At 40.5% G+C, this 57,671-nt stretch carries 51 protein-coding genes and 1 pseudogene; 36 read left to right on the plus strand and 16 right to left on the minus strand.

Annotation, left to right across the window (positions count from 1 at the left end; translation table 11 throughout):
• Window positions 1-117 precede the first annotated feature (117 nt).
• The 7 genes from C2M25_RS01830 to C2M25_RS01860 all read left to right on the plus strand — a co-directional run bounded on the left by C2M25_RS01830 (window position 118) and on the right by C2M25_RS01860 (window position 4,811).
• Window positions 118-594: a hypothetical protein gene (locus tag C2M25_RS01830; RefSeq protein WP_105180244.1), complete on the plus strand. Its 477-nt coding sequence runs from the start codon at window positions 118-120 to the stop codon at window positions 592-594.
• A gap of 202 nt (window positions 595-796) precedes the next feature.
• Complete coding sequence (locus tag C2M25_RS01835) at window positions 797-1,195, plus strand: hypothetical protein (RefSeq protein ID WP_158679653.1); 399 nt, start codon at window positions 797-799, stop codon at window positions 1,193-1,195.
• Between the two features lie 123 nt (window positions 1,196-1,318).
• On the plus strand, window positions 1,319-1,663 hold the full coding sequence (locus C2M25_RS01840) for a DUF6547 family protein (protein WP_325051019.1): 345 nt from the start codon (window positions 1,319-1,321) through the stop codon (window positions 1,661-1,663).
• A gap of 111 nt (window positions 1,664-1,774) precedes the next feature.
• Window positions 1,775-2,101 carry a hypothetical protein gene (locus tag C2M25_RS01845; protein ID WP_234003514.1) on the plus strand — a complete coding sequence of 109 codons (327 nt, stop codon included), beginning with the start codon at window positions 1,775-1,777 and terminating at the stop codon, window positions 2,099-2,101.
• A gap of 175 nt (window positions 2,102-2,276) precedes the next feature.
• Window positions 2,277-2,522 carry a hypothetical protein gene (locus tag C2M25_RS01850; RefSeq protein WP_105180247.1) on the plus strand — a complete coding sequence of 82 codons (246 nt, stop codon included), beginning with the start codon at window positions 2,277-2,279 and terminating at the stop codon, window positions 2,520-2,522.
• Between the two features lie 121 nt (window positions 2,523-2,643).
• Window positions 2,644-3,264, plus strand: a complete 621-nt coding sequence (locus C2M25_RS01855; protein ID WP_158679654.1) for a DUF4304 domain-containing protein — start codon at window positions 2,644-2,646, stop codon at window positions 3,262-3,264.
• A 644-nt stretch (window positions 3,265-3,908) separates the two neighbouring features.
• A complete protein-coding gene (locus tag C2M25_RS01860) occupies window positions 3,909-4,811 on the plus strand; it encodes an alpha/beta fold hydrolase (RefSeq protein WP_105180249.1) in 903 nt (300 codons plus the stop codon).
• On the opposite strand, the gene C2M25_RS01865 is transcribed toward C2M25_RS01860, so the two are convergent.
• The 3 genes from C2M25_RS01865 to C2M25_RS01875 form a co-directional block, all read right to left on the minus strand.
• Window positions 4,744-6,228, minus strand: coding sequence for a tetratricopeptide repeat-containing sulfotransferase family protein (locus tag C2M25_RS01865; protein ID WP_105180250.1), 1,485 nt, complete (start codon window positions 6,226-6,228; stop codon window positions 4,744-4,746). The genes C2M25_RS01860 and C2M25_RS01865 overlap by 68 nt on opposite strands.
• A 122-nt stretch (window positions 6,229-6,350) precedes the next feature.
• Window positions 6,351-8,963 (minus strand): TonB-dependent receptor plug domain-containing protein, encoded by a 2,613-nt coding sequence (locus tag C2M25_RS01870; RefSeq protein ID WP_105180251.1) that lies wholly within the window; start codon window positions 8,961-8,963, stop codon window positions 6,351-6,353.
• A gap of 297 nt (window positions 8,964-9,260) precedes the next feature.
• Window positions 9,261-9,413, minus strand: coding sequence for an oxidoreductase-like domain-containing protein (locus tag C2M25_RS01875; RefSeq protein ID WP_082401749.1), 153 nt, complete (start codon window positions 9,411-9,413; stop codon window positions 9,261-9,263).
• Between the two features lie 106 nt (window positions 9,414-9,519).
• Between C2M25_RS01875 and C2M25_RS01880 the strand changes: the two genes are divergently transcribed.
• Together C2M25_RS01880 and C2M25_RS01885 are read left to right on the plus strand one after the other, a co-directional pair.
• Window positions 9,520-9,930, plus strand: a complete 411-nt coding sequence (locus C2M25_RS01880) for a hypothetical protein (RefSeq protein WP_105173788.1) — start codon at window positions 9,520-9,522, stop codon at window positions 9,928-9,930.
• 88 nt (window positions 9,931-10,018) lie between these two features.
• Complete coding sequence (locus C2M25_RS01885) at window positions 10,019-11,380, plus strand: leucyl aminopeptidase family protein (RefSeq protein WP_105180321.1); 1,362 nt, start codon at window positions 10,019-10,021, stop codon at window positions 11,378-11,380.
• A 1-nt stretch (window position 11,381) separates the two neighbouring features.
• Here C2M25_RS01885 and gloA2 read toward each other — a convergent pair whose 3' ends face one another.
• Window positions 11,382-11,768 carry an SMU1112c/YaeR family gloxylase I-like metalloprotein gene (gene gloA2 / locus C2M25_RS01890; protein ID WP_105180252.1) on the minus strand — a complete coding sequence of 129 codons (387 nt, stop codon included), beginning with the start codon at window positions 11,766-11,768 and terminating at the stop codon, window positions 11,382-11,384.
• Window positions 11,769-11,838: 70 nt separating this feature from the next.
• On the minus strand, window positions 11,839-12,912 hold the full coding sequence (locus tag C2M25_RS01895; protein WP_105173422.1) for a ketoacyl-ACP synthase III: 1,074 nt from the start codon (window positions 12,910-12,912) through the stop codon (window positions 11,839-11,841).
• A gap of 151 nt (window positions 12,913-13,063) precedes the next feature.
• On the opposite strand from C2M25_RS01895, the gene C2M25_RS01900 reads away from it, so the two are divergent.
• The 13 genes from C2M25_RS01900 (at window position 13,064) to C2M25_RS01960 (ending at window position 27,325) form a co-directional block, all read left to right on the plus strand.
• Window positions 13,064-14,374: a metal-dependent hydrolase family protein gene (locus tag C2M25_RS01900; protein WP_105180253.1), complete on the plus strand. Its 1,311-nt coding sequence runs from the start codon at window positions 13,064-13,066 to the stop codon at window positions 14,372-14,374.
• Window positions 14,375-14,382: 8 nt separating this feature from the next.
• Window positions 14,383-14,787, plus strand: coding sequence for a nuclear transport factor 2 family protein (locus tag C2M25_RS01905; RefSeq protein ID WP_063703547.1), 405 nt, complete (start codon window positions 14,383-14,385; stop codon window positions 14,785-14,787).
• 17 nt (window positions 14,788-14,804) lie between these two features.
• On the plus strand, window positions 14,805-16,016 hold the full coding sequence (locus C2M25_RS01910) for an ATP-binding protein (protein ID WP_105180254.1): 1,212 nt from the start codon (window positions 14,805-14,807) through the stop codon (window positions 16,014-16,016).
• Window positions 16,013-16,546 (plus strand): response regulator transcription factor, encoded by a 534-nt coding sequence (locus C2M25_RS01915; RefSeq protein ID WP_105180255.1) that lies wholly within the window; start codon window positions 16,013-16,015, stop codon window positions 16,544-16,546. Before C2M25_RS01910 ends, C2M25_RS01915 begins: the two co-directional genes overlap by 4 nt.
• Window positions 16,547-16,698: 152 nt before the next feature.
• Entirely contained in the window at window positions 16,699-17,103 is a 405-nt protein-coding gene (locus C2M25_RS01920) for a DUF1761 domain-containing protein (protein WP_063703553.1), read from the plus strand.
• Between the two features lie 39 nt (window positions 17,104-17,142).
• Window positions 17,143-17,394, plus strand: a complete 252-nt coding sequence (locus tag C2M25_RS01925; RefSeq protein WP_105173418.1) for a hypothetical protein — start codon at window positions 17,143-17,145, stop codon at window positions 17,392-17,394.
• 147 nt (window positions 17,395-17,541) lie between these two features.
• Complete coding sequence (locus C2M25_RS01930) at window positions 17,542-17,811, plus strand: CBU_0592 family membrane protein (protein ID WP_054552127.1); 270 nt, start codon at window positions 17,542-17,544, stop codon at window positions 17,809-17,811.
• A gap of 193 nt (window positions 17,812-18,004) precedes the next feature.
• The gene (locus C2M25_RS01935; protein ID WP_234003515.1) at window positions 18,005-19,987 is read left to right on the plus strand and encodes a TonB-dependent receptor plug domain-containing protein; all 1,983 of its coding nucleotides are present in this window, start codon (window positions 18,005-18,007) and stop codon (window positions 19,985-19,987) included.
• Between the two features lie 23 nt (window positions 19,988-20,010).
• Complete coding sequence (locus tag C2M25_RS01940) at window positions 20,011-21,750, plus strand: sensor histidine kinase (protein WP_105180256.1); 1,740 nt, start codon at window positions 20,011-20,013, stop codon at window positions 21,748-21,750.
• The gene (locus C2M25_RS01945) at window positions 21,747-23,117 is read left to right on the plus strand and encodes a sigma-54-dependent transcriptional regulator (protein WP_105180257.1); all 1,371 of its coding nucleotides are present in this window, start codon (window positions 21,747-21,749) and stop codon (window positions 23,115-23,117) included. The genes C2M25_RS01940 and C2M25_RS01945 overlap by 4 nt, the downstream gene beginning before the upstream one ends.
• A gap of 213 nt (window positions 23,118-23,330) precedes the next feature.
• Complete coding sequence (locus C2M25_RS01950) at window positions 23,331-24,290, plus strand: porin (protein WP_063703566.1); 960 nt, start codon at window positions 23,331-23,333, stop codon at window positions 24,288-24,290.
• A gap of 57 nt (window positions 24,291-24,347) precedes the next feature.
• Window positions 24,348-25,778, plus strand: a complete 1,431-nt coding sequence (locus C2M25_RS01955; protein ID WP_234003518.1) for an SLC13 family permease — start codon at window positions 24,348-24,350, stop codon at window positions 25,776-25,778.
• A 134-nt stretch (window positions 25,779-25,912) separates the two neighbouring features.
• Complete coding sequence (locus C2M25_RS01960; protein ID WP_105173413.1) at window positions 25,913-27,325, plus strand: coniferyl aldehyde dehydrogenase; 1,413 nt, start codon at window positions 25,913-25,915, stop codon at window positions 27,323-27,325.
• 19 nt (window positions 27,326-27,344) lie between these two features.
• Here C2M25_RS01960 and C2M25_RS01965 read toward each other — a convergent pair whose 3' ends face one another.
• Complete coding sequence (locus C2M25_RS01965) at window positions 27,345-28,067, minus strand: tetratricopeptide repeat protein (RefSeq protein ID WP_105173412.1); 723 nt, start codon at window positions 28,065-28,067, stop codon at window positions 27,345-27,347.
• A 546-nt stretch (window positions 28,068-28,613) separates the two neighbouring features.
• Here C2M25_RS01965 and C2M25_RS01970 point away from each other — a divergent pair.
• Together C2M25_RS01970 and C2M25_RS01975 are read left to right on the plus strand one after the other, a co-directional pair.
• Complete coding sequence (locus C2M25_RS01970; RefSeq protein WP_105180259.1) at window positions 28,614-29,462, plus strand: DUF6279 family lipoprotein; 849 nt, start codon at window positions 28,614-28,616, stop codon at window positions 29,460-29,462.
• A gap of 224 nt (window positions 29,463-29,686) precedes the next feature.
• Window positions 29,687-30,718 (plus strand): GGDEF domain-containing protein, encoded by a 1,032-nt coding sequence (locus C2M25_RS01975; RefSeq protein WP_105180260.1) that lies wholly within the window; start codon window positions 29,687-29,689, stop codon window positions 30,716-30,718.
• 9 nt (window positions 30,719-30,727) lie between these two features.
• On the opposite strand, the gene C2M25_RS01980 is transcribed toward C2M25_RS01975, so the two are convergent.
• Window positions 30,728-31,672, minus strand: coding sequence for a LysR family transcriptional regulator (locus C2M25_RS01980; RefSeq protein WP_105180261.1), 945 nt, complete (start codon window positions 31,670-31,672; stop codon window positions 30,728-30,730).
• A gap of 118 nt (window positions 31,673-31,790) precedes the next feature.
• On the opposite strand from C2M25_RS01980, the pseudogene C2M25_RS01985 reads away from it, so the two are divergent.
• The 7 genes and pseudogenes from C2M25_RS01985 (at window position 31,791) to ppiC (ending at window position 39,978) form a co-directional block, all read left to right on the plus strand.
• A pseudogene (locus tag C2M25_RS01985) lies at window positions 31,791-32,956 on the plus strand (efflux RND transporter periplasmic adaptor subunit).
• A gap of 6 nt (window positions 32,957-32,962) precedes the next feature.
• A complete protein-coding gene (locus tag C2M25_RS01990) occupies window positions 32,963-36,109 on the plus strand; it encodes an efflux RND transporter permease subunit (RefSeq protein ID WP_105180262.1) in 3,147 nt (1,048 codons plus the stop codon).
• Entirely contained in the window at window positions 36,102-37,508 is a 1,407-nt protein-coding gene (locus tag C2M25_RS01995) for a TolC family protein (RefSeq protein ID WP_105180263.1), read from the plus strand. The genes C2M25_RS01990 and C2M25_RS01995 overlap by 8 nt, the downstream gene beginning before the upstream one ends.
• 13 nt (window positions 37,509-37,521) lie before the next feature.
• Window positions 37,522-38,544: a zinc-binding dehydrogenase gene (locus C2M25_RS02000; protein ID WP_105180264.1), complete on the plus strand. Its 1,023-nt coding sequence runs from the start codon at window positions 37,522-37,524 to the stop codon at window positions 38,542-38,544.
• 26 nt (window positions 38,545-38,570) lie between these two features.
• Complete coding sequence (locus tag C2M25_RS02005) at window positions 38,571-38,945, plus strand: thiol-disulfide oxidoreductase DCC family protein (RefSeq protein WP_234003519.1); 375 nt, start codon at window positions 38,571-38,573, stop codon at window positions 38,943-38,945.
• Window positions 38,946-39,081: 136 nt separating this feature from the next.
• Window positions 39,082-39,636: a lysoplasmalogenase gene (locus C2M25_RS02010; RefSeq protein ID WP_158679656.1), complete on the plus strand. Its 555-nt coding sequence runs from the start codon at window positions 39,082-39,084 to the stop codon at window positions 39,634-39,636.
• Between the two features lie 63 nt (window positions 39,637-39,699).
• Window positions 39,700-39,978: a peptidylprolyl isomerase PpiC gene (gene ppiC / locus C2M25_RS02015; RefSeq protein WP_054552145.1), complete on the plus strand. Its 279-nt coding sequence runs from the start codon at window positions 39,700-39,702 to the stop codon at window positions 39,976-39,978.
• A gap of 156 nt (window positions 39,979-40,134) precedes the next feature.
• On the opposite strand, the gene C2M25_RS02020 is transcribed toward ppiC, so the two are convergent.
• The 5 genes from C2M25_RS02020 to C2M25_RS02050 all read right to left on the minus strand — a co-directional run bounded on the left by C2M25_RS02020 (window position 40,135) and on the right by C2M25_RS02050 (window position 46,472).
• Window positions 40,135-40,692 (minus strand): GNAT family N-acetyltransferase, encoded by a 558-nt coding sequence (locus tag C2M25_RS02020; protein WP_105180267.1) that lies wholly within the window; start codon window positions 40,690-40,692, stop codon window positions 40,135-40,137.
• Between the two features lie 117 nt (window positions 40,693-40,809).
• A complete protein-coding gene (locus C2M25_RS02025) occupies window positions 40,810-41,391 on the minus strand; it encodes a hypothetical protein (protein WP_105173405.1) in 582 nt (193 codons plus the stop codon).
• Between the two features lie 1,007 nt (window positions 41,392-42,398).
• On the minus strand, window positions 42,399-43,013 hold the full coding sequence (locus tag C2M25_RS02030) for a type II secretion system protein GspG (protein WP_158679657.1): 615 nt from the start codon (window positions 43,011-43,013) through the stop codon (window positions 42,399-42,401).
• A 121-nt stretch (window positions 43,014-43,134) separates the two neighbouring features.
• Window positions 43,135-43,449, minus strand: coding sequence for a hypothetical protein (locus tag C2M25_RS02035; protein ID WP_105173403.1), 315 nt, complete (start codon window positions 43,447-43,449; stop codon window positions 43,135-43,137).
• 1,802 nt (window positions 43,450-45,251) lie between these two features.
• Window positions 45,252-46,472, minus strand: coding sequence for a M24 family metallopeptidase (locus tag C2M25_RS02050; RefSeq protein ID WP_105180323.1), 1,221 nt, complete (start codon window positions 46,470-46,472; stop codon window positions 45,252-45,254).
• 129 nt (window positions 46,473-46,601) lie between these two features.
• Here C2M25_RS02050 and C2M25_RS02055 point away from each other — a divergent pair, with 129 nt between their 5' ends.
• Window positions 46,602-47,681 (plus strand): M24 family metallopeptidase, encoded by a 1,080-nt coding sequence (locus C2M25_RS02055; RefSeq protein WP_105180268.1) that lies wholly within the window; start codon window positions 46,602-46,604, stop codon window positions 47,679-47,681.
• 15 nt (window positions 47,682-47,696) lie between these two features.
• Here the strand turns inward: C2M25_RS02055 and C2M25_RS02060 are convergent, their stop codons facing one another.
• Both C2M25_RS02060 and C2M25_RS02065 read right to left on the minus strand, forming a co-directional pair.
• Window positions 47,697-48,305 carry a flavin reductase family protein gene (locus C2M25_RS02060; RefSeq protein WP_105180269.1) on the minus strand — a complete coding sequence of 203 codons (609 nt, stop codon included), beginning with the start codon at window positions 48,303-48,305 and terminating at the stop codon, window positions 47,697-47,699.
• A gap of 10 nt (window positions 48,306-48,315) precedes the next feature.
• Window positions 48,316-49,062 (minus strand): SDR family NAD(P)-dependent oxidoreductase, encoded by a 747-nt coding sequence (locus C2M25_RS02065; protein WP_105180270.1) that lies wholly within the window; start codon window positions 49,060-49,062, stop codon window positions 48,316-48,318.
• 423 nt (window positions 49,063-49,485) lie between these two features.
• Between C2M25_RS02065 and ppc the strand changes: the two genes are divergently transcribed.
• Window positions 49,486-52,131, plus strand: coding sequence for a phosphoenolpyruvate carboxylase (gene ppc / locus C2M25_RS02070; protein WP_105180271.1), 2,646 nt, complete (start codon window positions 49,486-49,488; stop codon window positions 52,129-52,131).
• On the opposite strand, the gene C2M25_RS02075 is transcribed toward ppc, so the two are convergent.
• On the minus strand, window positions 52,128-54,167 hold the full coding sequence (locus tag C2M25_RS02075; RefSeq protein WP_158679658.1) for a tetratricopeptide repeat-containing sensor histidine kinase: 2,040 nt from the start codon (window positions 54,165-54,167) through the stop codon (window positions 52,128-52,130). The two genes, ppc and C2M25_RS02075, sit on opposite strands and share 4 nt — an antisense overlap.
• A gap of 340 nt (window positions 54,168-54,507) precedes the next feature.
• Here C2M25_RS02075 and C2M25_RS02080 point away from each other — a divergent pair, with 340 nt between their 5' ends.
• Both C2M25_RS02080 and cdd read left to right on the plus strand, forming a co-directional pair.
• Complete coding sequence (locus C2M25_RS02080; protein ID WP_063703620.1) at window positions 54,508-54,876, plus strand: hypothetical protein; 369 nt, start codon at window positions 54,508-54,510, stop codon at window positions 54,874-54,876.
• Between the two features lie 165 nt (window positions 54,877-55,041).
• On the plus strand, window positions 55,042-55,974 hold the full coding sequence (gene cdd / locus C2M25_RS02085; RefSeq protein WP_063703622.1) for a cytidine deaminase: 933 nt from the start codon (window positions 55,042-55,044) through the stop codon (window positions 55,972-55,974).
• Here the strand turns inward: cdd and udp are convergent.
• Entirely contained in the window at window positions 55,971-56,726 is a 756-nt protein-coding gene (udp, locus tag C2M25_RS02090; protein WP_105180273.1) for a uridine phosphorylase, read from the minus strand. The genes cdd and udp overlap by 4 nt on opposite strands.
• Before the next feature lie 145 nt (window positions 56,727-56,871).
• Between udp and C2M25_RS02095 the strand changes: the two genes are divergently transcribed.
• Window positions 56,872-57,651 (plus strand): DUF2189 domain-containing protein, encoded by a 780-nt coding sequence (locus tag C2M25_RS02095; protein ID WP_105180274.1) that lies wholly within the window; start codon window positions 56,872-56,874, stop codon window positions 57,649-57,651.
• Window positions 57,652-57,671 lie beyond the last annotated feature (20 nt).

The raw sequence follows: 57,671 nt of genomic DNA on the forward strand, positions 1-57,671 counted from the left end.
TAGTTATTTGACAAACTAATTATGGCTCTGGCTTTTAGCTAACCCACGAAAATGCGGAGGCTAGCACCTCGTGGGGAGTCATTATGTCTATACGTATCGAAGGATCGGTTTAGTAATATGAAATACTATTCAATTTTTTTGATTCTACTTTCAATTGTTGGCTGTAAATCTACTCGAAATACAATCGAATACACTGACCCTGGTTTTTATCTTCAACCAGTCTTAAAAATGAAAGTAGTACCTACTTTTTCAAACCCTGTTATCTATGAGGTTACTAGGCACAAACCCTATCAGTTAATAACTACAACTTATGAGGGCGCTGGGGGTTATGACTGGAAAGGTATTAAATCAAAGAAAAGTATTGAATTAACAGAAGAACAGTACTCAAATTTAGTTAGTAAGTTAGAGAAAACACTGGTGTTTCCGAAAGATAAAACTCGGGGAATGGATGGAGATACTTGGATGCTAGAAAGCTCTTTGTATCAATACACTGCCGTAGCATATTGGGAGCCAGAATATCAAACAGATAAACGTGGGCTTGAAGATTTTGTAAGATTAAAAAGTTACCTTGAACAACTAAGCAGCGATAAATAGGTGTAAAATACGTATAACAAACAGTTTAAAAGCGGACAAAATTCAGTTGGCTGGTTTCGCTCCGCTTCACATTGTAGCCAACCAAATTTTGCCTTTTAACTGAGGCGTTAGGTTGCTAAGGAAGATGTTGCTAAATCATTGGACTCACGAACGGAAGCAAATCGAATTCAACCCTGAAACAGGTCGAGCGAAAACGATACCCATGAGTAATGGCAAGAATACGGATGAGCCTTGCGTGGGGTTTGCTCATTGCGAAAAACGAATTTTTGGCTCTAAAGTAAACTTTGCAATCTACAGAGAAAACGACAACATTAAATTTTCCGCTGGTAATAAAAATTGGAATACAGGCAGTTCCGGAATAGAGTTTAAACATTTGCAGCCCTTTCCATTCATTTCAAAGTTTCAAATTATTGAAGACGGTGTTTGTATATTTAGTATTGTGTATTCTCATTTAGGTAGGGCGTTGTATTCGATTATTGATGTTACTTACGATCAGATTGATAGAGATGCAGACTTTTACTTGGAATTCGTTGCAGAAAACATACTAGATAAAGATTGGCGTGCAATGGTTCTGGAAAAATGGGATTCAATCGCAACCTAACAAGCGCATTAATGAATGGACGTCTAACGCTTGGCTGACGCTCGTTCCTCGATAATTTTAGCCAAGTATTATCCGCCCATTATGCGGGCGTTATAACTCTCTTTAGGAATGCGTGTGGATTCAATGGACGAATACAAATCATTGATTGATGGATTAGTTGAACGAAGTAGTTCAACCAAAGCTGAATGGGTTAAGAATGGCCAGTTTCCAAATACGACAGAAAATGAAGCGATCAATAAAGTTCTATCAAGTTTATCCTCTGAGCAGAAGAATGTTATTGCGGCATTAATAAACAATGCTAAATCGAGTGGGATTCATGATACTTTGGCATATTTAAGTGAGCTTCAAAATTTAAATAATCTCAAAATATCAATCAACCAAGAAGAGTTACCGATAGAGCCTTTTGGTACAGAGTTAAATTTTGACTATGCGGCTAGACAATCTGGGGACGAGTGGCCAGAGTTATAACAAGTTAATTAAACAATGGACGCAAAATAGCAGGCTTGCGCTTATTCTTCGCTTAGTTTAGCCTGCTATTTTTCGCCGTTTATTAAAGCGTTATATGCCTAAGAGAGTTATATGAATATTGCTATTTTTGTAGTTTCATTTGTGGTCTATGTTTGGCTCTGCTTGGGTATCGTAAAGTTCCATAAACATTTAGCAGATAAACTTAAACTGGTTAATCGTCGTAGTTTGTTAAACGTGTTTAGCCAATATATTTTGTTTCTGTTGTTTATCGTTACCTACATTCCGTTTAGTATATTCTTCCCAGCATGGTTAAATGGAAAACTTGGCATAGTGCAAGAGTCCCCAAATGTAACAGCTATTTTCATTTTGTTGGGATGTTTAACACTAGCAATTACTATGTGGCTAGGTTATAAAAAAACTAAGCAGGCGAATTGGTAATCGGCATATAACAAAGCAAATTAAAAAGTGCGCACAAAAAACTAGTTGGCTTTGTTCGTACCTTACAAATTTTTAGCCAACTAATTTTTGCCGTTTATTTGCGGCGTTATATACCTCTATGAGTCCACGAGTTGTAATTAAGCACCTTATCCTAATTTTGATTGCTGGAATTTGTATGAGCTATTTGCTGGAGCATATGCTGGCACTTGAGGATCGACAACCTTTGCCGTTCTATCAGCATGTTGGCTATTCGATGCTTTTCGCTATTCCTCCCCTACTGCTTGGCGCGCCATGCTCAGTCGGGTTGTATCACTTTAAAAAGACACGAAAATTATTGTTATGGGAGGTCGTGTGGGGACTTTACGTAACAATGTTTTTAGCACTGGGCTTATTGTTTTTGGGTGTTTATCTTTTTTACTAGTTGGTATATAACAAACTGTTTAAAGTGGACAAAATTACGTTGGCTTGGTTTCGCTCCGCTCCACATTTTAGCCAACAAAATTTTGCCCATTAACAGGGCGTTATACGGCATAGGAAATATCGTGAAGTCGGATAGTTCAAAGAAAATCGATGAAGTTATTTCTGAAGGTACAAAGCAATACCTAAAAGAAAATGGATTCAGAAAAACAGGAAGATGTTTCTACAAAAGTGGAGATATCTTTATATATGTAATCGATTTCCAATCATCACAATATAATGATCCTACAAGTGCCAAGTTCACTATTAACGTGAATGTTGTTTTTCCATATTTCCATGAAAAATGGACGAATACCCCTTTACCTAAAAATCCAAGTAAGGCGGCTGCTGTAATTTCTAGGAGAGTGGGGCATCTAATGAACGATAACGGTGACTCTTGGTGGGAGGTTAGCTCTGAGACAAATGCACAAGAGCTAGGGATGGATATTAGGAAGATTCTTAGTTCATCGGCACTGCCATTCTTACTAGAAATCGATAGCGTAAATAAAGTCTTGGAATTAGTCAGGAACGGTGAAAAGCCAGCATTCAGTATGTATAACCCAGATATCATTACTGCGATTATGCATAAATATAATGGTAATAAAGATCTTGCTCGTAAGGTTTTAGGCGAATTGCGTGCAAAGAATAAGGTAAAGAATTTTACAAAAACAATCGAGTTGATAAGCGAGCATCTAGAATGCTCTTAATGCCGTATAACCAGCAGCAACGGACTGTCAAACCTGTCACTCAAATTGCTGCGCAATTACGTGCCAGCTTTGTCAGCCGCTGTGCTGGGCGTTATATGCCATGAAACTATTTGCGTTAATTTTGAGTATTCTATCATTTTCAACTTTTGCTGAGGTTAACTTAGTAAAAGTTGATAAGTCAGAAAATAATCGTTGCTGGTTAGTAAAGGAAATACCAAGCTTTAATAGCTTAAAGATATTATTAAACCTAAATTATGTCTAATAAAGTAAGCAATAACTCATATATTGCCTACTTTATTATGCATCATGGTTGCTAGAACTTATAACTGAAGCCGACGGAAAATGTTTTTTGGTTAGGCATGCCCTCGCGTTTAGTTTCGGTTTTCCATACATCAAATTTTGTCTCTTTATCTATAAGACCATCAGACCCGAAACCATCAAACATTTAGCCAAAGGCTCGTGCAAGTCGAACTTCTAACTTCAATGAATAATGGCTCTGCATTGGTGTTACTATTTTATCAAAATCTCATCGTGCCTGAGATTCTCATTTTGAGTGGCAATCGCCAGGCAAAACTTGCTTTGCTGAATAGACTGGCGTAACTTAACACTGGTACGATGAGTCTATAAGAATAAAAAGGTCAAACGTGACGATTAAACAAGAATCGGTGTTTATTAAACTCGCCGAAAGCCAAACCTTACATTTACGCCGTATCAGTAAGACTGATGCGAAAGGCCCTGCGGTGTTTTTTATGCATGGTGCCGTTGAAAATGGCAAAATCTTTTACACCCACAGCAATAAAGGTTTAGCACCATTTTTAGCTGAGCATGGCTATGTTTGCTATGTGGCTGATTTACGCGGTCGTGGTGAAAGTAAACCTGCGATTTCAAAGCATGCAAAGTATGGTCAAACCGAGGCTATTTTAGAAGATATACCCGCATTTTTAGATAAAATTAAGCAGCTTGAAGGCGAGCCTGCGCGTTATTGGGTGGCGCACTCATGGGGTGGGGTGTTAATGAACAGTGTGTTTGCCCGTTTTCCTGAGTTGATTGATGATGTTAAAGCCTGCGGCTATTTTGGTTCTAAACGGTCTTTGTATAACCATCATCCAAGCAAGTATATTCAAGGTAATTTAATTTGGTATGGTTTGGCGCCATTAGTTGCCCGTAAGCATGGTTTTGTGCCTGCTAAAAAACTGAAATGGGGCAGTGATGATGAAACCCGTAAATCACATTATCAAAGTATGCAGTGGGCTAAGCGTAAACCTTGGGTCGATACTGACGATGGCTTTGATTACGCCAACACATTAGCTGATAAGGCACTTCCACCCATTATGCATGTGGCGGGTGTTAAAGATAAAGCCCTATGCCAGCCGATTGATATTGAAAAATTTATGGAAGAGTCCGGCATCGGTAAGCAAACGATGACCATTTATGGCCGTAAGTTTGGCCATAAGGTCGATTATGATCACATTAATATGCTTACTCACCCACAGGCGCGTTATGATCAGTTTGTTGACTTGTTGAACTGGTTTGAGACTCACGCATAAGCGTGTGCATTGCGCTCTCGTAGCGTTTGTATTTCTCTAATGCTTTATCACTTAACGGCTGTCTTACAGCCGTTTTGCTGAGCGTTGCCACCGGTTTTTTTGACTTATAAAAATCTAAGAACTGTGTGTTGTACTCAATGTTTAAGAACTTACACAGGGCTGTCAGTGTTTGTTCGCTGTCACTGATAAGTGCTTCATAGCTTAAATCAAAAATCGCTTCTGGCATCACATTTTGCCAATGGTCCATTAACTGCTGATACAAATCAAAGTACTGTTTAAACTCTGGGAGTGAACAAAAATAAGGTTCGTTTTCAGCAAAATAATTGCTAAACACAGACCAAGCAATTGCATCATACTTTCGCTGCATATTAATAAACTTGGCGTTAGGAAAGAGTAAGTAAATTAATCCGAGTGACTGATAGTTAGCAGGCAGCTTATTGATCATAAAGGGGCGTACAACTGGCGCTTGTTTTATTCGTTCAATATAAATATTGCGGGCATTGTTAATTAGCCCTTGGTTTAGCTCTGCTAAGCAATCTGGGTAGGGGAGTTGCGTTTGTTGTTCAAGGTATGCAACAACCTGATTACTGATACTGGCATCTTCGCCAAGGCTGGCAAAGTCATTGTGGCTTGTCAGCATTTGCTCTACAAGCGTTGAGCCACTTCTTGGCATGCCAATTATAAAAAAGGGGGTAATTGTGCCGTTGAATGTTTTGTCTCTGGCATCAATTAGCTCAGCTGTATTTTGCTCTATGATGCGCTGATAAAAAGGCATTAAGTCACGGGTTTTAAACTGCGTGAGTTTTGTTTGTAGCTTATTAGCAAGGCTGAAGTAGTTAAAAGCTTGTTCTGTATCATTTAACTGATCATAGCTTTTACCCAGTGCATAATAACACACCATTTTTAAGCGCAGATTATTGGTTAAAGTTAAAAACTGGTGTAGCTCATTTATGTAATTTTGTTCGTTGTTAAAACGCCCAAACTGCACTAACTCAAATAAAATGTATGCTTTTACAGGGTAATTTCCCATACCAAGGGCATGTTTTAAAATATTGTAGGCTTTGTCTAACTCACCATAGGTTAAATAATGCTGGGCAAGATAGTAATGTGGCTCAGGGTTATGGCTGGCAATTGACTTTGCATATTCGAGTACGGTTAAGGCATCTTGTGGCGAATGCACGCCATTAAAAGCATCGGCAAGGGCATGGAGTGGTTCAAGCATGTGAGGTAGTCGTTCACAGGCTCTTTGTAGAAGGTAAACCGCTGCATCATAACGCTCTAAACGCAGGGCAATGCGACCTAATCCAAATAACGCTTCGCCATTTTCAGGATCTGAATCGAGAATGGTTTTAAAATGAAATTCGGCCTCTTTAAGCTTGTTTTCATTCAGTAATTGATTCGCTTTTTCCAGTAACATAAACTTTGAAACGCAAATTTGAGGTGTTAATTTAATGTGTGTGGTGGATTGATGTTAAAGTATATAAGCCAATGAAGATAACTCCTCATTGGCTTACCATTACAAATTTTTACTACTAAATATTAAAATTTATAACTCGCTTTCACGTAGTAAAATCCACCATTGTAGTCAAATGGACCACTTTCGTAGTATTTACCACCGACGATACCTCGTGACCCATATGAGCCATCACTAGATACTTCTTGAAGCTTTTCAGCCTCAGTATCGAAGATATTATTTGCGCCTACAGATAGTGTAATTGAATCAGTTGCATAGTAGCTCAATTCAGCGTCGAAGGTAACTGCAGAACTCCCTGTTTTAGACCAACCATAGGTGTCACCAATATCTGGCTCATCTGCATGTGTTGCAAAATACTCACCAAAGTAGTTTGTTCGAACAAACATACTGAATGTTTCCCAGTCTTGTGCAAATGTAAATGTTGCACGATGTTCTGGCATGCCTTGTTCAAGACGTTTAACTTTGAAGTCAGAAGTATATAAGCCTGCATTGTCAACTTCAGTACTGTTGTAGTTGTATGCTAAAGAAAGTTTAGTGTCGCCACCGAACAGTTCCATTGTGTAGTTTGCTACAACATCAGCACCTTGTGTATGTGTGTCGAAGTCATTTGCAAAGAAGGTGATTGAACCTCCAAGTAACAATTCAGGGTTTGGATACTGACCTTGTAAGGCATCTACATCATTTTGGTCAATAAATAATTTATCTGTTTGTGCTATGCGATCTTCTACTTTAATGTCATATAAATCGACAGTTAGGAAAAAGTCGCCACTTTGATAAACACCACCAATAGCAAAACTTTTTGACTCTTCTGGAGTGAGCTCTACACCACCTTTTTGAGCTGATACTGGGTGCGTAGGTGGATATGTTGCTGATTGGATTAATTCACCATTAACAAGAGAAGTTTGGGTATTTACTACATTAGCTTGTCCAACTGTTGGAGCACGGAAACCTGTTGAATGAGATGCGCGAAGTGAAAACTCATCTGTTAGAGAATATTGAGCTGTTACTTTATAGTTTAAGGTATCTCCGAATGTTGAGAAGTCCTCATACCGAAGTGCAGCGCCAACTAAGAAATCTTCAGTTAAGTATGTTTCAACATCTAGATATGCAGCGATACTTTGACGTTTGCTTATACCTTGAGATTCAGGTGAAAATCCTGCGAAACCATGAGAACCTACACTAAAACCTTGTTCTGCTAAAGGTCCTTGTTGCCAAGAAACCTGTTCACCTGAAATAATTTCAAAGCTTTCTTGTCTCCATTCAGCACCAAAAGCGACGTTTACCATATCGTCTAAACCAACATCATATGCTTTTGATATATCAAGATTGAATGCTTTTTCAAGCTGAATATACGAGCCAGCTTCAAAACTATTATCAGTAGGTTGGTTAGCTCCTAACGATGGGTTTACAGTGTTAACTAGGGTGTAGGTTGATTTGTTACGGCCAACCGAGCCACTGAAATCATAATAAGCGCCATCTAAAAAACCATTTTTAAACTCGCCTTTAGTACCCATTGTTAACGAGGTATCATTTATCTCACCAGTGAAAAGAGGAGTATAGCCGCCAGGGAACAATTCGTTGAAAGCCCAGCAGTTATCATTATTAGCTACATTATCTATATAATCTTGTTGAGTTAAAACATTACCAGAAGTGATTGGAATGTTTGGGCAGGCATCACTATTACCATCCATAGCACCTACTAACAGATTACCGTCACCATCGGTGTAAACACCGCCTCTATTTTGTGGGTTACGATAATAATAGCCTCCTGTTGCCGTTCTATCTGAATAGTTACCGAACATATAGAAGCTCTTTCCATCGCCTAATTCTAATCCAACATTAGCAAACAATGTTAGATCATCATCAATCTCGGGATTACCCCAAGTTTGTGCAGGATCATTAACTGATGTATTACCTGCAGCGATTAATGCTGCTGCATCTGGGCGCTGTAAAGTACGGCTTGTTGCATCTGCTGTTTTATATTGAAAAGATAAATTTGCAAAACCTTCGTCAGTAAATGGTAGGCCAACATTGCCATCTATTACTGTTTGATCGCCATCACCTTCGTAATATTCTCCTTGGCGCACAGAGAAAGAACCACCTTCAGAGGCATCTTTTAGTACAAAATTCATTACACCTGCGATTGCATCAGAGCCGTACTGCGCTGCAGCGCCATCTCTAAGAACCTCAACTTGCTTCAATGCAACTGAAGGGATCACTGAAATATCTGGACCTTGTGCACCATCGTTTACGCCGCCGCCTTGAAAAGCAATTACGGACGCTCGATGTCTTCGCTTGCCATTAAGTAGGATAAGAGTTGAATCAGAAGATAAACCCCTTAAGTTAACTGGACGAATAAACGATGCTGCATCTGAAATAGGCTGCTGACGAACATTAAATGATGGAACTGATGCTTGAAGCATATCTAACATATCAGTAGAACCATTCTTGCTAAGTTCATCGCCACTAACTATATCAATCGGTACAGGTGAATCGCCGATTGAACGTGGTGCTGAACGAGTACCTACCACGGCAATTTTTTCTACATTTTTATTAACTTTAGTTTCTTCTGCTGCTTGCTCTGCAGCAACAACTGAACCCGACACAAACAGGCCTGCTGTTGTTGTCGCTAAAGCAAATTTAATTGCTTGTTGTAGCGCATTATTTTTGAATTTCATTCCGACTTCCCCAGTTAGAATATTTATGATTATGTCACCAAAGCTAATCAAAAAACTTGGTGTAAATCTTTTATACAGCCTGTAAATTTATTTTGCAAATTGTTAATACGATGTTGTTTTTGGCTTTTTAATTTGCAAGTTATTATTGTTTTTTTAATTATGTGCATGAAATTGCAGGGGATAAATTATTCTTGTTTTTTCTTTTATGTGTAAGAAAGTATATAAAATATCCAAAAATATTTTAAAAAAGGAATTTTTTGATTGGTTTTTGAGCGGAATTGGATTTGGAACGGTCTATTAGGCTTGTTGCGGAATGTTGTTTAATTGCCATTGTTTTAATTTTTCTCGGTATTCATCCCACACACATGGGCAACAACTACCACCACCACAACATTCATCTGGGGCCGGCTTTTGGGGTTTTGGCTCAGCCTGTTGTATAGGTGTGTTCATTTTTAATACTGAAAAATAATTACGAATAGTGTATGAAGAATAAAACAAAAACTAATATAAGTAAATTATGCTTTGTGAACTTCGCATGCTGTGTGAAAATAGCCAAATGCGATTATACAAAGTTATTCATCGAGCCCCATTCAGAGTGGCTAAAATTACCAAAAAGCGTCAGACCCTACGTTTCAAGCGCGCTATGGTAGCACTTAAAATCGCACTTGCCCAAGAAAAGCAAGAAACAAAAGAGATGCTTCATATCTATAGGCGATACACTCAAGGCTTAGCTACTAAAGAAGAGTTACATACAGCCAATGAGCAGTTTTTAGATATTTTAAAAGGGCTCGGTTTAGGTGTCTTTGCTGTATTGCCATTTTCACCTATCACCATTCCTTTAGTTGTTAAACTAGGGCAATGGGTCGGTGTTGATGTTTTACCTAGTTCGTTCAATATGAACCGCTCAATTAAAGAGCTTGATCAACAAGTCGAAAAAGAAGAAAAAGAGAAGCAAAACAAACACTGATTTGGTTTTGCTTATCTGATTTTGCCTATACCTTTTGTACCAAGTTATTGGTATGCTTAATTACCTTTTCTTTATATCGAGTCGTTTAATGAGTTCATTAATTCGCCATTCTTCTACGGGAATTCCCCTGTCATTTATTGCTAAAGCTGACCTAGCAACGTGGTTAACCAAGCAACCACAAGCTTTACAAAACTGGCTAACAAATTGTGATTTTAAAAACAAAGGCATCGCGCTAGTTGCAGATAGTGAATCAGGTTCGCTTGAGCATGTTTATTGTTTAGTTAATGATTTACAGGACTTTTGGTTAGCGGGTGACTTATCGACAAAACTGCCAGCGGGTTGCTACCAAATTCAAGGTGATGATAGTTTTGTCGAACAGGTTGCACTTGGTTTTGTACTAGGTGGTTATGAGTTTAGTGAATATAAAGAAAAACCATCGCCTCGTGCCACACTTGCTATTCAAGACGAATCTTTAGTTAAGCGTTTATCGCAGCATGCAAGTGCGATTAATTTAGTCCGTGATCTAGTTAATACGCCTGCTGCAGATATGATGCCGCAACATCTTTCTCAAGTGATGGCAGATTTAGCAGACACCTTTGATGGTGAGTTTAGCGAGTGGGTTGGTGATGAATTATTAGAGCAAAACTACCCAACGATCCACATGGTTGGTCGCGCATCTGAGAATAAACCGCGTTTACTTGATTTACGTTGGGGTGCAAAAGATGCTCCGCAGATCACCCTAGTAGGTAAGGGTGTGTGCTTTGATTCTGGTGGTTTAGATTTAAAACCAAGCTCAGGCATGCGCAACATGAAAAAAGACATGGGCGGTGCTGCGCATGTTATTGGCCTTGCACAGTTAATTATGGCTGCCAACTTACCAATTCGTTTACGAGTACTAGTACCTGCAGTTGAAAATGCGGTTTCTCGTAATGCATTTAGACCCGGTGATGTGATCAAAACACGCAAAGGGATCACTGTAGAAATTGATAACACGGACGCTGAAGGTCGTTTAGTACTGTGCGATGCACTTGCTGAAGCGCAAAACGACAACCCAGAGCTGATTGTTGACTTTGCAACCCTAACAGGTGCTTGTCGTATCGCTTTAGGGACTGAATTGCCTGGCTTTTTCGCAAATGACCGAGATGTTGCGAACAAATTAATGGATGCCGGTGAAAGCTGTCATGATCCAATTTGGCAATTACCGTTATTTGATCAATACAAAGCATTATTAAAAAGCGACGTAGCTGACATTGCCAACTGTGCATCAAGCCCATTCGGTGGTGCAATCACTGCTGCGCTTTATTTAAAAGAGTTTGTCGAGCCAAACACGCCGTGGGTTCACTTTGATGTGATGGCTTGGAACTTACGTTCATTACCAGGTCGTCCTGCAGGGGGTGAAGCACTGGGTATTCGCGCCGTGTTTAACTACCTACAAGATCGCTTTCAATAATCTAGAGTTGGTAAAGCTCTAACGGTAAATCATCGGGATCGGCAAAAAACGTAAATTGCTTCCCGGTGATTTCATCCACTCTTATTTCTTCAACTGAAATACCTTGCTGCTCTAAATATTCCTTAGCGTTTGCAATGTCGGCAACTTTAAATGCTAAATGTCGAAGCCCTTGTGCCTCTGGATAGCTGGGTCTTTGTGGCGCTCCGGGAAACGAAAACAATTCTAATTGGCTACCATCAGGAAGTGCTAAATCTAATTTATACGAGTCACGTTCAGCGCGGTATAGCTCGTGAATAATCGGCAGTTTTAATACTTCAGTATAAAAATGCTTTGACTTGTCGTAATTACTACAGATGATTGCAGCGTGATGGATGCCTAATAATTCCATGGTCGATTCCTTTTATGCTCATAAAAAAACGCGGACTAAGCCGCGCTTTTCTATAAATGAATGCAGCTTTTTATTCTGCCGCTTTACATGCCGCAACAGCCGGTGCAACAAGTTCAAGACCTGTTTTATCACACTCAGGTAGAGCTGCATCAGATACCGCAATTGGTGTCACGCGCTCGCCCCATTTAATGTAACTTGCCGCCCACGTTAAGCCTGCACCAAATGCCGCTGACATAATGTTTGAGTTTGGCTTGATAAGCCCTTGCTCAACAGCTTCACAAATTGCAATCGCAATTGTCGCAGCAGATGTATTACCGTAATCGGCAATGTTCACCATGACTTTTTCGTCAGCTACTTTCAAGCGTTGCTGAATAGCTTGGATAATACGTAAGTTTGCTTGGTGAGGAACTAATACGTCAATATCATCAAGCTGTAATTGTGCTTGGTTTAGCACGTCATCACAGGCTTCACTCATACCTTTAACAGCACGCTTGAAGATTTCACGACCTTCGAATAACAAGTTAGACGGGCCAATTGGCTCGTATTTATTTAAATCACTACCAAAGTTTTCGATGTGTAATATATCGCGATCTTCACTGTCACAGCCAGTTTTAGTTGCAAGTAAACCAGATGGCGTATCTGAGGCTTCTAATACAACGGCACCAGCACCATCACCAAATAATACAGCACTGTCGCGGCGCGCCCAGTTGATGTACCACGTCATGCGCTCAGCAGCAATAACGACTGCTTTTTTGATCATACCCGCACGAATTTGCGCTGTGGCTGCTTGTAATGCATATAAAAAGCCTGAACATGCAGCGTTAGTATCCATTGCTGCTGCGCCTACCGCACCAATATTTTTTTGCACTAGAGACGCTGTATTTGCCACCATTGTTGATGGAGTACAAGTTGCAAGGATCACAAGATCAATGTCTTTGCCATCAACGCCCGCGCAGGCAAGGGCATGTTTTGCAGCAACCGTAGCTAAGTCGGCAGTAGAAACATGGCTGACACGGCGAGATTTGATGCCTGTACGTGTGGTGATCCATTCATCGTTGGTATCAACAATATTGCTAATTTCATCGTTGCTGATGCTTGCTGGTGGTATACATTTACCCCAGCCAGTAATTTGGGCATAAGACATAATGTGTTCTCTTTATGTGGTCAGACTTGTTAAATTTTCCCGAAGTTATATCAAAATTCACTTGTTAACACTAGTTCATTGCTTTGCTATGTCGTAAATAATGGCAATTACCGCGTATTTAAGTTAAACCTAGTATAAAAAAGAGGCGATTATGAAAAAAATAAACCTAAAAATAAGCACATTATCGGTACTGTCTTTATTATCAGCGTTTGCGGTTAATGCACAAACTACACTTATATATGCTGGGAAGGTGCTGGTAGGCACGGAACAAGATGTCAAAGAACAACAAACACTGGTTATTGAAGATAGTAAAATTGCTGCAATAAAAGCAGGCTATTTAACAAAGCAGCAGTTAAACCTCAGTGATGCAGATATTATTGATTTAAAAAATCAGATGGTATTGCCGGGTCTGATTGATATGCATGTTCATGTTACTTTTGAGCGTGATGCAAAACGTAACCCACATCAGTGGACAACTGAATACGAAGCTGACTATGCACTTCGTTCTTTAAAGTACTTACAACGTACGGTTGATGCAGGTTTTACCTCTGTGCGTGACCTAGGTAGCAGCTATCAAGTTATCTTCCCATTAAAGCGAGCGGTTGAACGTGGCGACATTGTTGGCCCGCGCATTTTTGCAGCAGGGGATATGATCACACCGACCGGTGGTCACGGTGATATGCATGGCTATCGCCGTGATATTACCAAAGCGACAGAAGGGGGTGGCTTAGGTGTGTGTGATGGCGCAGCCGATTGTACTCGAGCAGTGCGCGATGTAATTAAAAGCGGTGCCGATGTGATTAAAATAACCGCGACAGGTGGTGTTTTAAGTAATACCGCTGCGGGTGTGAACCAGCAATTTACAGATGAAGAGCTCAGTGCCATTGTTAACACGGCTCATCATTTAGGCCGTAAAGTCACCGCTCATGCTCATGGCACAGAAGGCATAAAAGCAGCGCTTAGAGCGGGGGTTGATTCAATCGAACATGGCTCTTTTTTAGATAAAGACACTGTTAAGCTTTTCAAAAAGCAAAACGCGTATTTAGTTCCAACGTTACTCGCTGGCGCTACAGTAAAAGAAGAAGTACTAAATAACCCAAATATGCCAAAAGCGATTGCTGATAAAGTCGAAGTAGTCGCCCCAAAAATGGAAGCATCGTTTAAATTAGCGTTAAAAAATAACGTTAAAATAGCCTTTGGTACAGATTCAGGCGTATCTAAGCATGGCGATAATGCCAAAGAGTTTGAGTTATTAGTTAAATATGGCATGACACCAAAGCAAGCGATTAAATCAGCTACCGTTGAAGCTGCAAAACTATTAGGTCAAAGTGAAAGCCTTGGTGACTTGAGTGTTGGTAAACAAGCAGATATTATCAGCGTAAATATGAATGTGCTTGATAACATTAGTGAACTTAGTCAGGTTCAGTTTGTTATGAAGGGCGGTAAAGTGCTCAAACAGTAAGGGTTACTATGGGCGGTAAAATTAAAGAGACGTTATTTAATCATTTAATTGATGCAGAACGACAGCTTCTTGAGCCAGAGGTTCGGCAATCTGCTGAAGCGCTTGATGCATTACTAGATGATGATTTTATTGAAATAGCCGCTGATGGCACGTCATTTAATAAGTTCCAAGTTTTAACCCGCCTACCAACTGAGGTGGTACCGCAGTTTTATAATCAACATTTTAAAGGTCGTATGCTCAGTGACGATGTTGCACAGCTAAGCTATCAAGCGGCCTTTAGACGTTCTGCTCGCTCAGAGTTTAACTACTCAGTGCGTATGTCACTGTGGCGTTTTAATGGTAAACAATGGCAAATGGTGTTTCATCAAGGAACGCCTTGTGCTGTTTTTACTATTTCTATGGACGATGATTAAGCTTTAAAGAGTCCGTTATGCAAACCGATCCGGCGATAAGTCGCCTGCTAATTTTAAGAAGCGCCGCAATCGCTGTGCAGTTTGTTGCTGTGATAGCGGTGTATTTTTTATTTGAATACCAAATTCCTTTACTGCCTTTACTTGCTGTTATTTGTGTTGAAGCAATCTTTCAGCTGTTAAGTATATTTGCATATAGAAAAGTAACGAAAGCCAAGCCTGCTGCTGTGTTAATGCAGTTGACAGCAGATTTACTGTTTTTAACTATTTTGCTCTCCTTAAGTGGCGGGGCAACCAATGCGTTTGTTTCTTTATTGCTGTTACCAATAATGATAGCGGCGGTGTCTGTTAATGCAAAAGGGCTTGCCTACACGGCAGTGCTGGCAATCGCCGCTTATAGTTTTTTACTGATAAAAATGCCTGAACACACCATGCACCAAATGCAGATGACTCATCATTTTATTGGTATGTGGATTAACTTTGTTATCAGCGCCATTGTTATTGCTTTTGTTATTGGTACATTAAATAGCACATTAAGAGCGAGAGAAACCACCATTGCACGCACTCGCGAGCAACAATTAAGGCATGAGCAGTTATTAACGCTTGATGGCGCAGCAGCACAAGTAACGCACCAGCTAGCAACGCCAATAGCAAACTTACAGCTGTTATTTGAAGAGCTTAAAGAGCAGCAAGCTAATGATCCCATTGTGCAAGAAATGGCTAAACCATTAGCCCAGTGTAAAGAGCAACTTGAGCACTTTAGAGCACTTTCAAATGCGTTAAGAACCGGTGAAACGAAACAGGAAATTAGCGCTAAAACACTACAAAACACCATTCAAGATGCGATGACACTGCATTTTCCAGAGCAAAGCTTAGTGTGGCTAAATAACGCCCCTGAATGCTCGATTTTAAGTGATGCCATGCTGTTGCCAGCTATTTTAAACTTACTGCAAAACGCTGTAGCGGCAAACAACCACAATCAGCAACACAACATTGAGGCTAAGTGGCAAATCGATAAACAAAAACTTTCATTGTCGTTGCGTGATTTCGGTAAAGGCTTTAGCGAGCAACAAATGGCATCATTAGGCGGTCAGCTTATGCCAAGTAGCGATGGAATGGGGATGGCTGTGATGCTCTCGAATGTCACGTTAGAGCGTTTGAATGGCTCATTAACACTCAGTAATCACCCGCAGCAAGGCGCGATTGCGATGGTTAGTTTAAAAATTGTATGAAACTTTTAATTATTGAAGACGATGAAAATCTTGCCACCACACTGGCAAGGCGCTTCACAAAACAAGGCTTTACATGTGAGCTCGCTCATAACAGTGAGCAAGCTTTACAACAAATAACCACTTTTGAGGCGAGCCACTTTCTAGTGGATTTAAAACTTGGGGATGATAACGGCCTTGCGCTAATTAAACCTTTAAGAGAACAATTTCCTTCAGCGCGTATCGTATTACTCACGGGGTTTGCCAGTATTGCCAGCGCCGTAGAAGCCATACGGCTAGGTGCAGATGACTATTTACCAAAGCCTGTCGATTTTAATTCATTATTAAAAACAATTTTGGGTGATGTTGAATCAGGCGTTTCGTTGGAAAGCACAGAGCCAAGCCAAATAATGTCGCCAGAGCGCCTTGAGTGGGAGCATATTCAACATGTATTGCATAGCAACAATGGTAATATCTCTGAAACTGCGCGCCAACTTAATATGCACAGAAGAACCCTACAACGTAAATTACAGAAAAAACCCGTACAACACTAAATTGATTATTTATTAAACTGAAATAAAGCAGGGTTTAATGCAAAAGTATGGTTTAAGTGTAAATGGGTACAAATCTCAGCCTTTTTGATTTGCCGCATCGCTGATACTTAACTAAAGTCAAATTAACCCTGTTAGTTTTATGAGTCTGGTGTATGCATTTTTCTGAACTTAATTTCTTCGCGATTTTTTTTGCTGCCCTTGCATCTTTCCTATTGGGCGCTGTGTGGTATTCTCCTTGGCTTTTTAAACGTATTTGGATGGAAAGCTGTGGTTTAACTGAGCTTGACCTGCAAAGCATCAACCCGGTTATGGTGTTTGGTGGCAGCTTTGTTTTATGTTGTTTAATTGCCTTTAGTTTATCGTTATTTATTGGTGCAAATGTCAATGTGGGAGTGGCCGTAGGCACTGGCTTCATTATTGGCTTATGTTGGGTAAGCTGTGCCTTAGGGATTGGTTATATCTTTGAACAACGCCCATTAAAATTGTTTTTAGTTAATGCAAGTTATTCAATATTACAGTTTTCTATAATTGGCTTAGTTTTGGGGCTCTGGCCTTAACATGGTAAAGTAAGGTTTTAATTTAGCAATGTAGTTGTCATGGCAAAACCTAACAAAAAAGGCCCGACTAAAACGGTCGATATTTTTTGCTCTCAATGTAAAAGCCAATTATTTAAATACCGCAAAGGTGGAAAGGGCGCGTTGGTTAAATGTTTTGTCGAACGCATTAGCCAAGACTTTACCAATGAAACCGGAACATGCCCTGACTGCCAACGTCAATTCGCCCGCGAAACCATGATCCGCGGCGCACCTGCTCTAAAAATCATCGGTGGTAAGGTGACCCATAAATAGAATTAAAATACGGACATTTATCCTCGTTTCTCCCTCATGCTCTGATACTATTGACCGGTTTGCTGTTTCAATGAATGAAAACAACCCTCCCCATGGATTGGGCCAGTTGTATGGGTATAAACACATGAACAAAATGGATTCACGCACGTGATAGCACTTTTATTTGATATTATTGGCATGACAGGCACATTCTTAGTGGTTGGTGCTTTCTTTTTATTACAACTGAATAAAGCATCGCCAACCGGTCTTGTGTATAACATGATGAACTTAACAGGTGCGATTCTGTTACTGATTAGTCTTTGTTATAACTTTAACCTTGCTAGTTTTGTTATCGAAATTTTCTGGATAGCGGCGTCACTTATTGGTTTATATAAGTACATCAAGGCAAAGCGTACTGGAAATGTTGAAACAGCTTAATTAAGCCTATTTCACTAAACCAGACCTTTTTAAAGACCCATTTACAGCTGAAAATGGGTTTTTTTGTCTCTACTTCTGAGAACTCTTCAACTAAAACTATAAAAACATTGCAAGCTTGCCAATCTTTTGTATTAATAGTGTAAACAAGGTGTTGCTTTTGCAGCATGGGCTTTTAGTACAGGTATCTCGCAGCGTGAAGCTTTTAAGATGTTCAGCACTTTTTTCAATTGCAGTTGCCTCAACCATTCCACTGGTTGCAAACGCAACAGACGAGCAAGACTTATTCTCTTTAAGTTTTGAAGACTTGCTTGATGTTCAAGTCGATATTGCTAGTAAAACCAGCGAAACCCTGTCTTCTGTTCCCTCGACAATGAGTGTATTTAGCCGTAAACAAATTCAAGCACTTGGTGTTGATAACGCTTATGAAGTAATGAATTTTGTGCCAGGTATGCAATCAACCCGTGGTGATTGGGTTGGTGCCGTGCCTAAAGATCATGCTCGGGGAGTGTATCTTGATAGCGGTAATGTACTGGTGATGATCAATGGTGAGCGAGTCAATGAATCATCATTTGGTAAAGCCTCTGTTTACATGCCTTATATCCCTATTGAAGTGATCGAAAAAATAGAGTTTATTCGCGGCCCCGGCTCGGCGCTATATGGCAGTAATGCGTTTTTAGGGGTGATGAATATTGTTACCTCTAAAGAACGAAACGCACTGCAACTTGTGGTTGGCAACAATGGTCGCTATGGGGCAACAGGGCAGTTTAATACCTCCTTTAGTGATGATACATCACTCTTTGCGAGTATTTCTTATGATCAAAAAGACGGTGAAAGCTATCCGCAAGGGGTAAAAGATCCTCTTGAGGCGCTTTATTTAGAAGCGGGTGTTGATTACAAAAAGCTTAAACTACGCGCGCGTTACAACGAAACCTCTCTTGATGAGTTTTTAAACCTTGCTGGCTATTCAACACAAAACCAACACACCAGTGATAACACCTTTGTTGGCATTAAATATAACTGGGTTAATAACGATAAGTTAAAACTAGACTCTAGTTACTCGTACACCAAACATAATATCTCAAGTGCTGGTTTAATCGCTGCATTTGACGATATACCTGACTTTTTACTTGGCCCAGCTTGGCAAACAACCGATAGCAAATTTGAGACTGAACTGAGTTATCAGTTTGAAAATCAATGGCAGCTTGCTGCGGGTATAGAATACGCAGAGGCTAAACAAGTCGAAGCAGGGGTGCGTACTAGTTACTATGATGATGAGTCGATGTTAGTCATTATTGATCCCGCTTATTATCAGCAAGGTATTGTGACTGTGATGGACTTTCCTGAATTTGCATCACTTAAGTATACCTTCGAAACATATAGCGCCTACGGGCAGTTAAAAATACCTTATTCAGATGCACTTACTTTATTTGTAGGGGCTCGCTATGACGATGTGAAAGACATCGACAGTAAATTCTCGCCTCGTCTTGCCGCTGTTTATGTAATAAACCCAGAGCATACTGTGAAAGTGCAATATGGCGAATCGTTCAGAACTCCGGTTACTAATGAGCTTTTTTCAAATGATGATGTCACCGTAGGCAACCCATCACTTCGCTCTGAGTCGGTAAAAACGACTGAGCTTGTTTGGCATTATCAAACCTCAGAGTTACAAGCTAATGCTGTGCTTTTTTATAATGAACTCAATGATTTTATTAACATTGAGCCAACACAATCTACGGACGCTTTGTTTACATTTGCAAATTCATTTAATACCCAAAACAGTGGTATCGAGCTTGATGGCACTTGGCAATCAAGTAAAGAGTTCTCTGTAACGGGCACTTATACGCAATACTTTGAAGATCCAATTAATGCGAGCTTTAAACGTTTTGCAAGCTTAGTGAGTAGTTATAACTTATCTGACAGTTGGCAAGTGAGTTTAAACCTATTGTGGCGTGATAAAGTTGAGGTAAGTTCAGTTACCGGTGCTCACTTCAAACAGTCGGCCTATAGCTTAGTCGGTGGTAGTGTAAAATGGCAGTTAAACGCCAATAGCCAACTTATGCTGAAAGCTGAAAACATATTCGGCAAAAAATATAACGTGTTTGATCCTCGAATGGACAATGGCGCAGTCGCTGGTACAAGCGAAGATTTATCGTTACACTACCAGTTCAATTTCTAGTTGCGCTGCTCGCAAAGGTTTGAATGTCGTCATTAAGTAAAAAGTTAGTTATTGCAGGTGCAATGCTTTTGTTGTTGCTTGTGTTAGTTTTTTACGTTGGACGCGCTCACGATTATCAACAAGCAGAGCAACAAAGTCGCGTACAAGCGACTCAGTTAAGTCATTATTTCTCAAGTGAATTAGCCCGATTTAAAACCATTCCTACCCTAGTGAGCGCCAATGATTTAGTTAAATCTTTTGTTGTAAAGCAAGGGATTGGCGAGCAAGCCGTTAATTATTATTTAGAAGATATTCAACGTGCCAGTGGTGCATCTGATGTCTATTTGATGGATTTAACAGGCTCAGTTGTGGCAAGTAGTAATTGGCAGGTTGATTACACCTTTTTGGGCAGCAACTTTGCTTTTAGGCCTTATTTTTATTTAGCCAAGCAAGGTGAAAAAGTTGCTTATTTTGCTTTGGGCATGCGATCAAGTGAGCGAGGCATATACTTTTCAGAGCCGGTTATCGATGAAGGTAACGTTATTGCCGTTGTCACTTTAAAAGTGAATGCGAAAAAGTTTGAACAAGACCGTCAGCTTCTTAATGCATCAGACAGCACTCATTTTTATATCGCATTAGAAGACAGTGTTATTGTGATGTCAGACGTTGAGGATTGGCGCTTAAAAGCACTTACATCACTTAATGATGAACAAATGGCCGCTTTGATTAAGTCGCGGCGCTACTTGTCTCATAAACCGAGTTTACTGGCTTATACTAATAAGCCATTAAGTGAACAGACCGCTCAGCAAAATATACAACTTGATGGCAAACAAGCGCGCTTTATCAGCGCTTCAGAAAAAATAGCGATTATTAACGCTAACGCCACTGTGCTGGTGGATGTAACGAATGTAGAACTTGCACAAATTCCAAGGCTTTTGTGGTTTAGTGTGTTTTATGCCATTGCCGTGGTGTTAATTCATATGGCTATGGTGCGTTTTGCGGGCTATAAAAAGCTTCTGTTTTCAAGGCACAGCCTTGAGCAAGAAGTGATCGAGCGAACTCAAGCGCTCGAAAAAGCCCAAAAAGCGCTGATCCAAACAGCTAAACTTGCAACGATAGGTCAATTAAGTGCGGGCATTAACCATGAAATCAATCAGCCACTAAGTGCCATGAATACATATTTAGTGAGTGCAAAACGGTTACTTATTAAAGGCAATATTGAGCAAGCCAGCGAAAATTTAGTGCTGGTTCAGTCACTCATAGAGCGTGTCCATAAGATTGTCGCGCAGCTTAAGCATTTTAGTAAACCTGCGCAAACTCAATTGAGGCAGCAAAGCTTAGCGAGCATGTTAAAGAATGCTTTAATGATTGCCAGCGCTCAACTTAAGCAAGACGATATCGAGGTAAAAGCCGCTGATATTGACGCAAACATCACCGTGTGGGTCGACAGCGTTAAGTTTGAACAAGTCTTGGTAAACGTGATCACCAATGCCAGCCAAGCAATGAGTGAATCTGAAAAGCGCGAATTGAGCTTCGAGCTCGAACTATTCGACGACCGCGTAAAACTCTCTATTCTTGATACGGGCCCGGGTATCGATCAACACGCATTAGGTAACATCTTTGAGCCATTTTACAGTACTAAAACCAGCAATGGTTTAGGTTTGGGCTTATCTATTTCACGGCAAATTATCGACTCATTTAATGGTCGATTATCTGCGCACAACCGCCCTGAAGGCGGCGCACAATTTATAATAACCTTACAAACAAATAAGGAACCCTCATGAGTGAAGTTGCAGCGACCTGTAATCAGGTAATCGTTATTGATGACGAAGCGGTGATCCGCGATTCATTAAAGCAGCTCCTTGAGATTGAAGGTTATCAAGTTCAGTGTTTTAGTGAGCCAACGGCGGCACTTTCAAAATTAAGTCGTCGTTTTGAAGGGATTGTTTTAAGCGATATAAACATGCCCAAAATGGACGGTTTGGCATTTTTAGAACAAGTTAAAGCCTTTGATAGCGAACTGCCGGTTATTTTCCTGACTGGCTTTGCTGATGTGTCTGTGGCCGTTAAAGCCATGCAACTTGGCGCATATGATTTATTTGAAAAACCACTGACAGAGCAATTGTTAGACTGTATCGCGCGCGCTTCAGAAAAACGTGCTTTAGTGATGGAAAACCGAGCCTTAAAAATTGCCGTAGAGAAAACCTCTGCACCTGGTGTGCGAATTTTAGGTGAAACCGAGCAAATGCAACAAATGATGCATTTACTCAATGCGGTAATCGATACCCCCGCCGATGTGCTTATAGAAGGTGAAACAGGCACGGGTAAGGAGTTAGTCGCTCGTTACTTGCACGATCAAAGTAATAGATCTGCGGCTAATTTTGTTGCCATAAACTGCGGTGCAATCCCTGAGCAACTTATCGAAAGCGAACTCTTTGGTGCAGCTAGTGGCGCATACACTGGGGCAACACAATCTCGCCAAGGTAAGTTTGAATTTGCCAAAGGCGGCACTGTCTTTTTAGATGAAATAGAGTCAACGCCCGCAAGTTTACAAGTAAAGTTATTAAGGGTACTTGAAGAGCGAAAAGTAACGCCTGTAGGTGATAACCATGCTATTGATTTAGACGTGCGTATTGTTGCTGCCACCAAAGTTGATTTAATGAGCTTAGTTGAAGCAGGGGATTTCAGAGCTGATTTATATTACCGCTTAAACTTAGTAAAAGTGAGCATCCCGGCATTACGTGATAGAAAAGCTGATATTCCACTGCTGTTTAAGCATTTTAGCTCGATAGCAGCGACACGTTTTCATAAACCACCTGCACCACTAAGTAGTGAAGCAAAGCAGCGACTCCTTGCTTATGATTGGCCGGGAAATGTGCGAGAGCTTAGAAATCAGGCTGAACGTGCGGTATTGCTAGGTTCTGATTTGGCTTTTGCTTCTTATAGTGATACAAACAATGAAAACGAACTTGCTCAGGATTTAAGTCTTGCCGAGAAGATTAGCTTTTATGAGCAGTCACTCATCGAAGAAGCGTTAGAGCGAAACAACGGCAGCATAAAAGACACCATGGTCACATTACAAATTGCACGTAAAACCCTCTACGACAAGATGAGCAAATACGGTATTAATCGCGAAATGTTCAAAGATTAAACAAATCTCTCACATTAAACGCTTCACAATGGGTGGAACTGGTGACAGCACAGGTTTAAAAATGTGTGGAGATCCACCCATAAAAGCCAGCCTAAAAAATGTCAATAAAGTTAAATTACTGTTATTTAAGGGTTTTTATTAAATTATCTAAGTTGGCAACCAACTTGCCTTACTAGTTAGGAACAACAATTTGAACCTAATAAGGGGCGCATAATGACAACAATATTCACTCATACAAAAACACGTGTAGCAGCGGCAGTAGTGTTAGCGAGCACAGCAGGCTCAGCAATGGCAGCAGATTACGCGGTATACGGTAAAGCAGAAGTTCAAATAGCAAACACAGATACAGGCGTTATGCGTTATGCAGAAGAGGGCACTCAAATCGAAGCCCCTTTCTCGCGTATTGGTATTAAAGGTAGCCACAAATTAACTGAGTCACTTAAAGCAGTATTCAAATACGAAGTACAAGTAAAAGGCTTTGAGCATGATGATACTGATGAGCCATTTTCAGCTCGTAATACTTACTTAGGTCTTGCTGGCGATTTTGGTGAAGTCGTTGTAGGCCGTAACGACACCCGTTTTAAATATTCTGAAGGTAAAGTTGACGGCTTTAACGAAACCCAAGCTGATATCGCTCAGCTGATCCCTGGTCAAGACCGTATCGGCGATACCATTACTTACAGCTCAAAAACGTATGGTGGCGCATCACTTGCGCTAACTTATGCACCAAAAGATGATAGCAGCAATGATGAATCTGGTTATGCTGCAACGGTTATTTATGGTGACCGTGCATTAAAATCTAAAGACTACTATGTCGCTATCAGCCATGTTGATGCACTAAATAAGTTAACAGCAAGCCGTGTGGTTGCCGCATGGAAACATGAAAACCTACAGTTAGCAGGTTTATTCCAACGCAGTGAATCTACCGACGGTACGAAAGAAGGCAATGGTTATGCAATTAGTGCAAGCTACGCAATCGATAAATGGGTACCGAAACTGCAATACGTTAAAGACGACTCAAAGATCCGCCATGCTGAAGAAGGTAAACAATGGACAGCAGGTGTTGACTATAACTTCGATAAACAAACTACAGCATACTTATTCTATACTGATTTAGATTTAGAACTTGAATCAGACAACAGCGTTGCACTTGGCCTTAAATACAAGTTCTAAGGAGTCGGTATGTCATTAGTAAATCAAACAAAAGATGGCTCACAGCCACGCCCATTAATGAGCACAGTAATGTTACTGCTAGGCCCATTAGTGATGTTATTAACTTGCTTAATTGATCCACCAGCGGGTATGAGCGTACCAGCACTACGTACCGCAGGCCTTGCATTTTGGATGGCTTCTTGGTGGGTAAGCGAAGTTGTGCCAATTCCTGCTACTTCATTATTGCCACTGGTTATATCACCTCTTGCTGATATTGCAGCAATCAAAGGGGTCGCGTCACCTTATGCACACCCTTTGATCTTTTTATTCTTAGGCGGCTTTTTGATCTCAATCGCGATGGAGCGTTGGGGTTTACATAAGCGCATTGCACTTAATACTATGCTTCGTGCTGGTACTAAGCCAAGCCTACAAATTTTAGCCATGATGTTAGTAACGGCATTTTTATCAATGTGGATGTCAAATACAGCGACCGCTGTGATGATGTTACCGATTGCTATGTCGATTACTATGTTGGTTAAACAGTCTAACCCTGATAATGACCAATTTGGTAAAGCATTATTATTATCAATTGCTTACGGTGCAAGTATCGGTGGTATTGCTACTTTAATTGGTACACCACCCAATGCATTAATGGCTGCGTATTTATCAGACAGCTACAAGATTGATATTGGCTTTGCTGAGTGGATGAAAGTCGGTGTACCACTTGCGTCCGTGATGCTTATTTTATGCTGGGTGTGGCTAACTAAATTTGCCTACAAAGTAGATACACAATGTGCAAAAGCAGCGAGTAAAGATACTAAATCGTTATTCTTATCGCAGTTACAAGAGCTTGGTGCAATGCAACGCGCTGAAAAAGGCGTAGCAGCCGTGTTTGTTTTAGCGGCAGTATGCTGGATCTTCAGGCCTCTACTGGCTGATTTTTCAGGCTTGAAAATCTTTGATACCGGGATTGCTATAGCGGCAGCATTATTGCTGTTCGTGTTACCAGCAAACAAAGGTGATGGTGAGCGTATTCTTGATTGGGAAAGTGCCGCTAAAGTACCTTGGGGCGTGTTGCTATTATTCGGTGGTGGTTTAACACTGGCTGCGCAAATTAAATCTTCAGGTCTTGCTGAATACATTGCTCACATGATTGAAGGGGCGAGTGCAATTCCATTGGTATTAAGTGTACTTGCAGTGGCAACCCTTATTACTTTCTTAACTGAGATCACCAGTAACACAGCCACAGCGGCAGGTTTCTTACCACTATTAGGCCCAGTTGCTGAGTCAGTATTTGGTACACCGCTTGTATGGGTTATTCCAGCGGCTATTGCATGTAGCTGTGCGTTTATGATGCCAGTTGCGACGCCGCCGAATGCGATAGTGTTTGGCTCTGGGCAAATACAAATGCGCGATATGATCCGCTCTGGTTTTGCACTGAACATTATTGCTATTGCGATGATCACATTAGTGACCATGACTATTGCGGCAGTGGTCTTTGGCTTTTAGTTAAGCCTTTAAGTTTTCAACCTATTCCAACCAATAACAGCGCTCACTTTGAGCGCTGTTTTTACATTTATAAAGTTGCTCAGATAAATTTAGCTCGTTATAGTGGCTAAAATCGTTTATCAAGAGATGATGTTTTGACTGATATACACGCACAATTACAGAGCGAATTTATAAAACTCAATAACGCCTTTTTGGCAGACCCTTATTTAGCGATTGATAAGCGTATTAAGCTGTTAAAAACGATAAAATCCCGCCTTATAGACAATGAGCAAGCTCTAGTTGCAGCAACAAGCAAAGACTTTGGTTACCGTACTGAATTCGATACGGTACTCGGTGATTTACTGCCAACGGTAAAATCATTAACTGACATCATCAAGCGCTTACCTAAATGGTCACGAAACGAATCGCGCAGTGTAGGTATTAGTTTATGGCCTTCATCGGCACATATTCATTACCAGCCTAAAGGAGTCGTGGGTGTTATTGCGCCGTGGAATTACCCCATTCAATTAGCATTAGTACCGGCTATTAGCGCATTAGCCGCGGGTAATCGCGTGATGTTAAAACTGAGCGAATTCACCCCACATACCAATGCTGTTATTAAGCAGATAATGGAAGATGCACTTGCTGAGCACTGTATTATTGTTGAAGGCGAAGCCGACACCGCGGCGGCGTTTTGCGATTTACCTTTTGCTCATTTACTGTTTACGGGATCTACATCAGTAGGGCGTAAAGTGATGCAAGCGGCCAGTAAGAACCTCACCCCAGTTACCCTTGAGTTAGGCGGTAAATCACCGGTGGTAATTCTTGATGATGTGAATATCAAAGAGGCTGCAAAAACTCTGTTATTTGGCAAGTTAAACAACGCAGGGCAAATATGTGTTGCGCCTGATTATGTGTTTGTGCCCAAAAAGCTTGAGCATCAGTTAGTACTACAACTCAGTGAGCTATATAAAAAGCATTTCAAACAAGGTGTTGAAGGTAAGAACCTCACCTCGATTGTCTCTGATAGGCAATATCAGCGTTTAATTGTAACCTTGCAGGATGCAAAAGACAAAGGGGCTCAAGTATTCGAGCCAATAGAAGGGCATCAAGTTGATGAACTCAAACATCGCATGGGGTTACATATTTTAACGCAAGTTAATGATGATATGCGGGTCATGCAAGATGAGATCTTTGGTCCTTTACTGCCAATTGTGAGTTATGAATCTCTGCAGCAAGTGATTGACACAATTAATGCCGACTCATCACCGCTTGCCTTGTATCTTTTCGGCCATGATAAAGACAAAATCAGCAAGTTAAGTTCAGCAATCAGAAGTGGTACATTGGCAATTAACGATGTATTGATGCAGGTAACAGCAGACCAGTTACCATTTGGCGGTATTGGTGAGTCAGGGATGGGGCACTATCATGGCATTGAAGGCTTTAAAACATTTAGCCATGCACGAAATACCCTAGTATCAGGTAAGTTTAATCCACGTACCAGCTTATTGTTAAAGCAAAATAAGTTGCTGATAAAACTATTAAAATGGATGTACTTGCGCCGTTAAGCGCAAGTACTATGCCTACTTATAAACGCCCGTCAGGTGCGTATAAACCAGCCTGTATTTTTGCATAAATTGCGTCTGCTTTTTCTTTCGCAGCTTCAATTTCTGCTGGCATCATATTGCGCTCATCAAGCTTACGACTATGGCTTGCATCCATGTTGCCGTTGTATTCCGCAATGGTATTCCAAATGTATGATTTCTCGAGGTTCTTAGGAACTCCTAAACCTTCGTAATACATCAATGCCATATTGAACTGAGCAAGAGTAAAGTTATTTGCTGCCGCCTTTTGGTACCAGCTGAGTGCTGTGCGGTAATCTTGAATTACCCCTTCGCCATTGGCGTACATAACCCCTAAATTAAACTGAGCTGCTGGGTGATTTTTTTGTGATGCCATTTCATATAATGAAATGGCTTTTTCTTTATCAAGTTTGACACCTTTACCTTCTTGATAAAGTACACCTAATGCAAACATTGAATCAGCATGTACTTTTTTTACTGCCTTTTCGTACAACTCTGCTGCTTTACGGTAGTCGCGTTGCACACCAAAGCCACCTTCGTACATTTTAGCAAGCTCATACATTGCAGGGGCATAACCTTTGTCTGCAAGGTAATTAAATTCATGAAGCGCTTCTTCAAAACGACCTTCATTTGCCGCTAATTGGGCATCTTCAAGACTGGCATTTGCTAAAGGTGACAAGATTAACGTGCTAGCGAGCAATAGTGATTTAAAATTAGGCTTGAGCATAGTCTGCCTCCAAATGTGTGTTAGGTATCAATAACAAAGCATTGAGCTATTGATAAAATGCATTGCCAAACAGCCACTGAGCAAAACATCACTTTTAGTTTAGACCCAACAGCTGCAAATGCCCAATTTATAGACAGCGGCAAGCTTTGCAATTAACAAGTAGGCTTAAGATACAGATTTTACAGAAAAATTAAAGAAATAAAAAAAGCCCGTAGCGGGCTTTTTCGTGTCATATCTACCGTCACCGATATGAGCAATGTAGCAAGTAAAGTGTAACGTTTTATGTCTATGTTTGGGTCGAGGAAACAGACGACAATCAAGAGTTACGTCTTGAACTAACTTGGCAAAACAGCATCAAAGCCTTTAACAGTATGATGTTGCTGTGAGAATAGTTTAGCGAACCAAGTTGTTGATAACGATTATTACTTAGGTTTAATCGTTCGTCAACACCTAAATGATAATTAATTTCATTTAATTGCAGTTGCTGAATTTTTGTTCTTAGTGGTAAGTTTACTTTGTTTTGAAACAGGATTTTAAAAAACTACAATGAAAAAGCTATCAAAGTATCTAATCGTATTTAGTTTATTGTTTACAGTAGCGGGGTGTTCTCCTAGCTTTACTTACAATAATTTAGGTTGGTTATCAGGATTTTGGATTGATGATTATGTCGATCTCAACAGTGACCAAGCTGACAAATTTGAGCATATTGTTAAAAGCAGCCGCGATTGGCATCGAGAAACACAACTTCCTTTATACAAACGTGATCTTGAAAGCTTAAAGACTATGTTAGATAAGCAAGTTGACCATAACGAACTTAAAGCACACTTTGTACAAGCAAAGCAGCATTGGCAAACGCTGGTTGATAAAATCGAGCCTGAACTTATCGATTTAGCAAACGCTCTTTCTTATGAACAGCGAGTTGAGTTTGTTGCAGCACTGCAAGAAAACATTAACGATGAATACCAAGAGCACGAAGAGAAAACGCCAGAGCAACATAGAAAAGAACGTTTAGAAGAAAACCTTGAAAACTACAAAGAGTGGTTCGGTACTAAGCTTTCTTCACAGCAAAAAACACTGATAGAGAACTCATCAAATACGCGAGTCAGTACATTCTTACTGTGGATGCAGTACAAGCAAAAGCGTTTAGATGCATTAAAAGCGCTATTTATGCAAAAGCAAAAACCAGCAGATTTTGATAGTCAACTCGCTGTTATCATTAATGACCGTTTTGCATTTATGAGCGATGAGTTAGTTGCCGCCGATGATAAAAATCTCGATAACTACGTTAACCTACTATTGGAGCTAAAACCTACATTAACCGATAAACAGCGTCGTAACGTACGCGATGAGTTTGATGAGTTAATTGAAGAGGTCAGTGACTTAATTAATGATTAGCTGCTAGGTGCTCGCTGTGTTTGGAAGCGCTTTAAAACCGCTGCTTCTTAGCATCTTGTACCTCGCAACACATTTTATTATTTGAAAATAAAAGTTAAAAAGTATTAGTTTTTCTGGCGTTTATGTAAACGATTGCATTTTTATACGAGTTTACTTAATAACTTGTTCCTAAATTTATTATTTCGCGTTAAAATTAAGCAACGACAACAATAACGAGAAACTGGATGGATATTGGGGCGCTAAGAGGCACTCAAGCTTTACGAAATAACGTTCTTAAATGGATGGGCTTTTGTTTGGGTGTATTGGCTGGAATATTCGCCGGTTTTAATCTTTTTATTAATGACTTTTTTGTCCTTGGGGCATTAGAAGTTGTTTTTGCATCGTTTTGTTTTTATATCTTTTTTTATACCCAAAAACGCAATGGCCATCTTTGGCAGTCGCTTACCTTATGTGTGTTTTTAACGCTACTAATCACATTGGGCACGTATCTCAGTAATATTAAAAGCTTGCTGTTTATTTGGACTTGCTCATTACCGGTTTTATTTTATTTATTATTAGGTAAACAATACGGCAAAGTCTTGTCTTTGGTCGTTGCTCTGCTGCAAGGCGGGATCCTATTAGCCAAATCAAGTCTTGAGCCTCTTAATAGTATTAATTTTTTACTTAATTTTTCGTTTACCTACATCAGTATCTGGGCGGTATCGCATACTTTTGAGAATAGTCGGGCAGAATATGGTAAGCGGCTCGAAAACTTAGCATTACTTGATCCTTTAACCGGGGCAGGTAACCGCTTGGCGATGACCCATTATTTTGAAGTTGAACTAAAAAACAAAAACGGCTTGTTTATTTTAATGCTCGACCTTGATTACTTTAAGAATATTAATGATCAGTATGGCCACGATGTGGGCGACCGTATTCTCATTGAAGTCACCAGTTTCTTTAGGCAACGCATTAGTAAAGGCTACGTATTTCGTATCGGCGGTGAGGAGTTTGCTATCTTCTTACCTGAGAGCGACCCGCAAAGTGCCTATGAATTTGCAGATATGCTGCGCGACCACTTAGCAACAACCATCCACAACATTGATGAGCAAGCTATTAATTTGACCATTAGTATTGGTGTTGCTTGCTACATGCCAAATCAAACCCTGAAAAACTTTATTAAGCGTGCTGACGATGCGCTATACCAAGCAAAACAGCAAGGCCGAAATAGAGTAGTAACGGCGTATGAATTAAGCCAACAAAATAAAGCGAGTTAGCTTCTCAAGTTAGCCTTTGTACATAGTGTCAAAGTCAGGGATGTTTGCTTCCCATACAGGAATATCTTTGCCTATGTATTCACGCATAGCATCAAAGAATAAACGTGTTCTGACTGGTAAGTCTCTGTGTGGGTAAACCGCATACACCGCGCTATAATCGAGTAATTCCATATCGGTTAAAATAGGCACTAGATCGCCACGTTTAACTTCATCGTCAAGAATAAACGCCGGTGCCAAAACATATGCATTGCCTGAGATAGCCTTCATTAACAGTACTTCGGCATCGTTCGCACGAAACACACTTTTGATATTTTGTTCAATAATATCGCCATCGGCATTACGATAACGAATACCGCTAATGCGTTTACTTGGGCTTGAATAGCTCGCAGCAGGTAGCTCTTTTAAATCCTCAACCTGTTTTGGCATACCGTAAGTTTCAATAAACTCCGGTGAGGCCAGCAATAACATACGGTTGCGGGCAATTTTACGGGCAATAAATGATGAGTCTTTCGGTTCGCCAACGCGAAACGCTAAATCATAGCCTTCTGATACTAAATCAATCAGTCTGTCGTCTAAGCGAAGCTCTACTTCAACTTGCGGGAAACGTTTTTGAAAGTCGTTAATGACCGGTTGGATATAACGCTTACCGATAATACTTGATGAGGTAATTTTTAACGTACCACGGGGTTCTTGGTGGTAATTCTCTGCCAGTCTTACGGTATCAGATAACAAATCTCTAAGTTCGGCTGCCTTTTTTACCATTTCAGCGCCAGCGGCAGTCAACGAAAAAGAACGCGTGGTACGATTGAGTAAACGCACCCCTAATTCATCTTCAAGACGGCTAATTTGTTTTGAAATGACAGAACGGTCTATATTTCTAGACTCTGCAGCTTTAGCAAATGAGCCTCGTTCAATCACTTCAAGCAACATTAATAAACGGCTGGTGGTATCCATAGCAGTTCCTTAAACTTTATTGGTGCCATTCTGGCATTAAAGAATTTAAAAATCTATCATTTTTATCCGCTAATTAGTTCCGTAACATTGTCTCCAATCTATTAACAGGAGAGTCGTGATGAACAAATCTATTCTTGCAGTGGCTGTGACCATTGCGAGCTTAACGCTTGCAGGGTGTGGCACAGAAGCCAACCAAGCAGAGCAGCAACAGCATTTACAACCTATCGATGTAGCACAAGTACTTGTAAAGCCAGTACAAAATTGGCACACCTATACAACGCGTTTAGAAGCGCCACAAGAAGTTGCGCTAATGCCACGTGTTTCGGGTGTCATCGATAAAATTAACTTTAAAGAAGGTGACAGCGTTAAAGAAGGTGATTTGCTTTTCACCCTTGATGCACGTCCTTTTGCAGCCGTAGTCGATAGCTTAAAAGCGCAAATCGAAAGTGCTAAGGCGGCACTTGAGCAAGCTAAAAGTGAAGCAAAACGTGCAGAGCGCTTAACTGAGCGTAAAGCAATTTCAACGGAGCAAGCTGAGTCTCGTAAATCAACACTAAGACAACGCGAAGCGCAATTGCTAGCGCTACAGGCTGAGCTTACTGCGGCAGAGCTTGATTTAGCATTTACCCAAGTGCGTTCACCCATTGATGGCGTTGTATCGCGTGCGAATATCACCAAAGGTAACAACGTGCTTGCTGGTCAAAGCGTGTTAACAAGCATTGTGTCAAACCAGCAAATGTATGCTTACTTTGATATTGATGAGCGTACGTGGAATCAGTCATTTGCTGATGTAACAGCGCAAAGTGAACAAGCAGTTGTGATGCAAAAAGTGGGTGAAACCAGCTTTAACTTCAATGGCAAAATCAACTTCATTGATAACCAAATCAATCAAACTACCGGTACTCTTCGAGTGCGTGCGGTGTTCGAAAACGATGAGCAACAACTGCGTGCAGGTTCATTCGCACGTATTAAGCTTGCCGCAGATAAAGTAAGCGAAAAAGTTATCGTGCCTGAGCGTGCAATTGGGACTGATTTAAAGAATCGCTTTGTACTCACTGTGGGTGAAGGCAATGTTCTTGAATATAAATAGTGACGGTGGGTGAGCGTTACGGCAGCTTACGCGCTATTACATCGGGTCTAAATGAAAACGATGTGATTGCTGTGAATGGTCCGGCGCGTGTTGGTCCAGGTATGCCAATTTCACCAAACACAGTCACTATTAATAGCGATGGAATTGCATTCACTCTTTCAAATAATCACTCAGATTTGGTTGCAAAACAGTAGGGCAAAATGAAATTTTCACACTTTTTTATCCAGCGACCCATCTTTGCAGCGATGCTGTCGCTTATCTTTCTCATCGCAGGGGCAATCTCGTTATTTCAATTGCCAGTGAGTGAGTACCCTGAGGTCGTACCGCCGACAGTTGTTGTGACGGCAAGTTACCCGGGTGCAAACCCAACGGTAATTGCTGAAACAGTGGCGACGCCGCTTGAGCAAGAAATCAATGGTACTGAAAACATGTTGTATATGTTTTCGCAAGCAACCAGTGATGGCCGCATGACGTTGACGGTAACCTTTGCATTAGGCACTGATTTAGACCGTGCACAAGTTCAAGTGCAAAACCGTGTTAATAGTGCGCTACCACGCTTACCACAAGAAGTTCAGCGTTTAGGTGTTGTAGCTGAAAAATCATCACCAGATTTAACCATGGTGGTGCATTTGTACTCGCCTGAAAAAACGCATGATACAACTTACTTAGCGAACTATGCTGATTTGTATATCAAAGACCAAATTGCACGTCTTCCAGGTGTGGGTGATGTTCGTATGTTTGGTGGTGGTCAGTACTCAATGCGTGTTTGGCTTAACCCAGATGCACTTTCTGCACGTGACTTAACAGCCATGGATGTAGTAAATGCATTACGCGCGCAAAACCAACAGGTTGCTGCGGGTAGTTTAGGTGCGCAGCCTACGTCGAAAAGTAATCAATTTCAAATTCTAATGAATGTTAAAGGACGCTTAAGCTCAAAAGAAGAATTTGAAAATGTGATCATCAAAGTGGGTGAGCAAGGTCAGCTTACACGCCTAAGTGATGTTGCACGCCTTGAATTAGGTCAAGACACTTATGCTTTAAGAGCGATGTTAGATGGTCAACCAGCCCTTGCAATGCCGGTATTCCAACGTCCGGGGTCAAATGCGATTGAGCTGTCTGATCAAGTACGTGAAACCATGAAAGTATTATCAAAAGACTTTCCAGCAGGTGTTGAATACGACATTGTTTATGACCCAACTATTTTCGTACGCGGCTCAATCGATGCTGTTATCAAAACGCTACTAGAAGCAATCGCGCTTGTGGTAATCGTTGTCGTGGTGTTCCTACAGACATGGCGTGCATCGGTAATCCCACTGATTGCAGTACCGGTGTCTTTGATTGGTACGTTTGCGGTTATGCAATGGTTAGGTGTATCGATTAATACCTTATCGTTATTCGGCTTGGTACTTGCCATTGGTATTGTTGTTGATGATGCCATCGTTGTGGTTGAAAACGTTGAGCGTAATATCGAGCAAGGTTTATCACCACTTGAAGCAACCCGAGTTGCGATGACCGAAGTAACAGGGCCGATTATCGCCATTGCACTTGTACTGTGTGCGGTATTTATTCCTACGGCTTTTATTACGGGTTTATCTGGTCAATTTTATAAGCAATTTGCATTAACTATTACTATTTCAACGGTTATCTCTGCGTTTAACTCGCTAACATTATCACCTGCGTTATCGGCGTTACTATTAAAAGGTCATGATGCAAAACCAGACCGTTTAACTAAGTTATTAAACCGTGTATTCGGTAATTGGCTGTTTAAACCTTTTAACCGCTTGTTTGATAAAGGCGCTAATGGCTACGAAAAGCTGGTACAAAAACTAATTCGTATGAGTGTCATTGTCTTAGTTGCTTATGTTGCACTTGTCGGTGGCACAGTTAAATTGTTTGATGCTGTACCCGGTGGTTTTATTCCACAGCAAGATAAGCAATATTTAGTGGCTGTAGCACAGTTGCCTGATGCGGCAAGCTTAGACAGAACCCAAGAAGTCGTGCAAGAAATGGAAAAAATTGCATTACAAGTACCGGGTGTTGCAAACACAGTATCGTTTCCTGGTCTATCGGTGAATGGTTTCACAAATAGCCCTAACAGCGGCATTGTATTTACTCCGCTTGCCCCTTTTGAAGAGCGTCAAGATCCGAGTATGTCGGCAATGGCAATTGCGGCTCAGTTAAATCAAAAGTTTGCCAGTATTGATGAAGCGTTTGTTGCGGTATTCCCGCCACCGCCAATTCAAGGTTTAGGTACAACGGGTGGCTTTAAACTACAAATTGAAGACCGTGCTAATAAAGGCTTTGAAGCACTCTTTAATAGCTTACAAGCAACCATTGCTAAAGCGCAGCAAGACCCTGCATTAATGGGCCTCTACTCAAGCTTTAGAATTCAAGTGCCACAAATGGATATCGACATTGACCGTGAGCAAGCGCTTATACAAGGTATTCCACTTGATGAAGTATTCAATGCATTACAAGTGTACTTAGGTTCTATGTACGTGAATGACTTTAACTTGTTTGGTCGTACTTATCAGGTTAATGCACAAGCTGATGCTGACTACCGCCAAGATCCTGAGCAAATTTTGAATCTTAAAGTGCGTAACCGCATGGGTGAGATGGTGCCATTAGGCTCTGTGTTAACGGTCACACCAACAACAGGCCCAGATCGTGTAATGCACTATAACGGTTATCCTACAGCTGAATTAAATGGTAGCCCAGCACCAGGGTATAGCTCTGATCAAGCGCAACATGCGATTGAAGCAATCCTTGCAGAGACATTACCAAATGGTATTGAGTTTGAGTGGACAGAAGTAACTTATCAGCAAATATTAGCGGGTAATACCATGGTGTATGTTTTCCCACTCGTTGTATTGCTTGTATTTATGGTACTTGCTGCGCAATACGAGAGCTTAAGATTACCACTGGCTATTATTTTGATTGTGCCTATGACGATTTTCTCGGCCTTGTTGGGTGTGTGGTTTGTTGGTGATGACAACAACATCTTCACGCAAATCGCATTAATCGTACTGGTTGCACTAGCAAGTAAGAACGCCATCTTAATGGTTGAGTTTGCACGAGATCAGCATAAAGGGGGGGTGTCTCACCTTGAAGCTATCATCAAAGCGTGTCGCTTACGACTTCGCCCAATTTTAATGACATCAATTGCCTTTACGGCAGGCGTTGTACCCCTTGTTTTAGCAACAGGTGCTGGTGCTGAGATGCGTCATGCCATGGGTAACGCGGTATTTTCAGGCATGATTGGTGTAACTGTGTTCGGCTTATTGTTCACCCCGGTATTTTATATGTTAGTCACTAAAAAATCGCAGAAGGAGCAACACGATGCATAAGCCTCTTCATGCACTCTTTAAACACGGCAAACTAGTTAGTGCGATGCTGTTAGCCGGAGCACTGGCAGGCTGCGCACAAAGCGTCGATATGCAAGAGCAGCAAGTGAGCTTGACACAATTTGTAAGTGATACACAAATTGGTGAGCAAAACGAAGGTGCGAGCGAAAATAACTGGTGGCGCCGTTTAGATTCAGCGCAGTTAAACAATTTAGTGACTGATGCATTAGCAATGAATCACGACCTAAAAACCAGTCAGCTTCAACTTGATGCAGCCATTGCCCGTTTAGGTGCAGCCCGTGCGGATTATTATCCGCAGGGCAGCCTAAGCGTTGGCGCAGAGCGCAGCAGCTTAGATGGCGCAATTACGCGCCAATCAAACGCTGGTGTTAATGTTAATTGGCAGCTTGATTTGTTTGGTCGTATTACCGCACTTGTCGATGCTGCTAATGCGGGTGCACTAAACCAAGCCGAGCAGTTAAGAGCATTACAGGTTGAAGTGGTTTCAGCTGTGGTGCAAGGCTATGTCAGCTATCAAGGTAATGTGCAAAAGCAAGCTATCATTGAGATGCAAATCGAGGCACTCGAGCAAAGTATCGATGTGCTCAAAGCGCGAGTAGAAGAGGGGGTTGCGAATGAACTTGATCTTAACCGTACCCTTGCGCAGTTAAAGCAGCAACAAGCGCTTATTCCTGAGCTTAGTTACTTGCAATATCGTGACCTCGCAACCCTTGCGGTGCTAACAGGGCGACTTGCAAGCGATATAACACTGGTTGAAGAGCCTGAGTTATTAAGCCATGAATTTAGTGTGTCGTTTACTAAAGCCAGTGAAGCAATGGCACTCAGACCAGATATCACCAGTGCTTTATATCAGTTTAGTCAGGCTTATTCGCTAAGTGTTGCCGCCTCAAAAGCATTACTGCCAGATATTAGTCTGGCCGGGTTTGCAGGTGTGGTGAGCTTAACCAGCAATGGCTTAGAAGATACCGTGCAACAATGGCAAGTAACGCCAAAAGTTGAATGGTCATTACTCAGCTATCCTGCATTATTAGCGCAGCGTGATGCGCAGCAATTTTTAAGTGAAGCCGCTTACAGTGACTATCAAAGTAAAGTATTAAAAGCCATTAGCGATAGTGAACTTACTTTACAAAGGCTAGTCAAACAGCAGCAACAGTTAAGTTATGCTGATCAACGTTTTAATTATGCGAATAAAGCATTTGGTCAAGCTCAAGCAATGTACCAAGAAGGACAAATTCCTTACTTAGAGTTGTTAGATGCGAGACAGGATGTTTTAATAGCGCAAGAGAACGCTGTTGATTCAACAATTGCTTCATTACAGGCCAAAGTAAGTGCTTATCAAGCATTTAATGGTCGTTGGAGCTTTGAACTAAACAACCTTTAACCCAGAGTATTAAATGTCACATATTCAACAAACTACAGATCTTCCGTCAACAATGCGCGCGCTTGCACTGATTGAGCCGAATGACGCCATAGCGTTATCTGAACTTTCTGTGCCAGTACCGAGCCCTGAAGGCAATGAGCTTTTGGTTAAAGTTGAATATGTGGGCTTAAATCATGGTGATGCCAACTTTGCAAAACAAGGTTTTTGTAAATGGCATTACCCGCATGTATTAGGTCACGATGCTGTTGGCGTGGTTGTTCAGGCAAGTAAAGGTGTATTCCCAGGTGTTGGCGCACGTGTTGTATGGCACGCCAGCCTTGGCGACCAAGGTGTGTTATCTGAATACACAACGGTTCCAAACTATGCGGTATCGGTTGTGCCAGATAACGTATCACCGGCAGATGCTGCAACCTTACCTTGTTCAGGGATGACGGCATTAATTGCCCTTGATAAGTTGCAGCTAAGCGAAGGGGATTCACTGTTTATTGATGCAGGTGCGGGTGGCGTTGGTCAATTCGCTATTCAATTTGCTAAGCAACGTGGTGCCACCGTGTTTACCACTGCCAGCAAACACAATCATAAGTTACTTAAGCAATTAGGTGCTGATGTGGTGTTTGACTACAAAGACCCAAAACTTGAAGATAAAATTCGCCGTGAATTAGGTCCGCAAGGCTTTGATGCGGTGCTTGATTGTATTGGTGGCGATACTACCATTCGTAACGTTGAGCTAATGCGCTTTTGTGGCCGTATTGCCTGTTTAAATGAGTTACCTAAGTTTGAACAAGAACTTATGTTTAGACGCGCACCAAATATTGGCATTGTATCCTTAGGTGGAGCTTGGCTTGCAAATAGCTTATGTGCACAACAAAAATTGAGCTTTATGGGTAACTTATTACTCGATAATGCAGCCCGTGGCGAGATCAAATTACCGCAAATCCATGCTGTTGATTTTAACGCCGAGGCTGTTTCAGCTGCTTTAAATAAACAACTTGCTGGTGGCTTTACCGGTAAACAAGTTGTGCAAGTAAGCGGCTAATCTTGCAAACTCACTGCCCAGTCATCTTGTTTGATGGTCAGTGCAATCTGTGCCATTTTTGTGTTCAGTTTATTGTTCGCTTTGATAAGCAAATTACCTTTAAGTTATGCCCCATGCAAAGCGATAAAGGTGAACGTTTACTAAAGGCGCATCAAGTTGACGATCCACTCTCTTCAATGTTAGTGATTGAAAATAACCAGTTATATAAACAAAGTGACGCTGTGTTATTTATCGCAACTCAATTAGGTTTTCCATTCTCTTTGGTTAAGCTGTTCAAGCTGCTGCCAAAAGGCTTTCGCGATCGTATGTATGATTGGGTTGGCCGTCATCGTTATCGTTTTTTTGGCAAACTGACACAGTGTAAGTTACTGACCGAAAAACAAAAGCAGCATTTTTTATAAACATTTAAAGCAAAGCTTGCTATTCTCGTTATTGGGAACAAATAACAATAATAAGAATATGAACATTCTCTTTCTAATCCTAAGTTCGGTTTACATTGCTTTACTGCTCTTTATACCATCATTAACTCAGCCTATTATGGCGCTATTTAAAACATTACCAATCGGCCTGTTGATTGTGATGGTGTTAAAAGGGCGTAGTCAGTTACAAAATCGCACTTTTATTACTTTATTATTCGCTCTTAGTTTTTCAGCACTAGGTGATGTGTTGCTAGCCCTTGATACAGGGCAACTCTTTATAGGTGGTTTAGCGGCATTTTTTATAAGCCATACCTTTTATATCATCAGCATGTTGCCAATTAAAAACTGGCGACTAGACGTTGTACTTCTTTATCTCTTTTTGGCCATCATTGTTTTTTGCTTATTTTATCCAAACCTGAATGACATGCTCATTCCGGTGATTGTCTATATGTTGGTACTTAGCATAATGGCAAGCCTTACTTGGATGACAGGTAAATCTAACGGCTTTTTAGTGTTAGGTGGGGCAATGTTTGTTATATCAGACTCTATTCTTGGCCTTAACCGCTTTTATTTAGAAATTATGCATGCAGATATCGCAATCATGGGGAGTTATTATTTAGCGCAATTTTGTTTGGTGAAAGGATTTTTGCAGGCAACAGGTAAACATAAATAGCCGCAGTGGCTCAGTGTTGATTGCCGTGATAAAATACGCGCGTTTTAATTTTCGAGATTTTCCATGGCAAATACAGCGCACGCACTGCACATTCTTGTTAAGCACAAAGAACAAGCTGAAGACATCATCAAGCAACTTAAAAAAGGTGCGAAGTTTCAGACGTTAGCTAAAAAATATTCAACCTGTCCGTCGGGTAAAAAAGGCGGCGATTTGGGTGAATTCAGACGCGGTCAAATGGTGCCACAGTTTGACAAAGTAGCTTTCAGCGGCGAAATCTTAGAGCCACATTTAGTGAAAACGCGCTTTGGTTGGCATGTAATTAAAGTGCTATACAGAACGTAAAGCCAAAACCTGCCTAAATAGTGAAAGACATGTTGTTAGTCTTATACTTTTCATCTCAGTGAGTTAAAGCGCTAGGTTTAACTCACTTTGCCCAAATTAGACCGTTATAGTTTGTAATTCAAAGGGCTATTTTAAGTCTTTAGTTTAATAAACTTGTTATATTTCTTTAAATTCAGGTTTTATTAAACCAAAACACTTTAAATCATGGAATTCGTTTTTCCAGAAACCACTTGAACGCCTAATTCCTTCCTCTTTGAAACCTAGCTTTTTTAACACTGATTCAGAAGCAGTATTGCCAATCATAATGTCACCTTGGATCCGGTAGAGTTCACCTAAAGGTTGGTCATTAGAGAATGCAAATTGGATAATCGTGTTAACAGCTTCACAAGCATAGCCAAGCCCCCAATACTTTGAGGATAACTCATAGCCAATACCTGCATTTTTCATCTTCAAGTTTATTGAGTTAAATCCACACGTACCAATTAGTTTTCCCGAACTCTTAACTCGAATAGCCCAACGAACACCTACTTTGTCAGCAAAGCGTTGATTAAAAAAATCAATTAACTCCAATGATTGTTTTTCTGAGTTAAAAACATCGATATCGTAATATCTAACAACGTTTTCATCAGTGAAAATATCAAGTAAAGCCTGCCCGTCACTTTTTGATAACTTATTAAGAATTAAACGAGATGATTCTAGCTCTGGAAATTGCACTTAGTCTTCCTTGAAATAAAACGCCGTTTTAAGCGGCAAAAATAGTTGGCTATAATTTGTGACGAATGAGCACAAGCCAGTTTTTTTAAATCAGCCCTGGATTGCTTCGTTTTGCTGCTAGAACGCTTTAAACTGTATATCACTAAAAAACTCTTCTGCATTTTGAGCTAATTCAGGATATTCTTTACCCTTATAGTGACGTAGAGAGTATTCCGTATGCACACCAATAGATTTTTTAAATGGGTGTATGCAATTATATCCAAGATACTCTATCAGCATTACGGCTGTTTTATTGCCACCGACTTTAGCACTGTTATCTTGAGAAATAGTTTTGTGCTTGATGCACGTTGCACCATTAAGTTGTACCAACTCTTCTGAGTTTTCCACAAGAGCAAACCTGCCAATATCCGGGGAGTTTGCTCGATGTTTGACTACATGCGAAAGAAATTCTTCATCGGAGGCAAACTCGGGAATTTGATAGAGTGACAAATTTATAATGCCACTGCTGTCATCATTCAGCTTAGTTCCGAGAGTAAGCTGATACCCCGTAGACGTAATGACAGACCAACTACCATTTTTAGGTGATAACGAAGAAACACCATAAATATTAACAGGAGTACCTGAATTAAGCTGTGGGGAAGTTGATGCGCACGACGTCACAAACAACAACGATATTAAAATAGTGGTAAATTTATACATTTAACTCTCCTTGTAGCACAACCTGTTTATAGCGAGCGAGTCAGGCGTTTTTCTAGCATAGCGTCGGCGGAAAAACCCAGCGAAGCGGTGGTTTTGATGTCGGGTGCCTTTACTTGTTAAATCTGCACTGGAACGAAGCATTGAAATACTCAGCTTTATAAGAGCAATTTGACTCTAATACTTTTATGAACGCCTGCATTTTGCTGAAAGAGTTTAATGCTAATTCACATTCGGGTGCAGTGTGAACTTGCATAGAATATAGCTCCAATGAACTATACCTACTTGACGCTGCAGTAAATGCATACTCATTTGTTGCCAAATCAGTTACGAGTAACTGATTTGATTCTACGACTTTACCAGACAAGCCAATTGTCTCTAACTCACCAATAGCGCAATCCCAGCCACCTTCATATTTTGGTGTTATTGGAACTATTAGACCATAAGATGTATCACAGCCGGCTACAAATAATATGCTTAACAGTATGATGTATTTAATTGTGCACTAACTCCCTTGTTAATCGGCAAAATTTAGTGGCTATAATCTTGAGCGATGCGACTTCAGCCAACTGAGTTTTGTCAGCTCTTTTAATTAGTTTTGTTATATTTCAACTACACCATAATAGAGCATGATTATTGCCATAGAAGTTACTACTAACTGTGAATATAAATATACCAACCACTTACGTATAGCTGAGACTTGACCCTTTCGGTAAATTTTATAACTTTTAATTGAGTCATTAATAACTGCAACAATGCAGGCTAAAAAGCTAACTGTAGCTAACCCTGACCAAATGTTTGGAATGGCGAAACAAAGCATAATGAGCCAGAAGATATAGGCAAGGTAGATCACTTAACTAAATTCATTTCACAAACTTAAAATGCAATATAACGCTCCAAGCAGCGGTGAGTAGCAGTGGCGGGCTTTTTGCCCGCGGAGCGGGTGAGAAAAAAGCGCGACAATGTTACGAATCCGACTGACTTGGCTTGTTAGGCAATAATTCACTTAGTTAAAGAGTACTTGGAACAATTGCAGCCAATAATACCGCTACAATAAGGTAACAAAATACTCCCAAATGGTAGCCAAACAGTGACTTTTTAATTGAATTTACTTTTTTGTAAGCTAAATAAACACCAAAAATGTAAGGTGGAATACCCACTCCAAAGCCAATTATTAGCAGCAAAAAAACAATTTTGAAAGGACTATTTTGTTTTTTTAACCCGCATTTAAGATCATCCCAGTTCCCACATCCCCTATTTACACCAGTACCTCCAGGGAGGCCATCTTTCCCATTTGTCCATATGTCAAAGCCTTCTGGATTGTTTATACCTGGCACAAGATATAAATAGTCTCGTCCCCAAGGATCTAGAGGTAATTTACTGATAAGTTTTTCTTTTTTACAAGGAAAATTTTTACTAACAAATACTTCCTGACTTAATAAATCTAAGCCTTGTTCATTAGTTGGAAAACTGCCAAATTCACTATGATAAAGCTCAACTGCTTGAGACAAAACTTCAATGTCTAGATAAGCTTTTTCTTCAGGCGATAGCTCCCTACTCGAACTTTTTGCAAGACCTGAAATTAAAATCATAATAATTAATGCCATAATTTTAATTTTTTGCATAAAAGTTACCATATTGCCTAACGCCTTACTAATGGGCGCATAAATGCTTGGCTAAAATTAGCGACGAAGAAGCACAAGCCAAGCGTTTTGCGTCCTTTTGAGTAACTTGTTAGCTGTACTTTTAACACATCTCAATACTTGTAAATTGGAACCAAATATTGTCTTTATCGTAATCAGCAATTCCATTTAACTCATCAAATGGATCTAGCGAAAGATAAATTTGCTCACCAATATTAACCATTTTTACTTGAGAAATATGCATGGTGCCAAAGTCATCATATATATTGAACTCAAGTAGACCATTTAATTTATAAGTTTGTCCGAGACCGTTTTGGTCACTTACTGTGATCATTGCCGAATGCAATGAACCATCCCAAACATATTTAATTGAGATTTCAGTAATGATTTTGTCTCTGAAGTTCGATGAATTAACCATATTTCCCTGTACAGCTAACGCCGCAAATAAACGGCTAAAAATAGTTGGCTATAATTTGTGAGGCACGAACAAAGCCAACTGTTTTTTGTCCGCACTTTTAATTTGCTTTGTTATATGCCGCTATCTCGAGTAAAGGTGAGCTAGTGGTGTAACAAGCAAAATAGTTAAAAGTATTAGCCCAGACCACACTATGTAGCCCGTAACTTTGGATAGTGATAAAACAACCTTATCACCAGATTTGGTGAACAGAACTCTTGAAACAGCTATTAAACCAAATGAGACAAGGTAAGTAGTAAGTGTCACTGAGACACCAAGCGAAATCCCTTCTCCATTGCTCCCATAAAACTTATAGAGCATCCATAATGCACCTAAAAAGCGCTCACCTACACCATATAGCATGATAAAACTTATAAGAAGAAACACCAAAGCTGTAGAACGGCTCAAAAATATCATAGGCATATAACATGTTTATAGCGAGCTAATCGCGCGTTTTTCTACCACAACGTAGCTCGTTTTTCTTATTAGATTATTTTTAACAAACTTGCTAACTAATGGCCAGTGTTATTAAAATTTAGGAGTTCTCGCTTTTACCTCAGGATAAAAACGAGCGATTGGGTCGTTTTCTTGACTATGCGAGCAATAGACTTTGACGAAATAGAAAAGCAATTGTGAACGGCCGATGTTCGCTCTTTTAAAATTCGCCTAAACACGTCTTGGGGCAGAAGCAATGCGCAAGTTTTGCAATTTACTCACTCGTTAATGTGCATAAATGAGTTATAGTATTTATTCTGTAACGCCCGAATAATGGGCGGATTTTGCTTGGTTACACTTAGCGAAGAATGAGCGCCAGCCAAGCTTTAAGCGTCCCATCCATTATTGCCTTGTTATAACCCCCACACCTGTGATGCTGCAAGAATTATTGCCCCTGAAAATACTGAAAAAGACATAATATTGATAATTTTCCAGTTCCCACCATTATTGGTAATTATTTTAAACAAACTAAACAATAAAGTTAAAAATGCACAAACTGAAACCCCAATTAAACCCAACATAATTGGTGACCAAGTTATGTTGCCAGAATTAAAGTGATAATTGAAAAACGCAATTGCCCATAGATGAAAAATACAAACAACCAAAATATATAGTTCGTTTAATCCAAATCGCTTCTGCTGAATACCACATACAGGACAAAAGTACGCAACATACTTACCAGAACGAACAGCTTTCGGGAATATTTTGGAGTTACATTTCTTGCAAATAGTCATGGTGTTCAACTGATACTACAGGGGTTATAACAGCGTATTACCGAGAATTCCCGTTAACACTCTAGTTAACACTCTATGTGTTAATTTCCAGAATTATCAAAATACGGTTTTAATAATCAAATTATTAATAACTTACACATAGCTAAAAGGATTTACAATTGTTGAGGCTACGCTATAACCGAGAATTTACTTATTCGAGAATGAAGAGAATTACATTACGAGAACACGCATAAAAAATAGCATGTATATTAGTAACTTAAATATTTATGAAAACTTTAACGAGAAGCCACTTAAACTGCATAACGAGAATTGATTATTTATACATTAAATACGTTGAATGGCAGCTTCGCTAAAAGCAGCCATTAGAGAGTTTACCCTAACTCATTTTGGGGCAGAAACGAGTTACAACTAAAGTTGTTACTCTATTACAGAGCCATGTTACTCAATCTTTTTCTATGCAAAGAAGAGTTTTTTCCCGTAAATCTTAAACAACAAAAAAGCGCCTTTGGCGCTTTTTTACTTTGTATTGAATTAAGTTTATTTAGCTAAGCCAAATGGGTCATCAATGCTATGAGCAGGCTCGGTAAACCAGCGCGGGCCTTCGTCTGTCATATAAAAATGATCTTCTAAGCGAATACCAAACTCATCAGGTACAACAATCATAGGTTCATTACTAAAACACATACCTGTTGCGAGTGGGGTAGGGTTACCACCCACAAGGTATGGCCATTCATGAATATCTAAACCAATACCATGGCCTGTTCTGTGTGGGCAGCCTGGTGTTTGATACTCAGGTCCCATGCCATTTTCGGCAAGATACTGCCTTGCAGCATCGTCTACTTTGCCACATGGCTCACCAATTTTTGCGGCAGCAAAAGCAGCAAGTTGGGCATTTTTCTCGTGTTGCCAAAACATGCGTTGACGTTCGGTTGCTTCACCAAATACATAAGTACGGGTAATATCAGAGAGGTAATCATGTACTTTACAGCCAGTATCAATCAGTACCACATCACCTTTTTTAAGGGTTTGCGGGTTTTTAACGCCATGCGGGAAAGACGACGCAACACCAAATAACACAATACAAAAATAGTTACCCGGTGCGCCGACTTTTTGGTGCGCCTTTTTAATAAAGGCTTCAACCTCAGTGGTGGTGATACCTTCATAAAGCATACTTGCCGTTGCTTTGTGTACTTCTAAAGTCATGTCCATAGCACGTTGCATTAAGGCAAGTTCATTGGCTGATTTATGCATACGGCAGTGAGCTGTAACGCACTGTGCGTTAACAATGTTGTAATCGCCGTTCGCTTTATTAATACCGTCGTAGATGAAAAACTGTGCGCTTTCATCAATACCAAGGGTGCCTGTTTTGCTAATGCCCATTTCTGACAGTACTTCAACACACAATTGGTAAGGGTTTTCGTGCTCTTGCCAACCACGAATTGGGCCGTCAATCACCATAAAATCATTTAAGCTGCCGATTTCAAAAAACGGCGCTATGTATTGCACATCACCTTTAGCAGGTAAAATAGCGCCAACTAAACGCTCACTTGCGTACCAACGCATTCCTGTAAAATAGGCTAGGTTAGTGCCTGCATTTAAATAAATTGCATCAATATTGTTTGCTTGCATATACGCTTGTGCTTTTGCGATACGCGCATGAAACTCGTCATTTTGAATAGGGGTTAAATCTGTTGTCATATCTGACAAAGAGTCAAGCGCCTGCTCTGGCGTTTGTGTGCCAATACCATATGTTGTCATTGTGTACTCCTTGGTTTTTTGTGCATTGTGGCTTGAGTAAACAGCTGATGCAAACTCACTGCGACTAATCGCATAATATTCGTATTTGTGGCTATAACTGTTAGCATGCGCAAAAAATAAGGAGCGACAATGCAAGTTAATTACTTAAAAAGACAAGCTGAATTTAAAGCCTTGCTAGAACAACAAGGTTACAGCGCCATGTTAGTACTTGGTCATGAAAATATTCGTTACTTAAGTGGTTTTAGCGGTAATGCTGCTTATGCATTAATTACTCAAAATGCGTGTGTGTTGATCACTGATTACCGATACCACCAACGTGCAATTGCTGAAACAACAGGGTTTGAAGTTGTTTGTCGAGACAGAGACAACGAAACTCTTGGTCATTGTATTAACAGGCACCTTAACCCAAACAGCCATGTCGCATTTGATGCAAGCTATGTCACGGTAGCAATTTGGCAAGGTGTGGCAGATGAGCTAAGCGACCACACATTAACTGCGGTAAACGGTTTAATTGAAAAACTAAGACGCGTTAAAGATAGCTGGGAAGTTGCACAAATTAAAGCTGCTGCGGCCATCGCTGATGAAGCATTAGCACAAACGCTGCCTTATTTTAAACCGGGTGTAACTGAGCGAGACCTAGCCTTAGAGCTTGAATTTAGAATGCAAAAGCTTGGTTCAGAAGGAATGTCGTTTGCCACCATCATGCTGTTTGCAGAGCGCTCAGCCTTGCCGCATGGTAACCCGTCAGATCAGGTTTTAAAGCAAGGTGACTTTGTAACCCTTGATTTTGGTGCAGTTGTAAATGGCTATCGCTCTGATATGACTCGTAGTTACATTATTGGCGAAGCATCAGAAAAACAAACCCGTATTTATAATACTGTTCTAGATGCACAAAATGCAGCACTTGAAATGGTTAAACCGGGAGTTAATTGTTTGGATTTAAATGCCATATCAAACAAGGTGATTGCTGATGCAGGTTTTGGCGAATACGCGGGCAAAGGTCTTGGCCATGGTTTAGGGCTATTTTTACATGAAGTGCCATTTATCAACACACTGACAGACTACAGCCTTGAAGTTGGTAATGTGATCACCATTGAGCCCGGCATTTATATACCAGGCTATGGTGGTGTGCGCCTAGAAGATGACATAGTTGTCACAGAATCTGGTTTTGAGGTGCTAACCCATGCCCCTAAGCCATTTATAATCTAGTGCTTAAATCAAAAGTTACTTTTTAGCATACGCTAAGCGGGCTAAACGTTCAGTTACATGGTAACTATCTAGCCCGCTCACGGCGACTGTACCAATGGCTTCAATATCGACAAAGCCATCTTCTTGCAAACACGCCTCATCTAAATAGATATCGGTTATTTCACCTATGATCAGCTCAGTACCATTGATGGCAAGGTGGTGGTGTTCTTTCAGCTCAAGCGCATATTTAAGCTTACTTTCTTTAACGAAAGGCGCTGTAAAGTCATTTAGGTATTGAGTAGTAAGCCCTGTTGCATCAAATTCAGACTCGTCTTTATCGTAGCGTGCCGATGTTTGATGTGCTTTGTTATAAATGTCTTTGTTCACATGGTTAATCGTGTACTGCTTAGTGGCTAATAAGTTCTCTAGGGTATGGCGAGGCACTGAATGAGGCCTAATGATCATGCCGACCAAAGGGGGATGTGCACCAAGATGAAATACTGAACTTACAATCGCTAAGTTAGTTTGGCCGTTACTATCTTGTGTGCCAACTAAGTTGGCACTTTTAAATCCCGACAAACTATTAATTAAGTGGGCGCGGTAGCGGTTTTCTAAATCAGCAATGACTTGCTTTGTTAAATGCATAATTGTCCTGTTACCAGTCTATGGGTTTACCTTGCCAGTCAAAGTAGGCAGGGTTTTGTGATTGTTGTAAATAGTCAGCATCACTTATCAATGAATACAGCTGCTCGGTAACAAACTCAGGGGTAAATAATTTACCTTCGGGCACATTAGCCTGAAACGGCTTTGATAATGGTGTATCTGTAGTACCTGGGTGAAATAACACACAGTGACATTTTTTATAGCGTCTGCTAAGTTCGATCGCAGCGGATTTAAATAACATATTTAATGCTGCCTTCGAAGCACGATAGCTATACCAACCACCTAACTTGTTATCACTAATGCTACCAACACGTGCACTCAACGCACAGATAACCGTAGCTACTTGCGGCTTTAAAAGCGTTGAGAATAAAGCCACACAGCGAATTGGCAGTAGAGCATTTGTCGTCATGCTGTTTATAAAGTGCTGCTCAGATATTTGTTCAAGTTTACGTTCAGGTACGTGCTCTGGATCATGCAGTAGGCCATTAAATATCATCAGTTGTGTTAAATCATAGTGGCCACTGGCTAGTTCTTTAGCAATGCCACTTAAGCTTTTATCTGAGTAATCAGTTTTAAAATGCTGGTGGCTGATCTCATTGTTTGCTGTTTCATCAAAAGTCGCCTTAAATTCACCGCGACTGATAGTGACAATATGACCACAACGGATATGATTTTTTAGTGCAGTGAAATAAGCTTTCGCTATTTCACTGCTTGCACCACACACTATATAAAGCTGCATTTTTGACCTACTAGTAAAAATAATTAAAATTTTTTTCGTTCAAATTCTCATCAGTGAATAAAGTAAAAATTACGCTGTTGTTCTTCTCTCACAATTAATACACATAAAAAAGACGGATAAAAATTTGACCAAACTCACAGTAGCGATGCCTTAATTTATGCGGTTTTTGTCTTTTAAATTGGTAAGTCCATTTTACCAATTGTATTAAGCGTCAAACGATAAACCGGACTAGAGTGCGTATTTATTACACTTTTATGTTGAGAGATTGGTTATTCTTTTTTACGAGTTTGTTAGAAAATTCGATCTATTAAATTAACGCCGACAATGATATTAATAAAAAGGATCAGTATTTAGCTGCGTTCGTGCTAGGTTAAATACTGTGCAGTAAGTACTTTCAACTTAGTAAAAGAAAGGAGTATGAGAATGAGTGAACAATACGCTGCACTTCGCGGTAATGTTAGTATGCTTGGACAAATGCTGGGTCAAACCATTAAAGATGCACAAGGACAAGCCATTTTAGATAAGGTAGAAGAAATTCGTGCTTTATCTAAATCGTCACGTAGTGGTAACGAAGCCGACAGAAAAGCGCTTATCGATGTACTACACGCTCTCACAGATGAAGAACTATTACCGGTTGCACGCTCATTTAATCATTTTTTGAATCTTGCTAATGTTGCAGAACAATTTCATACCGTTTCACGCTTTAATGATGTTGGTTTTTGCCAACTAAACCCTCTCACTCAAACATTAAAAGCGTTAGCAACAGCAACAAAGCATCGTCAGGTTGATCCTAATCACTTGGCACAAACACTCTCAAAACTCCACATAAACCTTGTACTCACCGCACACCCAACAGAGGTGACGCGTCGTACTATGATTAACAAACACGTTGAATTGAGTGATTGTCTTGCATCACTCGAGCGTAAAGACAATTTACCTAGTGAGCGTGCTGACTTATTAAACCGTATTGCTCAGCTAATAAGCCAAGCGTGGCATACCGACGATATTCGTCGTTCACGCCCAACGCCAATCGACGAAGCTAAATGGGGCTTTGCGGTTATAGAAAATAGCTTATGGCATGCTGTACCTCGCTTCTTACGAGAATTTAGCGACGATGTAAAAGCCGAGCTTGATTTAGAATTACCGATTGATTACAGCCCAATTGAGTTTACTTCGTGGATGGGCGGTGACCGTGATGGTAACCCATTCGTTACCGCTGAAGTGACTCAACAAGTGCTCGATCACGGTCGTTGGATGGCGCTTGATTTGTATTCGCGTGATATTGAAACGCTAAGCAATGAGTTATCAATGTCTGATGCAAGTGATGAGCTTATTGAACTTGCAGGTCAAGACTTTGAACCTTATCGTGCCGTACTTAAAAATCTAAAGAATCAAATTGCTGAAACAGTGACCCATTTAGGCGCAAAAATTAAGAAAAAGCGCACTGATTCTGAAGATTTAATCAAAGATATTGCACAAATCAAGCACCCAATCGAAGTGTGTTATCGCTCGCTTATTAAGACCAACATGAAAGTGGTTGCCGATGGCTTACTGCTTGATGTGCTGCGTCGTATAAATAGCTTTGGTCTGCGTCTTGCTAAACTCGATGTACGTCAGGATTCGTCGCGTCATGGTGATGTTTTCTCTGAACTAACACGTTATTTAGGGTTGGGTGATTACCATCAATGGCAAGAAGAAGACAAACAAGCGTTCTTACTTGCTGAGCTAAATTCGCGTCGTCCGCTTATTCCAAAACATTGGCAACCAAGCCCGGAAGTACAAGAAGTGCTTGATACATTCGATGTAATTGCAGCGCAAGATGCACAAACTTTTGGTTTGTATATTATTTCGATGGCTCGCACTGCATCTGATGTACTGGCAGTGCAGTTACTGCTTAAAGAAAGTGGTTGTAAGTTTAACTTACCGGTTGCACCATTATTTGAAACGTTAGACGACTTAAATAATGGTAAAGATGTTATCGAATGTTTACTTGATAACACCTGGTACCGTGGTCATATTCAAAACCAACAAAATGTCATGATCGGTTACTCAGACTCTGCAAAAGATGCAGGTATGATGGCTGCTGGTTGGGCACAATACGAAGCAATGGATAAACTTGTTCAATTAGCTGAAAAACGTGGCATTGAATTGATTTTATTCCACGGCCGTGGTGGTACGGTTGGTCGTGGTGGCGCGCCAGCTGCGCAAGCACTACGCTCACAACCACCAGGTTCATTAAAAGGTGGCCTACGTGTAACAGAGCAAGGTGAGATGATCCGCTTTAAGTTTGGTTTACCAGCTGTTGCTCTACAAAGCTTAAATATTTACGCTGGTGCTGTACTCGAAAGTAACCTGCTACCACCGCCAGAGCCGAAGAGCGAATGGCGTGATGTTATGGAACTGATCAGTGCTGATTCGTGTGAGCATTACCGCCAAGTTGTGCGCCATGATGAAAATTTTGTTCCTTACTTTAGAATGGCAACGCCAGAGCAAGAGCTTTCTAAATTGCCACTAGGCTCTCGCCCTGCGAAGCGTAATCCGAACGGTGGCGTAGAGAGCCTACGTGCTATTCCATGGATTTTTGCATGGAGCCAAAACCGTTTAATGCTACCTGCTTGGTTAGGTGCGTTAACCGGTCTTAAAGCTGCGCTAGATAAGTATGGCATCGAGACACTTCACGAAATGAGCTTAAAATGGCCATTCTTCCGTGCTCGTTTAGAGATGCTAGAAATGGTATTCAGTAAAGCCGATAGTTGGTTAAGTGCGCATTACGATGATGCATTGGTAACAGAGCAATATAAGCCACTTGGTGTAAAACTACGTCAAGAGCTAAGCGAAGCGATTGAGCTTGTTCAATCACTAAGCCCACAGAAGAGCTTACTTGCTGATCAACCTTGGATCAAAGAGTCAATTGCGCTTCGAAACCCGTACACAGATCCACTTAACTTATTACAAGTTGAGTTGCTGCGTCGTTCACGTGAAGCAGACGAAAGTTCAGCAGGTGATATTGATAATGCATTAATGATCACTATGACAGGTATTGCTGCGGGTATGCGTAATACCGGCTAATAGCTAGTGTCATCGATTAACCTTGCATCGATTGGCAAGCTAATCACAAAACGAGCGCCGTGTTTACATGACTCGGCGCTTATTTCCCCTCTAAGATTATATTTAACCGCATTAAATACAACGTTTAAGCCCAGCCCTAGATGGTTACCACCCAGATTTGTTGTATAAAATGGCGTAAATATTTCATGCAAGATCTCATCATTGATACCCACACCGTTATCTTGATAGGTAATTTCAACCACATGCGTAAAGGCTTTTATAGTTACTTCGACCACCCCCTGATCTGAATGAATAAAGCCATGCTCACAGGAGTTAATCACTAAAGTTTTTAATACATCACTCAAGATAGTTGGGTAGGAGGTAATGGCCACTTCATCGCCATGAATTTTAAACTCGATTTGTTTCCCTAAGTGCTTACTATAGGGGGCTAAGCGGTGTTTTAAATAGCTAGGCAATTGAATTTTACTCATTGGTTTATCGAGATGTATTGATACATTTAACGCTTTAAACTCTTCAACAATCCCGGCTAAGCGGTTAATACTGCTTATCACCAATTCTTTTGCACTATTGGTATCGGTAATGAATTTATGAAAATGTTTACTGGATAGTTCACGCGCTTTAAACTTTTCTTCTAAACCTTCCATGTAATCATCAATTAATGAGCTGGCAGTGACGATAGTGCCGATAGGTGTATTTAACTGGTGCGCCATACCGGATACAAGGGCGGTGAGAGACGCTATTTTCTCAATTTCGATGACGTGATTTTGCGTATCGCTAAGTTGCTCTAAGGTTTTTGCAAGAGTTTGTTTTTGCTTATCGATACTATTAATAGCGATGAAAGAGCCAAATAAAATCACAACTAAACATATACTTACAACTATGGTGAGGTCTTTGAATGCATCGGCCTTGGTTGCTTTAATTTGCTCAGTACGGGTTAATTCTGATATTCGAACTTCTTTACTCGCCACATCAGCTTCAGCGAGTGCTTTGGCTAAATTAACTTTTGCTTGCCTCGTTAAAATAGCTTCATTGATCAAAGAGTATTGTTTATAAGCACTTAGTGCTTCAGCATAGCTTTGTTTTTGCTCATAAAGCTCAGCTGTTAATTTTGCGATGGATAATTGGGTTTCAAAGTGAGCGTGGTTGAGCGTATATGATTCGACAGAGGCGAGTATATCGAGCGCTTTATCAGTGTTGCCTTGCGCTTCGTAAGTTTGCGCTAAGCAAAGAATAATATTGAGCTGCTCACTCTCAAGTTGTTTCGTTTCAATAAGCTTAAACGCATCATTAAGCACGCTCTCAGACTCGGCTAATAAGCCCTGAAAACGTAATACTTTTCCTTTTAAGATTAAGCTTGCCGCTTGATGCGTTGTGTAATCAAACTGAGTTTGTAAACGCATAGCTTGATTGATAATGTTAAGTGCTTCTGGGTATTGTTTTAGGCCAATCAAAGCAAGGGCTAAGTTATTACTTGCAAACGATTCATTGAGTGTTTGCTTATTGTTATGTGCATAGTCACGATACTTTTCAAATGCAATTGCAGCCTCAGCATATCGCTTTAGGTTGAGTTTAATCAGTGCAATATTGTTTTCGGTTTGGTAGATCAAACGTTCATCACGAGATTGTGCAAACGGCATCGCATCGCGGTAATAGGCTAAGGCCTCTTCATACAGGCCAAGGCGCGCATAAATGCCCCCAGAAATATTGAAATAGCCATACATCAAGTCTTTTTCATTGGATTGTGAAACCATATTCATATACTTAACAATGGTTTCCATGGCGGATTCTAATAGCTCTGTTTCAAGTAAAAACCACGCTTTGTAATTAGTAACAATAATCTTTTGTTCTAATGTAAGGTCGGTGGTCTCAATCAGTGCATTGACAAACTTTAGCCCGTCAATAGGTGAGTCTGCATAGCTGAGTCTGATAGAGTTTCTGAGCTCCTCAAATTCATCTGTCGGCATTGCATTACATTCTGTTGTATTTATAAAAATCAACAGCATAAAGCTAAATAGTAAAACCAAACGCGTTTTCATGACACACCAATCCATTTCATAAATGAGTGCAAAAAACACTCACCCATTTTGCTGCCTAAATAACGCTAAATATTATAAATTTTAACTAAATAGAGGTTTATCTGAAAAAGCTTAATCTAGGAAAGGAAAACTCATACTTGTGTATAAAGTAAACGAAAGATGAATTCAGCTAACAAGTAATTAAACTAAAACTAATCCTAAAATCTGAAATTAATGACTGGTCATACCTATTTTTTTGCTAGGTATTGACTAGGGGGGCGATATCAATAAAATAGCCCAGCTTTTTGATTCAGCTACTGTTAAGCCAAAAATCAATACCCACGCTTTTTTAGAGTAACTTATGCCAAACGTGTCTACTTGCATTACATATGATGCATCGACGTCACTCGTTATGATGACGTTAAGAGGGACTGCAAGTGCACAGGATGTGATTAATTTTTATCAAATTGCCCACCAATATTCTGTATTATATGGGTCAGAAAAAATTCTTGTTGATGTGTCTGAATTGACTCATGATTTTGCACCGGCTGATTTGTTTACCATCATGCCTGTGATCGCTAATTCATTAAAACAAGCGGTTTTAGCTATTGTAGTTAGCTTTGATGGTTTTATGCACGACTTATTTGTGCAAAAAGCAAAGCGCTATAACCTGCAAGCAGAAAACTTTGAATGTTTTAACAAGGCAAAAAACTGGCTAGTTCGTCAATAAATCGTCGAACTAGCATGGCTCATAATTTTGTGTATATCTGAGCTTACAAATACGGTGATTTATCAGCTTTTGCTGTGCTAATTATCGAGACGATTAAGCGCAAAACCTAGTAATTCACCACGTAACCTTTTAAACTGTTTAGCCAATTAATAATTATAATTTGTTATGACAGCAACTAGGATTGATGCAAGCGAAAACGCTCTAAAATCAGAGACGTTTAGCTTCAATGAACAACAAAAAAACACGCTATTTGCCCAGCTTAAAAAGCAACGTGGCATCTTATCTCAAACAGATATTTCTTCTCTTTGTCAGCAGTTTCAAGTGAGTCAACTTGAGTTACTAAAAGCCTGCGTACCCGTCGCAAGTTTATTTTCTGTCGCACCAATTTCAAAGTTTTATGTGGGCGCGATTGCAGTAGGGTTAAACAAGCAAGGCGAAACAAATTTCTATTTTGGTGCGAATGTTGAGTTTTCTCATCAAGCATTAAGTTTAGTCGTTCATGCTGAGCAATCAGCGATTAATAATGCGTGGCTTAATGGTGCGCAAGCAGTGCAAAGGATCGCAATCAGTGATGCACCCTGTGGTTACTGCCGCCAATTTATGAATGAATTGAGCACCGCAGATTCATTGGAAATTTTATTACCAGAGCGTGATTTTAATTTGCACGAGTTACTCCCTTATTCATTTGGCCCAAAAGATTTAGGTAATGAAGCGTGTTTATTCTCACATAAGCAAAGTGATAAACAATTTACTGATCTTACGATTGATGACCCTAAACTTGTTGCATTGGCACTCAATGCATACGTGCCATACACAGGTAATTTTAGTGCGGTGAAATTAACGACTTTTGATGAAGGTGACTTTTACGGCAGCTATGCCGAAAATGCAGCGTATAGTCCAAGCCTATCTCCACTACAAAGTGCATTGAGTCAGTTTTACCTTGCGGGCTTAACTTTTGATGATAAGTGTGTAAAAGCGATTACCTTACTCGAAACGCAAGGCGCAGAAAATCAGTATGAGGTGGCTAAAAGTGTGCTGGCAAGCTTTGCAAACCCACCAGCATTTGAGCACTATATTGCGAAACTAAGTAACGTTTAATTAAGTAATAGTTTTGCAGCTTCGATGACGACGGCGACTGATTTTTTCTCAATCTCGCCGTGGTCAACATTAGGGATTTCTTGTTTAGTACGATTTACTAATACACCTGCAACACACGCTGCACGCAAACCGAGTGCCGCGCACATAGTAAACAGAGTCGCTGATTCCATTTCATAGTTCATCACACCTAACTTTTGCCATTCTTCGCAGCTACCTTGGAAAGCTCGTGGTACATAACCTGAATAGGTATCGTAACGCTCTTGACCTGGGTAGAAGGTGTCACTTGATGCAGTAATACCAATATGGAATTTAATGCCTAATTTATCACACGCATTGACCATCGCTTGAGTGGCAAAGAAATCAGACACTGCAGGGAAGCTCAGAGGAGCGAAGTGCTGGCTTGCACCATCTAAACGTACAGAGGCTTGGCTAATTAAAATGTCGCCTTCGTTAATGTGTGGCTGAATAGCACCGGTCGTGCCAATACGCAAAAAGGTATCAATACCTAGCTGGGCAAGCTCTTCAACAGCGATAGAGGTTGATGGGCCACCAATACCAGTTGAACAAACAACAACGCTGTGGCCATTAAGTTCACCACGGTATACATGAAATTCACGGGTCTTCGCTAAGCATTCTGGGTTATCGAGAAGAGTTGAAATGCGTGCTGAGCGGTCAGGATCGCCTGGGACAATCGCAAGGGTTGCGCCGTTTAAGTCCTGACGAGTAAGCCCTAAGTGAAATACCTTTTCCATTATTAAACCTTATTTTTGTCTAAAGCGTAATACTTTAATCATATGTGTTCAAAGTACAGGACAGATGTCCTATTAGATTACGAATGTTGCAAGAATTGCACAGATAACCTAAACCTAAAGATGTCACGATAAAAGAGGATATATTATGCCTGCTTCATCTTCTATGAGTAAACATCATGAGTTTGCACGTTGTTTAGAAAGCTCACACATTTCAATGAGTGCGCCTTTTCATTGGTTAGCACTTGCATTTAAAGATATCGCGAATGCGCCCATGCTCAGTTTAGTCTACGGATTAATTTTTACGCTGATACCTGCAACGATAATGTATTTTGTTTATCAGTTTGATACACACTTAGTTATTTTGCCTGCGGTGGTTGGTTTTGCGCTCATCGGCCCTGCCTTTGCTGCCGGCCTATACGATGTTGCCTGGGAACTTGAGAAAGGCCATAAACCAACCTTAATGCACAGTTTGAAATCAATGTTTAGGAATCCTGCAGGTGAGTGGGGCTTTGCCGTGTTATTAATGGTGATTATGATCGTCTGGATGCGCTTAGCAGCGCTTATTCATGCGTTATATCCAAATGTTGTTAATCCCAGTTTTGAGCAGCTATCGGCGTTTTTAACACTCGGTAGTATTGTAGGGGGTATCTTACTGGTGGCTGTATTTGCTATCTCTGCTTTCACACCGCAAATTATGATGGAGCGCCGTGTTGATATTATGACTGCGGTAATATCGTCTATTAATGCCGTTAAAACAAATGCGGGTGCCATGATAGTTTGGGCTGGCTTGATTTTGTGTTTGGTGTTTGTCGGCTTTATTACAGGCACTGCCGGATTTATCGTAATCATGCCGTTACTTAGTTATGCCAGTTGGCATGCCTATATTGCGGTGATCAAAACTAAGAAGCCAAGAGGCTACGAATAATGAGTATTCACTCTGTCTGA

The sequence above is a fragment of the Pseudoalteromonas sp. T1lg21 genome, from assembly GCF_002964625.1.
Taxonomy (GTDB): Bacteria; Pseudomonadota; Gammaproteobacteria; order Enterobacterales; family Alteromonadaceae; genus Pseudoalteromonas; species Pseudoalteromonas gelatinilytica.

Coding starts and splice junctions, on each gene's coding strand:
- C2M25_RS01830 (WP_105180244.1), top strand. CDS start 118: ATGAAATACTATTCAATTTTTTTGATTCTACTTTCAATTGTTGGCTGT.
- C2M25_RS01835 (WP_158679653.1), top strand. CDS start 797: ATGAGTAATGGCAAGAATACGGATGAGCCTTGCGTGGGGTTTGCTCAT.
- C2M25_RS01840 (WP_325051019.1), top strand. CDS start 1,319: ATGGACGAATACAAATCATTGATTGATGGATTAGTTGAACGAAGTAGT.
- C2M25_RS01845 (WP_234003514.1), top strand. CDS start 1,775: ATGAATATTGCTATTTTTGTAGTTTCATTTGTGGTCTATGTTTGGCTC.
- C2M25_RS01850 (WP_105180247.1), top strand. CDS start 2,277: ATGAGCTATTTGCTGGAGCATATGCTGGCACTTGAGGATCGACAACCT.
- C2M25_RS01865 (WP_105180250.1), bottom strand. CDS start 6,228: ATGTTACTGGAAAAAGCGAATCAATTACTGAATGAAAACAAGCTTAAA.
- C2M25_RS01870 (WP_105180251.1), bottom strand. CDS start 8,963: ATGAAATTCAAAAATAATGCGCTACAACAAGCAATTAAATTTGCTTTA.
- C2M25_RS01875 (WP_082401749.1), bottom strand. CDS start 9,413: ATGAACACACCTATACAACAGGCTGAGCCAAAACCCCAAAAGCCGGCC.
- C2M25_RS01880 (WP_105173788.1), top strand. CDS start 9,520: ATGCGATTATACAAAGTTATTCATCGAGCCCCATTCAGAGTGGCTAAA.
- C2M25_RS01885 (WP_105180321.1), top strand. CDS start 10,019: ATGAGTTCATTAATTCGCCATTCTTCTACGGGAATTCCCCTGTCATTT.
- gloA2 (WP_105180252.1), bottom strand. CDS start 11,768: ATGGAATTATTAGGCATCCATCACGCTGCAATCATCTGTAGTAATTAC.
- C2M25_RS01895 (WP_105173422.1), bottom strand. CDS start 12,912: ATGTCTTATGCCCAAATTACTGGCTGGGGTAAATGTATACCACCAGCA.
- C2M25_RS01900 (WP_105180253.1), top strand. CDS start 13,064: ATGAAAAAAATAAACCTAAAAATAAGCACATTATCGGTACTGTCTTTA.
- C2M25_RS01905 (WP_063703547.1), top strand. CDS start 14,383: ATGGGCGGTAAAATTAAAGAGACGTTATTTAATCATTTAATTGATGCA.
- C2M25_RS01910 (WP_105180254.1), top strand. CDS start 14,805: ATGCAAACCGATCCGGCGATAAGTCGCCTGCTAATTTTAAGAAGCGCC.
- C2M25_RS01915 (WP_105180255.1), top strand. CDS start 16,013: ATGAAACTTTTAATTATTGAAGACGATGAAAATCTTGCCACCACACTG.
- C2M25_RS01920 (WP_063703553.1), top strand. CDS start 16,699: ATGCATTTTTCTGAACTTAATTTCTTCGCGATTTTTTTTGCTGCCCTT.
- C2M25_RS01925 (WP_105173418.1), top strand. CDS start 17,143: ATGGCAAAACCTAACAAAAAAGGCCCGACTAAAACGGTCGATATTTTT.
- C2M25_RS01940 (WP_105180256.1), top strand. CDS start 20,011: ATGTCGTCATTAAGTAAAAAGTTAGTTATTGCAGGTGCAATGCTTTTG.
- C2M25_RS01945 (WP_105180257.1), top strand. CDS start 21,747: ATGAGTGAAGTTGCAGCGACCTGTAATCAGGTAATCGTTATTGATGAC.
- C2M25_RS01950 (WP_063703566.1), top strand. CDS start 23,331: ATGACAACAATATTCACTCATACAAAAACACGTGTAGCAGCGGCAGTA.
- C2M25_RS01955 (WP_234003518.1), top strand. CDS start 24,348: ATGAGCACAGTAATGTTACTGCTAGGCCCATTAGTGATGTTATTAACT.
- C2M25_RS01965 (WP_105173412.1), bottom strand. CDS start 28,067: ATGCTCAAGCCTAATTTTAAATCACTATTGCTCGCTAGCACGTTAATC.
- C2M25_RS01970 (WP_105180259.1), top strand. CDS start 28,614: ATGAAAAAGCTATCAAAGTATCTAATCGTATTTAGTTTATTGTTTACA.
- C2M25_RS01975 (WP_105180260.1), top strand. CDS start 29,687: ATGGATATTGGGGCGCTAAGAGGCACTCAAGCTTTACGAAATAACGTT.
- C2M25_RS01980 (WP_105180261.1), bottom strand. CDS start 31,672: ATGGATACCACCAGCCGTTTATTAATGTTGCTTGAAGTGATTGAACGA.
- C2M25_RS01990 (WP_105180262.1), top strand. CDS start 32,963: ATGAAATTTTCACACTTTTTTATCCAGCGACCCATCTTTGCAGCGATG.
- C2M25_RS01995 (WP_105180263.1), top strand. CDS start 36,102: ATGCATAAGCCTCTTCATGCACTCTTTAAACACGGCAAACTAGTTAGT.
- C2M25_RS02000 (WP_105180264.1), top strand. CDS start 37,522: ATGTCACATATTCAACAAACTACAGATCTTCCGTCAACAATGCGCGCG.
- C2M25_RS02010 (WP_158679656.1), top strand. CDS start 39,082: ATGGCGCTATTTAAAACATTACCAATCGGCCTGTTGATTGTGATGGTG.
- ppiC (WP_054552145.1), top strand. CDS start 39,700: ATGGCAAATACAGCGCACGCACTGCACATTCTTGTTAAGCACAAAGAA.
- C2M25_RS02025 (WP_105173405.1), bottom strand. CDS start 41,391: ATGTATAAATTTACCACTATTTTAATATCGTTGTTGTTTGTGACGTCG.
- C2M25_RS02030 (WP_158679657.1), bottom strand. CDS start 43,013: ATGCAAAAAATTAAAATTATGGCATTAATTATTATGATTTTAATTTCA.
- C2M25_RS02035 (WP_105173403.1), bottom strand. CDS start 43,449: ATGGTTAATTCATCGAACTTCAGAGACAAAATCATTACTGAAATCTCA.
- C2M25_RS02050 (WP_105180323.1), bottom strand. CDS start 46,472: ATGACAACATATGGTATTGGCACACAAACGCCAGAGCAGGCGCTTGAC.
- C2M25_RS02055 (WP_105180268.1), top strand. CDS start 46,602: ATGCAAGTTAATTACTTAAAAAGACAAGCTGAATTTAAAGCCTTGCTA.
- C2M25_RS02060 (WP_105180269.1), bottom strand. CDS start 48,305: ATGCATTTAACAAAGCAAGTCATTGCTGATTTAGAAAACCGCTACCGC.
- C2M25_RS02065 (WP_105180270.1), bottom strand. CDS start 49,062: ATGCAGCTTTATATAGTGTGTGGTGCAAGCAGTGAAATAGCGAAAGCT.
- ppc (WP_105180271.1), top strand. CDS start 49,486: ATGAGTGAACAATACGCTGCACTTCGCGGTAATGTTAGTATGCTTGGA.
- C2M25_RS02075 (WP_158679658.1), bottom strand. CDS start 54,167: ATGAAAACGCGTTTGGTTTTACTATTTAGCTTTATGCTGTTGATTTTT.
- C2M25_RS02080 (WP_063703620.1), top strand. CDS start 54,508: ATGCCAAACGTGTCTACTTGCATTACATATGATGCATCGACGTCACTC.
- cdd (WP_063703622.1), top strand. CDS start 55,042: ATGACAGCAACTAGGATTGATGCAAGCGAAAACGCTCTAAAATCAGAG.
- udp (WP_105180273.1), bottom strand. CDS start 56,726: ATGGAAAAGGTATTTCACTTAGGGCTTACTCGTCAGGACTTAAACGGC.
- C2M25_RS02095 (WP_105180274.1), top strand. CDS start 56,872: ATGCCTGCTTCATCTTCTATGAGTAAACATCATGAGTTTGCACGTTGT.